Origin of the sequence: Streptomyces sp. YGL11-2, from assembly GCF_050054615.1 — a bacterium.
Classification (GTDB): Bacteria; Actinomycetota; Actinomycetes; order Streptomycetales; family Streptomycetaceae; genus Streptomyces.
The window spans coordinates 114,028-169,183 of the sequence record NZ_JBNHIN010000008.1; the positions used below are offsets into that span (position 1 = coordinate 114,028).

Consider the following 55,156-nt stretch of genomic DNA (forward strand, 5'->3'; position numbering starts at 1 on the left):
CCCTGGTCCGCGACCTGGGGCGCGCCCTGCGCTAGGTGTGGTGTCCGGACGGGGTGGTGATGTCGCGCCGCCCGGCCGGTCGCCGCCCGGCTAAAGGAAGTTGACGCCCTGCGCCAGTGGCAGTTCCGCCGAGTAGTTGACGGTGTTGGTGGCCCGGCGCATGTAGGCGCGCCAGGCGTCGGAGCCGGACTCCCGGCCGCCGCCGGTCTCCTTCTCGCCGCCGAACGCACCGCCGATCTCCGCGCCCGAGGTGCCGATGTTGACGTTGGCGATGCCGCAGTCGGAGCCGTCGGCGGCCAGGAAGCGTTCGGCCTCCCGCTGGTCGCGGGTGAAGATGCTGGAGGAGAGTCCCTGCGGGACGCCGTTGTGCAGGGCGATGGCCTCGTCGAGCGTGCGGTAGGTCAGGACGTAGAGGATCGGCGCGAAGGTCTCGGTGCGGACGATCTCGGTCTGGTCGGGCATCCGGACGAGGGCGGGGCGGAGGTAGGCGGCGTCCGGGGCCTCGGCGGTCAGGCAGCGGTCGCCGCCGGCGAGGAGTTTGCCGCCGTCGCGCTGGGCGGCGGCGAGCGCCTCGGCCATCGCCGTCCCGGCGGCGGGGTTGACGAGCGGGCCGACGAGGGTCGCCACGTCGAACGGGTCGCCGAGCGGGAGTTGGCCGTAGGCGCGCACGATCCGCTCGATCAGCGGTTCGGCGACGTCCTCGTGGACGATCAGCCGGCGCAGCGTCGTACAGCGCTGCCCGGCGGTCCCGGCGGCGGCGAAGACGATGCCGCGTACGGCGAGGTCGAGGTCGGCGGAGGGGGTGACGACGGCGGCGTTGTTGCCGCCGAGTTCCAGCAGGCAGCGGCCGAACCGCGCGGCCACCCGCGGGGCGACCTGCCGGCCCATCCGCACCGAGCCGGTCGCGCTGACCAGCGCCACCCGGGGGTCGTCGGCCAGCAGTTCGCCCCACTCCCGGCCGCCGAGCAGGAGGTGGTGGACACCGGCCGGTGCGCCGGTGTCGGCCGCGGCCCTGGCCAGCAGCGCGGTGCACGCGAGTGCGGTCAGCGGGGTCAGCTCGGACGGCTTCCAGACGACCGGGTCGCCGCAGACCAGGGCGACGGCGGTGTTCCAGGACCACACGGCGACCGGGAAGTTGAAGGCGGAGATCACCCCGGCGACGCCGAGCGGGTGCCAGGTCTCGGAGAGCCGGTGGCCGGGGCGTTCGCCGGCGATGGTGCGGCCGTAGAGCTGCCGGGAGAGGCCCACCGCGAAGTCGCAGATGTCGATCATCTCGCGTACCTCGCCGAGCGCTTCGGAACGGATCTTGCCGGCCTCGATGGTGACCAGGTCGGCGAGGTCCTCCTGGTGGGCGGTGAGCAGTTCGCCGAGCCGCTTGACGAGGGCGCCGCGCACGGGGGCGGGGACGGTGCGCCAGGTGAGGAAGGTGCGGTGGGCCTCGGCGAGCGCCGCCTCGGCCTGGTCGGGGGTGGTGGCCGGGAGCTGGGCGAGGGTGGCGCCGGTGAGCGGGGTGCGGGCGGCGAGGGTGGGGCCGGCGGCGGCTCCGGCGGCGTGGGTGTCGAGGTCGGCGGCGCCGCAGCGGCGCAGCGCGGACGAGGCGCGGGCGCGCAGCGCGGCGGTGTCGGGCAGGCGCGCGGCGGAGGGGTCGGCGGTGGGCGGGGTCATCAGGCAACTCCTTGCTGGATAAGTGACTTGATAGGCAGTCAGCTAGATGTCGGCTGGGTCGTCCAGGGCGCGGAGTGCGGCATCGGCGCCCAGGGTGTCGAGGGCCTGGCGCAGGGAGCGGTCCTGCTGGGCCGCGTAGAGGGCGAAGGGGTCGAGCACCGGGCGGTCGATCGCGGCGGAGAGCCGGTGGGCGTCGTAGGGGGTGCCGGCGCGCCGGGCGTCGCGGGTGCCGTCGCCGGTGAGGTTGGAGTGGAAGATGCCGGCGGCGGAGCGGGGCAGGAAGTCCTCGTAGACGATGGGGCGGGCGGTGAGCCAGCCGCCGGTGAGCAGTCCGGCGAGGTCGGCGGGCGGGTGGTGGCCGTCGCGCGGGCGGTCGGCCACCGGGTGGTAGGTGAAGAACGCCTGCTGTTCCACGGCCAGTTGGTGTTCGGTAGGCGGGAAGCCGCGCTGCCACAGGTCGCGGGCGGTCTGCGCGCGGTCGGCGCCGGGGCGGTCGGCCGTCCGGCGGTCGGTCTCCGCCATGAGGGCGTCGTAGCGGGCCCGGCCGGTGCGGGTCAGGGCGATGCCGCGGGCCTCGACCTCACCGAAGCGGACCCGCAGCGCGCCGCTGGTGACCCGGCCGTCGGGCTCGCGGAAGGCGCGGGGTTCGGCCAGCGCGCGGAAGGAGGTCTGGCGCAGCAGGACATCGGGGCCGTCCCAGCGCGGGGGTCCCTGGATCCGGTCGATCATGGTGATGCCGCGCTCCCCCATGCGCCGGTAGAGGGCGTCGATGTCCAGGACGCGGGGGGTGAGGTGGTTGACGTGGGTGGCCGCGACGCCGCCGATGTCGGCGGCGACGGCGGAGATCCGCTCCAGTTCGGCGTACCAGGCCCGGTCCACGGGCACGGTGGAGAGCCGGAACGCGCCGACGGCGAGGGTGAGGAAGCGTTCGGCGGCGGGCTCGTCGAGTCCCTCCGCCTGCTCCGCCTGCTCGGCCAGTTGGAGGAGTTCGGGCGGGAAGAGGCGGCGGCGGGCGAGGAAGGCGGTGAGCCGGGACTCCAGGTCGGCGTCGAAGAAGCGGCGGTCGGAGGTGGTGAGGAGGGAGGTGAAGACGCGGAAGGGGTTGCGGTCCAGTTCGTCGGTGGCGGTGGGGCGGAAGGCGGTGGAGACGACGGGGACGGCGCCGATGTCGCCGTCGCGCAGGTCGTAGAAGCCGACCGGGCGCATGCCCAGTGCGGCGAAGATCTGGGCGGCCTCGCGGAGTTCGCCGGGGGTGCCGACGCGGATGGCGCCGTGCCGCTCGGCGGTGACCCGGCTGATGCTGCCGAGCCGGCCGGCGTCCGGGTCCCGGCCCGCGACCTCGTCGTTGATCTGCCCGGCGACCTCCAGCAGGGTGGTGTAGGCGGGGACTTCGGTGCCGTACATGTCGGACAGCCGGCGGGCGAACGCGGCACGCAGCCGCCAGGTGGGGACCATGGCCATACGGGACTCCCGGGGGCGGGCGGTTCAGATGACGTGGGCCTCGGGGCGGGCGGTGTGCCCGGCACCGAAGCGGGTGGCGGCGAGCGGGCCGACGTCGAGGAAGGGTTCGCGGCGCAGATAGAGGTCGCGGACGATCTCGCCGACCGCGGGGGCCTGGAGGAAGCCGTGGCCGGAGAAGCCGGTGGCGTAGAGGAACCGGTCGAGGTGGCCGGCCTCGCCGATCAGCGCGTTGCGGTCGGGGGTCAGCTCGTAGAGGCCGGCCCAGCCGCCGGTGACCGGGAGTCCGGCGAGTTCCGGCGCCCGGCGGGCCGCGGCGGCGCGGCACGGTATCAGCCATTCGCGGCTGAACTCCCGCTCGAAGCCGGGCTGTTGGGCGGGGTCGGAGAGGCCCATGAGCAGCCCGCCGGCGCCGTCGTTGTGGAAGTAGAAGGTGGAGTCGAAGTCGAGGGTGAAGGGGATCCGGGGCGGCGGCGGGTGCAGCGGGCCGGTGAAGGCGATCTGGCGGCGGAGCGGGGTGACGGGGAGGTCGACGCCCGCCATCGCGCCGACGGCCCCGGACCAGGCGCCGGCGCAGCAGATCACCGCGGACGTGCGGACGGTGCCGTGCGGGGTGCGGACGGCCCGGACGGCGCCGTCGGCGGTGTCGATGGCGGTGACCGGGCAGCGGGTGCGGACGGTGGCACCGAGGCTGCGGGCGGCGTCCAGATAGCCGGTGACCGCGGCCCGGGGCAGGGCGTAGCCGTCGGTGGGCGAGAAGGCGGCGGCGACGAGGCCGGACGGGTCGAGGTAGGGGCACAGCTCGTGGGCCTCGCGCGGGGTGATGATCCGGCTCGGCACGCCGTGGGCGTTCTGGACCTCGACTCCCTGGGTGAACGTGGCGAGTTCGCGCTCGTTGCCGAGGAGGAAGAGGTAGCCGACGGTCTCCAGGCCGATGTCGGCGCCGGGCCGCCGGGGGAAGTCCCGCCAGGCGTCCAGGCTGCGCAGGCCGAGGCGGATGTTGAGCGGGTCGGAGAACTGGGCGCGTACCCCGCCGATCGGCTTGCCGGACGAACCGGACGCGGGGAGTTCGCGCTCCAGGAGCAGCACCCGGCCGGCGCCCGCCTCGGCCAGGTGGAAGGCGATGCTGGCGCCGATCACCCCGCCGCCGACGATCACGACGTCGGCCGCTTCCGGGAGGGGCTCGGGCGGGGGGTCGAAGGCCGAGGGAGCAGAAGCCGTACTCGGAGCCATGCGGAGCACCTTCCTGTCTTCCCGTCGCCGCGTACCGATCGGTCGGGTGGGCGTCCCGGCGGACCGGTGCGTCAACGGAGGCCGGTCGCTCCGATGGTGGCGGGAAGGCCGTCGCCCGTCCATGCAGAGTTGCTGGACGTGATCTGTGAGGAGGTCTGGGCTTTTTGAGGTTTCGCGGGGGCGTGGGGTGCTGATCGGTAGGGTGCCGCCATGGAGTTGCCGGGGGTTCAGCTCAGGACGCTACGGGAGCTGACCCGGAGCCGCACGATGACCGCGGCGGCCGCGGCCCTGGGCTACACGCCGGGCGCGGTCTCCCAGCACATCGCCGCGCTGGAGCGGGCCACCGGTACGGAGCTGGTCCGGCGGGCGGGGCGCCGGGTGGAGCTGACGGACGCCGGGCAGACCCTCGCCGTCCACGCGGAGCGGATCCTGGGCGCGCAGGCCGAGGCGGTGGCGGCCCTGGAGCGGGCCCGCGGCGAGGTGTCCGGGCGGCTGCGGCTGGGGGTCTTCGGCACGGCGGCGGCCGTACTGCTGCCGCCGGCCCTGCGGCGGCTGGCGGCGCGGCACCCGGGGGTGCGGGTAGAGAGCCGTGAGGTGGACGTGGACCTGGCGTACACGGAGGTCTGCGCCGGGCGGGTGGATCTGGCGCTGGGGCTGGACTATCCGGACGCGCCGCTGGACCGGGACGGTGCGGTGGAGCTGGTGCGGCTGCGCTCGGAGCGGTTCTCGCTGGCGGTTCCGGAGGGACGGGCGGGCGCCTTCGGGACGCCGCTGCCGCTCGCCGGGGCCGCGGACTGCGACTGGATCCTGCCCGCGCCCGGCTCCTACTACGGGCGGGCCGTCCGCACCGCCTGCCGGCGGGCCGGATTCGAGCCGCGGGTGGCGCACGAGGTGACGGACACCGCGACGTCGCTGGCGATGGTGGGGGCGGGGCTGGGGGTCGCGCCGCTGACCGAGCTGATGCTGCGGCTGCGGTCCGAGGGGATCGTGCCGCTGGCGCTGCGGGAGGTGGTCGAGCGTCACATCGTGGTCGCGGTCGGGGCCGCCGCCCGTGGCCGGCCGTCGGTGGCGGCGCTGATCGACGCGCTGCGGACCGGCGCGGCGCCGTGAGGGGCCGGGCACCCGGGAGCCGGCCGCCCCGGGGCCGCGGAACGTCACACTCAGGAGTCAGCACGGGCGGGACGGGGCGCTTCCCTCACAGGCGTGATGGGTCCCCCACACGGCCCAGGGTCCGTCCGGCCCCGGCCCATCGGGCAGGCCCCGGTCAGCCCGCGCTGCTCTCCGGCGCGGGCGGCCAGGCCGGGCGGCTGCCGGAGGGGACGGCGGCCAGTGCGTGGCCGACCGTGGGGTAGCACGAGAAGACGCCGAGGGACTGGGTGCCGACGAGCAGCCGCAGCATCCGCACGCCCAGTGACGCCAGGAAGAGCCGGCCCTCCAGCCGGCGGCACAGCCACTCCAGGGCGAGCAGGCAGCTCAGCCCCCGGGAGTCGCAGAAGCGCAGCGCGGTCAGGTCGAGCACGAGGAAGCGGTGGCCGGCCGAGACGATGGACCGCGCTTCGTCGAGGAACGCCTGCTCGGTGCGGAGGTCCAACTCCCCACTGACCCGCAGCACCGCGCACTCCTCTTCCTGGACGATCGCAGTGACCGCCAACGACCGCATCTCCGAGCTCATGCCGTCCAGCCTAAGCGCCGCCGTGGCTAGCACCACCGGCGCGGCCCCGGCGCACCCGGACCGGGCCGGGCGCGCGATCCGGGCCCTGCCACCGGCCTGTACGGGCACCGGACCGGGCCGGAAGCCGGTGCGGAGGCGACTGAGGGCGGGCGAAAACGGGCATGTTTGGTGCTGTTACGGGCAGCTTCGCGCGCCGGTCCGGTTGCTATAAACCTGCATGCGGGCAGAAACGGGCAGCACCGTGACCGAACGGAACGCGGTGGGCCGGGCACACCAAGCGAACGCGCACAGGGTCAGGAGAGAGCCATGAGGGCCGAGGAACGCCAGAGCCGCATCCTCGCGCTCGCCCGGCAGACCGGACGGGTCGAGGTCGCCGACGCGGCCTCGGAGTTCGGGGTGGCCCGCGAGACCGTACGGCGCGATCTGAGCGAACTGGAGCGCCGCGGGCTGGTCCGGCGTACGCACGGCGCGGCGTATCCGGTCGAGAGCGCCGGTTTCGAGACCACGCTGGCGCGGCGGGAGACGCAGCACGTCGCCGAGAAGCGGCGGATCGCGGCGGCGGCGGCCCAGCTGGTCGGCGAGGCGGAGACGGTGTTCGTCGACGAGGGGTACACGCCCGAGCTGGTCGCGATGCTGCTGCCGTCCGACCGTCCGCTGACCGTGCTGACCGCCTCGCTGCGCACCGCCTCGCTGGTCGCGGCGTCGGACTCCACCACCGTGCTGCTGGCCGGGGGCCGGGTGCGCTCCGGGACGCAGGCGACGGTGGGGCCCTGGTGCCGGGACATGCTCGCCGGGTTCGTGGTCGACCTGGCGTTCCTGGGCACCAACGGCATCTCCCGGGAGCACGGCCTGACCACCCCCGATCCGGCGGTCGCCGATGTGAAGGCGCAGGCGGTGCGCTCGGCACGGCGGCGGGTGCTGGTCGGGGTGCACACCAAGTTCGGCGCCAGCAGCTTCTGCCGGTTCGCCGACATCGCCGACTTCGACGTGATCGTCACCGACACCGGGCTGTCCGCCCCGGAGGCGCATCGCTACTCGCTCCTGGGGCCGCAGGTGCTCCGGGTCTGACCCCACCCCTCACAACCCACCCCCCACAACCCACCGCCGCCGGCCTCCGGCGGCCATCCCGGCATGCCCGCTTCCCCCTCCGCGCGGGCAGACATCCCCAGAAAGGCAGAAGCCGTGCGAGCACGATCCCCCGGACCGGGCGGCAGCCCCGGCCGCCGCGCCAGATGGCTGACCGCCCTCGCGGTCGCCCTGTCCCTGACCACCGCCGGCTGCTATCGCGGAGCCGGCGACGTCGGCAACGGCGGCCCGGACACCCTCAACGTGCTGATGGTCAACAACCCGCAGATGGTCGACCTCCAGCGGCTCACCGCCGAGCACTTCACCAAGGAGACCGGTATCCGGGTCCACTTCACCGTGCTTCCCGAGGACGACCTCCGCGACAAGATGAGCCAGGACTTCTCCAGCCAGGCCGGGCAGTACGACGTGGCCAGCCTCAGCAACTACGAGACGCCCATCTACGCCCGCAACGGCTGGCTCACCCCGCTCGACCAACTCGCCAAGAACGACCGCGAGTTCGACCAGAGCGACATTCTCCCTCCGGTGCGCGCCTCGCTCACCGCGGCCGACGGGAAGGTCTACGCCGAGCCGTTCTACGGCGAGTCGTCGTTCCTGATGTACCGCAAGGACCTGTTCCAGGCGGCCGGGCTGACCATGCCGGCGCGGCCGACCTGGACCCAGGTCGCCGCCATGGCCGCCAAGCTGGACGGCTTCCGCACCGGCATGAAGGGCATCTGCCTGCGCGGGCAGCCGGGTTGGGGGCAGCTGACCGCACCGCTGACGACGGTCGTCAACACCTTCGGCGGCACGTGGTTCGACAAGGACTGGCACGCCCGGCTGGACAGCCCGGAGTTCCGCCGGGCCGTCGGGTTCTACGTCGGTCTGCTCCGCGCGCACGGGGAGGCGGGGGCGCCGCAGGCCGGGTACACCGAGTGCCTCAACGACATGCAGCAGGGCAAGGTCGCCATGTGGTACGACGCGACCGCCGGCGCCGGCTCGCTGGAGAGCGCGGACTCCAAGGTCGCGGGCAGGATCGGCTACGTCCCCGCGCCGGTCGAGCGGACCGGCGGCGCGGGCTGGCTCTACACCTGGGCCTGGGGCATCCAGAAGGCCGGCACCCACCAGGACGCGGCCTGGAAGTTCGTCCGCTGGGCGTCGGGGACGTCGTACGAGCGGCTGGTGGGGCGCGAACTGGGCTGGTCGAAGGTGCCGGCCGGCAAGCGGGCCTCGACCTACCGCGACCCGGAGTACCTCAAGGAGGCCGGCGCGTTCGCCGCGGCGACCGAGGGGGCGATCCGCTCGGCGCGGCCGGATGATCCGGGCGTACAGCCCCGGCCGGCGCCCGGGATCCAGTTCGTCGACATACCGGAGTTCTCGGACCTGGGGACCAAGGTGTCCCAGGAGATCAGCGCCGCGATCGCCGGGAAGCAGAGCGTGGCCGACGCACTGACGGAGAGCCAGCGACTGGCGCGGGAGGTGTCCGGTGCGTACAAGAGCCACTGACCGCACGAGTCGCGCCATGGCGTGGGCGCGCCGCGCTCCCCTGCTGCCGGCGCTGGTCTTCCTGATCGCGGTCACCCAACTCCCGTTCGTGGCGACGGTGGTGATCTCCTTCACCCGCTGGAACGCGCTCGCCCCCGACCACCGCGGATTCGCCGCCCTCGACAACTACCGGGCGGTCTTCACCGATCCGGCGCTGCGGGCGTCGGTCGGCACCACCGTGCTGCTGACCGCGACGGTGGTGCTGGTCAGCCTGGGACTGGGGCTGGCGCTGGCGCTGCTGCTGGACCGCCGCTTCCGCGGGCGGGGCGTGGTACGGACGCTGCTGATCACCCCGTTCCTGGTGGTGCCGGTCGCCTCCGCGCTGCTGTGGAAGCACGCGCTCTACAACGCCTCGTACGGGCTGCTCAACGGCTCGCTGACATGGTTGTGGCGGCTGTTCGGCAGCGACCACCCGCCGCAGCCGGACTGGATGACCAACTCCCCCCTGATGGCGGTGGAGTTGTCGCTGATCTGGCAGTGGACGCCGTTCATGATGCTGATCCTGCTGGCCGGGTTGCAGAGCCGGCCGGCGGACGCGGTGGAGGCGGCCCGGATGGACGGGGCGTCCCCGTTCGACGTCTTCCGCTACCTGACGCTGCCGCATCTGCGGCGCTACCTCGAACTGGCCGCGCTGCTGGGGACGGTGTACATCGTGCAGAACTTCGACGCGGTGTTCACCATCACCTCGGGCGGACTGGGCACCGCGAACCTGCCGTACACCATCTACCAGACCTTCTACCAGGCCCATGACTACGGGCGGGCGTCCGCGCAGGGCGTCGTGGTGGTGCTGTGTTCGCTGCTGGTGGCCACGTTCGCGCTGCGCACCGTGTCGTCCCTGTTGCGCGAGGAGATCACCCGATGACGCGAGGACCTCACCTGCCGGGGCGTGCCCCGCTGCCCCGGCGGCAGCGGCGGGCCGACGGCGCGCTGGGCCTGCTGGCCTGGCTCTGCGGGATCGCCTTCTTCCTGCCGGTGGCGTGGATGGTGCTGACGTCGCTCCACAGCGAGAGCGACGCGGCGGCCAATCCGCCGAGCCTGGCCGCACCGCTCACCCTGCACGGCTACCGCGAGTTCTTCGGCGCCGGCGGCGCGGGCGTCAGCCCCTGGCCGCCGCTGGTCAACTCGCTCACCGCGTCGGTGGTTTCGACGCTGCTGGTGCTGGTGCTGGCCGTGCCGGCGGCGTACGCGCTGTCGATCCGTCCGGTGCGCAAGTGGAGCGACGTCCTGTTCTTCTTCCTCTCCACGAAGATGCTGCCGCTGGTGGCCGGGCTGCTGCCGGTCTATCTCGTCGCCCAGAACACCCGGATGCTGGACAGCATCTGGCTGCTCGTCATCCTCTACACCTCGATGAACCTGCCGATCGCGGTGTGGATGATGCGCTCGTTCCTCGCCGAGGTCCCGGTGGAGATCCTGGAGGCCGCCTCGATCGACGGGGCCGGGCTGCCCACCACGCTCACCCGGATCGTCGCCCCGGTCGCCATGCCGGGCATCGCGGCGACCGCCTTGATCTCCTTCATCTTCAGCTGGAACGAGCTGCTGTTCGCCCGGGTCCTGACCGGGACCGTGGCCGGTACCGCGCCGGTGTTCCTGACCGGGCTCGTCACCAGCCAGGGCCTGTTCCTGGCCAAGGTGTGCGCCGCGGCCACCGTGATCTCCCTCCCGGTGCTCATCGCCGGGTTCGCCGCCCAGGACAAGCTCGTCCAGGGCCTCTCCCTTGGAGCCGTCAAGTGAAAGCAGCAGTGATCAGCGCCCCCGGCGAGGTCGAGATCGCCACCGTCGACGACCCCGCGCCCGGTCCCCGCGAGGTGGTGGTGCAGGTCGCCGCCTGCGGGCTGTGCGGCACCGATCTCCACATCCTCCAGGGCGAGTTCGCGCCCAGCCTGCCCGTCGTACCGGGACACGAGTTCGCCGGTACGGTCGTCGCGACCGGCAGTGCGGTGACCGAGCTGGCCGAGGGCGACCGGGTCGCGGTGGACCCCTCCCTCTACTGCTACGAGTGCCACTACTGCCGGACCGGCCGCAACAACCTCTGCGAGCGGTGGGCCGCCATCGGGGTGACCACGGCCGGCGGCGCCGCCGAGTTCGCGGTGGCACCGGCCGCCAACTGCGTCCGGCTGCCCGACCACGTCCGCACCGAGGACGCCGCGCTGATCGAACCGCTCTCCTGTGCCGTGCGCGGCTACGACATCCTGCGCAGCCGGCAGTTGGGCACCCAGGTGCTGATCTACGGGTCCGGGACGATGGGCCTGATGATGCTGGAGCTGGCCAAGCGGACCGGCGCGGCGGGCGTGGACGTCGTCGACATCAACCCGGAGCGGCTGGCCACCGCCCGTGAACTGGGGTGCAGCAACGCGGCCGATTCCGCCGACGCACTGGACCAGCCGCGCGGCTGGGACGTGGTCATCGACGCCACCGGCAGCGAGCGCGCCATCCAGGACGCGCTGGGCCGGGTCGGCCGGGGCGGCACCTTCCTCCAGTTCGGGGTCTCCGACTACGCGGCCCGGGCCACCATCGAGCCGTACCGGATCTACCACCAGGAGATCACCATCACCGGCTCGATGGCCGTGCTGCACAGCTACGAGCGGGCCGCCGCACTCTTCGCCGCCGGGGTGCTGGACCCGGAGGTGTTCATCAGCGACCGCCACCCACTGGAGCGGTACGGGGCGGCGCTGGAGCAGTTCCGGGCGGGGAAGGGGCGGAAGATCCAAGTACGGCCCTGAGGCGGCCGGTTGCCGCCTCGCCGGTGCGGAGGCCGGGGCGCGCGGCCGGCACGCCGTGCGGCAGGGCCGGGCCCCGTGGCGTCGGCTCGTGCACGACGCGGCGGCCCGGCGCCGCGGGCGGGGCGGTGCGCTTCCGTACGCCGACGGGGTGCGCCCGGGCTGCCCGTCGGCGTGGCGAAGCGGGAGGCCGGGCGTTCAGCGGCCCTCGTCGAGGCGGGCCGCCAGGCGGTCGAGGAACACCCGCTGGCCGGTCACCAGGCGCTCCCGGGCCGCCTCCGGGGTGAACCAGGCCACCCGGTCGATCTCGGGGAAGCTGCGGACCACCCCCGACCCGCGCGGCCACTCCATCGTGAAGGTGCCGGGCACGATCCGCTCCGGGTCGAGATCGCCCGCGACGGCCCAGACCGTGACCACCTTGCCGCCGGACTGGCGGGCCTCCCCCAGCGGGAGGTACCGCCCGTCCGGCGCCGGCAGCCCCAGCTCCTCCGCGAACTCCCGCCGGGCCGCGTCCCACGGCTCTTCCGGCGCCACGTACTCGCCCTTGGGGACGGACCAGGCGCCCGCGTCCCGGCGGGCCCACAGCGGTCCGCCCATGTGCGCCAGCAGCACCTCGACACCGCCGTCCGCACCGCCCCGGTACAGCAGCAGCCCCGCGCTCCGTCTGCCCGCCACGAGCCGCCGCCGCTAGCCGTGCCCGCTGGGGTGCGCGGCGAGCACCGTCGCGATCGTGTCGGCCTGCGCCGCCGACTTGTCCTCGCGGTAGCGCAGCACGCGGGCGAAGCGCAGGGTGACGCCGGCCGGGTAGCGGGGCGAGGTCTGGAGCCCGTCATAGGCGATCTCGACGACGAGTTCCGGGCGGACCGCCACCACCTGGCCGTCGTCCGACTCCGCGATTTCCTGGAGGCGTGCGGTCTGCCAGTCGAGGATGGCGTCGGTCAGGCCCTTGAAGGTCTTGCCGAGCATCACGAAGCCGCCGTCCGGGTCGCGCGCGCCGAGGTGGAGGTTGGAGAGCTTGCCGGCGCGCCGGCCGTGCCCCCACTCGGCGGCGAGCACCACGAGGTCCAGGGTGTGGACCGGCTTCACCTTCAGCCAGGCGGCACCGCGGCGGCCCGCGCTGTAGGGCGCGTAGAGGGCCTTGACCACGACGCCCTCGTGGCCGCGGCGCAGGGTCCGGACCCAGAACTCCGCGGCGGCGGCGCGGGCGGCGGCGTCGACCGGGTCCCGCACCACGCAGCGGCGCACCCGCATCGGCTCGGGGACCAGCCCGGCCAGCTCGGCGTGCCGCTTGTCGCCGGGGAGTCCCAGCAGGTCGCGGTCGCCGATCGCGAGGATGTCGAAGAAGACCGGGGTGAGCGGGAGGGCGGCCCGGGCCGCGGCGACGTCGGCCCGGGAGCCGAACCGGCCGGCGATCCGCTGGAAGGGCAGCGGCCGGCCCTCGGCGTCCAGGGCGATCACCTCGCCGTCCAGGATGAAGCGCTCGGCGGGGAGCGCCCGGACCAGGTCGGTGACCTCGGGCAGCCGGTCGGTGACCTCGTCGAGGGTGCGGGTGTGGATCCGTACGTCCGGCCCGTCCCGGTGCACCTGCACCCGGATGCCGTCGAGCTTCTCCTCCACGGCGCAGTGGCCCAGCTTGTCGATCGCCTCGTCGACGGACGCTGCGGTCTGCGCGAGCATCGGTCCGACGGGGCGGCCGATCGTGAGGCGGAAGTCGGCGAGCGCCGACGAGCCCCGGGACAGCAAAGCCCGGGCCACGTCCGGCAGTGAGCCGGCCAGCATCACGGCCCGGCGCACGTCGGCCGCCGGCACCTCGGTGGCCGCGGCGAGCCCTTCGGCGGCCAGCGCCTCCAGCGCCCCCTGCCGCACCTCGCCGGTCAGCAGACCGTGCAGAAACCGCTGCTCCGGCGCGGTCGCCGCGGCCAGCAGCTCCCGGACCAGCCGGTGCCGCTCGGCCTGCGCACCGGGCCCGGCGACCCGGGCCAGGCGGGTCAGCGCGGCGTCGACCCCGCCCACGGTCAGCGTGGCCTCGGCGGCGGGCGGCGGCGGTGCGCGCAGTACGCTCCAGCCGATGCCGATGCGCCCCTGGGGCAGCCGTCCGGCCAGGTACGCGATGACGACCGGGACGTCCTCCGGCGCGGCGGCCCGGAACAGCCCGGCCAGCAGCGCGATCTTCCGGGACCGCGCCGCGGTGGCAGCGACCTCCCCCGAGACCTGTGCGAGACGGGCGAGCAGCATCGGGCCACCCTTCTGCCCCTATGGGGCGAGGTAGGAGTGGAAGCGGTTCTCCGGGTCCCACTCTGCCTTGATCTCCTGGAGCCGGTCCCAGTGCGCGGGCGGGTACGCGCGCCGGGCCCGGTCGGCGCCGGCCTCCAGATCCGCCTCGGCGATGTAGCGGCGGCCGGTGCCGTCCGGGTCGGCGTCGGCCATCAGCCCCCGCAGCCAGCGGGTCTGCAGGCCGTCGTCGGCCAGGAGGTCCCAGACCGCGTAACCGACGAGGTAGGAGGCGCCGAGCGGGGCGAAGGCCATGTTCCGCAGCAGCACCGGATCCGGGGAGACCGGCTGGACGGGTGACAGGACGAGGGACGCGGGCGAGGGGGCGCGGGCCACCGCGCCCGCGGCCCGGGTCAGCAGGGTCGCGTGGTCGTCCGCGGACCACAGGGTGTCCGCCGCGTAGCGGTGACCCGGCGGCCAGAGGGCCTCCGCGCCCCGGTGCAGGGCCGCGAACGAGGTCGGCCCGGGCGGCTGCACGGTGCCGGCGCGCTGTCCGAACGGGCAGCGGGTGAACGGCTCCAGCGCCTGCCTGGCCTGCTCCGCGGTCGCGGCGAACGCGGTGGCCGAGACGGTGATCCGGGGGCCGGCCGGGGCCGGCCCGGCCCCGGCGGGCAGCAGGACCAGGGCCGTCTCGACGTACGGCGGCAGCCCGCGCGCGGTCCGCTCCGCCCAGTCCGCCACGGGAGCGACCTCGGCCAGCGGAAAGGTGAGGACGGTCGTCAGGATGGCGCCCGGGTGGGGGTGCAGGGCCAGGCGGAAGCCGGTGGCGACCGCACAGAAGCCGGGGCCGGCGCCCCGCGCGGCCCAGAAGAGGTCGGGGTGCTCGGTCTCGGTGCAGGTGACCGTGCGGCCGTCGGCGGTGACCGCCCGGATCCCGACGACGTCCGCGCAGGAGGCCCCCCAGGCACGGGAGTTCCAGCCGAGCCCGCCGCTGAGCAGGAAGCCGCCGACCGCGACGCTGGGGCAGTGGCCGACCGGGAACGCCAGGTGCGCGGGGGTGAGCGCGGCGACCAGGTCCGCTCCGGTGGCGGCGGGGCCCACGTCGGCCGTCGGCGGGGCGCTGGCGCCGAGGGTGCACGTGCGCAGCCCGGAGAGGTCGATCAGCAGGCCGCCGTCGCGCAGCGGGGTACCGGACCAGTTGTGCCCGCCGGAGCGGATCGCGACCCGCAGTCCCCGGTCCCGGGCGTAGCGGACGGCGTGCGCGACGTCGGCTTCCGTGGCGGCCCGCACGATGGCGTCGGGGAACCGCCGCGGTGTGCGCACGTTCCACACCGCGCCCTCGCGGGCGGCCGGGTAGCCGGGGTCGCCGCGGCGGATCAGGGTGCCGCCGGGGCCTCCCGCGGGCGGGGCTGCCGGTGGGTGCATCTCGCTCTCCTCCCGGTGCGGCCGGCGGTCGGCCGCAGCTCAGCGCACGGCATGGGTGATCAGCCCGAAGACGACGACGGACAGCAGATAGCCGAGGAGCACCACCAGCACCCCGGCGAGGTGCACCGGGCGGCCCCGGGCCCGGCCGGGCGCCAGCCAGAAGGCCAGGGCCCGGTTGACCAGCGGCATCAGCAGCCAGGTCAGGGCGCTGACGCTGAGCACGTTGCTGAAGAACAGGGCGAGGTACACGGGGAGGCCGAGCCGCCCCAGCTCCACCCCGAAGGTCAGGGTGAGCACCATGACCGTGGGGTAGAGCGCCAGCAGCACCGACATGGCCTGCTTCCAGTTGGGCGGCGCCCCGGAGTCCGTACGGCGCTCGAAGCGGAACCAGCCGCTGAACGCCGAGTCGACCTTGCGCACGTCGTACGAGGCGAAGTAGGCGCGGCCCTCGTCCAGGAGCGCTCGTCGGGTGTCGGACTCCAGCCAGTCGTCGAGGTGTTCGCGGGTGTCGAACCGGAAGACGACCACCCAGTGCTTCTGGACGTCGCGCACCGGCTGGAACAGCTCGGACCCCAGGTAACCGGGCGACTTCTCCTGGGCCTTGAGCGCCTTCTCCTGCCACTTGAGGAAGCCCTGCTCGCAACCGGGGCGCACGTCATGGGAGATGACGGCGGTGACGGCCTCCTGCGGCGCCGGTTCGGGGGTGCCGCCCTGGAGCACCTCCAGCGTCGGCGAGCCTTCGAAGAGCTCGTGGCCCTCGGTCAGCAGCTCCCGCCGGCGCGGGGAGTCCAGCCAGGCGGTCAGCTGCTCGATGCCGGCGAAGCGGAAGACGGCCACCCATTCGTTGGCCGCGCCGGCCGCGGGCGGGTACACCTCGGCGCCCATGAACCCGTCGAAGGCGCGAGCGGCTTCGTTGGTCCGCTCCTGCCAGCGCTGGTACTCGTCGGTCCGGCCTTCACGCACCTTCTGCGAGGTCACCACGGTGGCGCTGTCGGCCGCCGAGCGACGGCTTGCACGGGCACTCACCTGGAGTAGCGTAGTACAAAAGCGAATTAAGCAGCAAATGGGGCAAATGCTTGACCTTTCCATCAAGGATCAGAGGCCGATCGGAGACGTGGCAATGGAAGCGAAGGAATTGATCGCCGAGGCGGTGCGGCTCGCCACGGAGTCCGTGAACAAGGGCTGGGGCGGGCCGTTCGGCGCGGTCATCGCCCGCGACGGCCAGATCGTCGCCCGCGGGCAGAACCGCGTTTTGCTGACCGGCGACCCCACCGCGCACGCCGAGGTGGAGACCATCCGCAAGGCCGTGCAGATGCTCAACCCTGAGGCGCCGTCAATCTCCGAGGAGCACCAGAACGAGAGCACCCTGCAGTACGTGCCCCGGCCCGAGGGCTCGCCGGACCCGGTGCCGGAACGCGCCCGCATGCTGCGGGGCTGCTCGATCTACATCAGCGGCGCCCCCTGCCCGATGTGCATGAGCGCCATCTACTGGTCCCGGCTGGACGCGGTCTACTTCAGCTGCAGCCTGGAGGACACCCGGCGGATCGGCTTCGACGACTCGTACCAGTACGAGGACTTCCAAAAGCCGCTGGACCAGCGCCGGATCAAGATCCAGCAGATCTACCCCGAGCTGGGCGCCGGCGCCTACGAGGCGTGGTCGCACCGGGTGAACCACCACGCGTACTGACCGGCCCGGCCGGCCCCGCGGCGGGCGGAGCCGGTCCGGCCGCCCCCACACACGGGCACCCGGGCCGCCCTACGCCCAGCTCCCGATGTCGCGCACGATGACCTTCCTGACCTCCTCCGCCTGGGAGTTGAGGTAGAAGTGGCCGCCGGGGAGCACCGTCAGCTCGCAGGGGCCGGTGGTGTGCTCGCGCCAGGCGTCCGCCTCCTCCGGGGTGGTGACCGGATCGCTGTCCCCCACGAGGACCGAGACCGGGCAGCTCAGCCGGGGCCCCTCGCGATGGCGGTAGGTCTCGACGGCCTTGTAGTCCGCGCGGACCGCCGGCAGCACCATCCGCAGCAGCTCCTCGTCGGCGAGCACCGCGTCGTCGGTGCCACTCAACTCCTTGAGGTTGGCGACCAGTCCGTCGTCGTCCCGCAGGTGGACCGACAGGTCGCGGTGCCGGGACGGGGCGCGGCGCCCGGAGGCGAACAGGCCCAGCGGCGGCCTGCCGGCCCGCTCCAGATTCCTGGCGACCTCGTAGGCGACGGTGGCGCCCATGCTGTGGCCAAAGAGCGCCAGCGGCCGGCCGGCCCAGGGCTCCAGCGCCGCGCTGACCTGCTCGGCCACCTCGTGGATGTCCTCCAGGCACGGCTCGGACAGCCGGTCCTGGCGGCCCGGGTACTGCACGGCGAGCACGTCCAGTTGCGGGGACAGCGCCTGCGCCACCGGGTAGTAGAACGTCGCCGAGCCCCCGGCGTGCGGAAAGCAGACCAATCCGCACGGCGCGTCGTCGGCCGGCCGGAACCGGCGGATCCACCGGTTGCTGTTCTCGCTGGTAGTAGCCACGGACAGGAGGTCTATCAGCCCGCCGGGGGACCGATCAACCGGCGCCCGCTCCCCCGCCGCACAGCGCGCGGTCCGGGCCGCTTGCGGGCTCCCCGGTCGCCCCGGCGACCCGCGGCGATACCGTGGACACGTGATGACCCCGCGCGCCCTGGAACCCCGGGAGCCCGGGCGGTACGCGGCCGGTACCGCCCCCGCCCCCCTGGTCTGGTACGCCGCCTACGGGTCCAACATGCACCCCGAGAGGCTCGGCCACTACCTCGCCGGCGGCCGTCCGCCCGGCGGCGAGCGCGACCACCCCGGCTGCCGCGACCCCCGCCGTCCCGCGCGCAGCGCGCCCGTGCTCCTCCGCGGCCGGCTGTACTTCGCCACCGAATCCGCGCTGTGGACCGGCGGCCGGGCCTTCTACGACGCTGACGCGGACGGCGAACTCCCGGCCCATGCCTACCTCCTGACGCTCTCTCAGTTCTCCGACATCGCCGCGCAGGAGATGTACCGCGAGCCGTCCGGCGACCTCGACCTCACACCGGTCCTCACCCGCGGACGCGCCCGCCTCGGCCCCGGCCGGTACGAGACCCTGGTCTGCCCCGGCCGGCTCGACGGGCACCCGGTGCTGACCTTCACCGCCCCCTGGCGCAGCGCGGACGTCCCGCCGAACCCGCCCGCCCCCGCCTATCTGCGCCATATCGCCGCCGGGATCACGGCCACCCACGGCTGGACCCGGCAACGCACCGCGGAATATCTCGCCGCGTGTCCGGGGGTGGACGCTCGGTGGTCGGTCCCGGAGATCGTCGCCCTGCTCTGACTTGCGCAATGACGCGATGTGGGGTTATTTCGAACTAGGTGTGGACGTGGCTTCCGTCTCCCCTGGGTAGGGGGTGCACATCGTGCTGTTCACTGACCGCGCGGACGCCGGACGCCGCCTCGCCGAGGCCGTGCGCCACCTGGAGAGCGAGGATCCCGTCGTCCTGGGCCTGCCCCGTGGCGGCGTCCCGGTGGCCTATCAGGTGGCCCAGGCGCTCGACGCCCCCCTCGACGTGATCGTCGTCCGCAAACTCGGCGTCCCGTATCAACGCGAGCTGGGATTCGGCGCCATCGGCGAGGGCGGCGTACGCGTCATCAGCGACGACATCATCCGCCGGGGCCGGATCAACCAGTCCGACGTCGCCTCCGTGGAGCGCGAGGAAGCGGCGGAACTCGCCCGGCAGGCCGCCCGCTTCCGGGCCGGCCGGCCGCGGCTGACGCTGGAGGGCCGGACGGCGATCGTGATCGACGACGGCATCGCGACCGGCGCCACCGCGGCGGCCGCCTGCGAGGTGGTACGCGCCCAGGGCGCGGCCCGTGTCGTACTGGCCGTCCCCGTGGCGCCGCCCGACGCCGCCGAGCGCCTGCGCAGCAAGGCGGACGAGATCGTCTGCCTCTCCACCCCGTACGCGTTCTCCGCGGTCGGCGAGTGGTACGAGGACTTCTCCCAGACCTCGGACGACGAGGTCGTCTCCCTCCTGGCCCAGGCCGCGGCCGGCCCGGCCGCGCGTGCCGCGTCCGGAACGCCGGCGAGCGTGCCGACCGAGCAGGAGGTGCGGATCGAGGCGGGCCCGGTGCGGCTCACCGGGGATCTCGTCCGGCCCACCGCCACCGCGCCGATCGTGATGTTCGCCCACGGCTCCGGCAGCAGCCGGCACAGCCCCCGCAACCGCGCGGTGGCCGCGGCCCTCAACCGCGCGGGCCTGGGCACCCTGCTCTTCGACCTGCTCACCCCGGCCGAGGAGGCCAACCGGGCCAACGTCTTCGACATCGACACCCTGGCCCGCCGGCTCGCGGACGCCACCCGCTGGCTGCGCGCCCGCGCGCCCGTGCCCATCGGCTACTTCGGCGCCAGCACCGGAGCCGCCGCCGCACTGCGGGCCGCCGCCTACCCGGACGCGGACATCGGCGCCGTGGTCTGCCGCGGTGGCCGCCCCGACCTCACGGGCCGCTCGCTGCTCGGCTCCGTAGAGGCGCCGACCCTCCTGATCGTCGGCGGCAACGACACCCTGGTGCTGGACCTCAACCGCCAGGCGCAGTCCGCGCTGAGCTGCGAGAACACGCTCGAAATCGTCCCCGGCGCCACGCATCTCTTCGAGGAGCGCGGCGCCCTGGACCGGGTCTGCGTCCTCGCCCGCGACTGGTTCACCCGCCACTTCCGGATGCAACCGGCCTGACGCCGGACGGCGAACGGCGGTCGACGGATGACCCGTTGACCGCCGTTCGACCGCCGTCGGCCGGTCCGTGGCCGACACCGCGGCGCACTAGTAGCGCAACGCGCTCGCGATGCCGCCCACCTCGGCCAGCGTGCCGTCCGGTACGAACCGCACCTCCGCGCCGGTGTCCAGGGACCGTTCGACGATCTCGTCGACGATGTCGTCCACCGCGTCCCGCTCGCCGGGCTCCGCCGGTGTCAGATGGCCGCCGGTCTCCCGCACCGTCTCGCGGTAGTTCTCCTCCACGGCCAGCAGGGCGACCCGGCCGGTGGTGACGTTCTGCCGGATCTCGTCGACCCCGGCCGCGAACGCCCGGCGCCCGCGCGCCCGGTCCAGTTCGGCCAGCACCTCCTCGACCTCACCGGCCGCCCGCTTCTCGGCGTAGGGGCGTACGGCCTGCCACACCGCGTCGGGCGGTCCGGCCGCCAGCCCCGCCTGCGGCACCTGCGTGACCTCCCCCTTGGCGCCCTTGGCGCCGCGCAGGACGGTGCCGGCATCGTCCAGCAGGGCGAGCGCGGCCGCCTCGCCGGCCACGTACAGCGGCCGCGGGTCGGACTTGAGGACGGCGCTCATCACCGTGTCCGCCTCCCGCAGGAACTGGCGGGTGTGCTCGTCGCTGAAGGTGCTGGGGATCTCACCGACCTGCTCCTGGTTCTCCGCGTCCGGGTCGACGAGGCTGCGGGTCAGCGGGAAGCCGCCCCGGTGCACCTCGGTGACGCGATCCGCCGCACCGCTCCACAGGGAGATCCGGCCGGCGGAGAGCGCCATGACCCAGAACGGCCGCTCGGCGGCCTGCGCGGCGACCAGGTTGCGGGTCAGGAAGGTGTCCGAGAGCACCACACGGGCGGGCACCGTACGGCCCAGCGACCACACCTGGTGCTCGCCCGGCGCGGCGAAGACCGCCATCCCGTCCTCGGCGTGCGTCAGGTCGATCTCCGAGAGGGCCTGGTCCAACTGCTCGATGACGTCGATCCGTCGGTCCCTGCTGATGTCCGGATCGGCTTGGAGCTGCTCCTTGGCCTCGGCCATCATGTTGCGCAACAGGACCGGGTCCTGTGCGTTGTCCGGCTCCCGGCGATGCGTCGGCATGAGGACCGTCACGGCCGGATAGGGCCGCTGCCGCCGGAGCTTGGCGAGGTCGGCAGAGCTGAGCGCAGCATGCATCGGAACCCTTCTTTCCGCGAGTGGATTCGCACGGGGACACACCGTCGGCCGTACGCGCACCGCCCCCGCACGGCACCGTCCGCCTCTCCCGGTCCGCTACCCCCGCACCCGACCACACTATGAACGATATGCCCGATTCCCCGGTGTGGCAGCAGCAGCGCGGGCCCTCCGGGAACCGGTCCGGGACCCCCTTTGGCCCCGGAAGCGAGCATGCGCCATTCGTGGTGTCATCGAAGCAACGACGCAACGTCGACCACGCTCCGAAGGCGGGAGGAATCATGGCCAGCAAACAGCGAGCCCGGGACATCATGACCGGCGGAGTGCAGTGTGTGGGCGCGCACCAGACTCTGCTCGACGCGGCGAAGATGATGCGTGACCTGAAGGTCGGCTGCCTGCCCATCTGCGGTGACAACAACAGGCTGGCGGGCATGGTCACCGACCGTGACATCGTCATCAAGTGCATTGCCGAGGGCATCGATCCGGCGACGGTGCAGGCCGGGACCCTGGAGCAGAAGCTCCACTGGATCGACGCCGAGGCGGACGCCGCCGACGTGCTGCGCACCATGGAGCAGCACCGGATCAAGCGCCTCCCGGTGATCGACGTCAAGGGCGGCCACCAGCTGATCGGGATGATCTCCGAGGCCGACCTCGCGAAGCACCTCTCCGACGCCCAGGTCGCGCAGTTCGCCACCCGCGTCTACGCGACCGCCTAGCGCCGCCGAACCGCGGCCGAGCGCACCGCACCCGTACCCCCGCACCCGGTCGCGCGACGGCCGCCCGGCAACTCCGTTGCCGGCGCCGCGAATCGGGCGCACCCCGGAACCGGTGCGCCGCGGACCCGGCGTCCCACCGACCCGGCGTCCCACCGCCCCGGCGTCACCTACAGATCCGACTCCTCGCCGATGTACAGCCCGGCGAACGCCTTCGCCGCGGACTCCGACCCCAGCAGCCGCCGCAGCCGCGCCGCGGCGGTCCCCGCCCGGAACCGATCGCCGGACGAGGCGCCGTGCAGCACCTCGGACAGCCACTGCGAGAACTCCAGGTACTGCCACACGCGCCGCAGGCACGCCTCCGAATAGCCGGCCAGGCCGCGGTCGTCGCCTTTGGCGTGGGCGATCAGCGCCTCGCCGAGCAGCAGCGCGTCGTTGATCGCGAGGTTCATCCCCTTCGCCGCGATCGGCGCGACCAGGTGCGCCGCGTCCCCCGCCAGGTACAGCCGGCCGTACGCCATGGGCTCCACAACGTAGTTGTGCATGTCCAGGACCGTCTTCTCGGACAGCGGCCCCTCGGTCAGCGGCCGGGCGCCGCGGGCCGCGAGCCGGATGTGCAGCTCCTCCCAGACCCGTTCGTCCGGCCAGTCCCCGGCGCCGTCGCCGGACGGCACCTCCAGGTAGTAGCGGGTGATCTCGCGGCTGCGCGCCATGTGCGCGCCGAGCCCCCGCTCGTGGATCCCGAAGACCACCCCGTCCGCCGACGGCGGCGCCTCGGCGAGGACCGCCAGCCAGGCCACGCCGTGGTCGTAGCGCGTGAGCACCGCCCGCTCGGCCGGTATCGCCGACCGGCACACCCCGCGCGCCCCGTCGGCCCCCACGATGATGTCGCACTCCAGGCGGTGCCGCTCCCCCGTCCCCGGGTCCTGGTACGAGACGGCGGGCGCGCTCCCGTCGACGTCGTGCAACCGCACGTCCCGCACCCCGAAGTGGGCCCGGCCGCCGGCCCCTTCCACGTACGACGCCAGGAGGTCGCTCACCAACAGCGGCTGCGGATAGACGAAATGGCGCCGCCCCGACAGCCGCGCGGTCCGTATCGCGTGCCGCTCCCCGCCGAACCGGAACTCGAACTCCGCCTGGGTCTCGGCCCGTTCCAACAGCCGCCCGGCCAGCCCCTGCCGGGCCAGCGCGCGGACTGCCCACTCCTCGATGAACCCGGCGCGCGGGCGACGCTCGATGAACTCCCGGCTCTCCGCCTCCAGTAGCACGCAGTCGACACCGGCGGCACGCAGGACGTTCGCCACGGTCAGACCGGCCGGCCCGGCCCCCACGATGACGACGGAGGTACGGGAACTCCCCGGCACCGCAGACGGCCCAGGCGGCGCGGACGGCTCGGAAGGCTCAGAAGGCCCGGCGGGCGGGTGGGAGGACGAGGGTGCGGACACGGCGGGCGGTTCCCTTCGCACGGGGAGCAAGATCGCTCGCAGTATGGCGGTTGGCCGAAACTGTTCGCCGAGCACCCCGGTACCCACCGGTAGGAAGGGGTCCGCCGCGCCCCGGCGACGCGGGCGCGCCCCCTCAGTGCGCCGTCCATCCCCCGTCCATCGCCAGCGACGTCCCGGTGACGAACGACGCCTGCGGGGTGCAGAGACAGGCGACCGCCTCGGCGACCTCCTCCGGTTCGAGCAGCCGCTTGAGGGTGGAATCGGCCGGCAGGAGGTCGGTCGGTACGCGTTCCCGGGGGATGCCGTGCGCGGCGGCCTGGTCGGCGATCTGGCGCTCCACGAGGGGCGTCCGCACGTATCCGGGGTTCACGCAGTTGCTGGTCACGCCGTGCGCGGCGCCCTCCAGGGCGGCGGTCTTCGACAGGCCCTCCAGACCGTGCGTGGCGGCGACGTACACGGACGTGAACGGCGAGGCCCGCAGCCCGTGCACGGAGGAGATGTTGACGATCCGGCCCCAGCCCTGCCCGTACATAGGGGGCAGCGCCCCGCGCAGCAGCCGGAACGGCGCCTCCAGCATGACGGTCAGCACCTCGTGGAACACCTCGGGCGAGAAGTCCTGGATGGGCCGCACGAGTTGGATGCCCGCGTTGTTGACCAGCACGTCGCTGCCCGCCGCGGCCCGCTCGGCGGCGGCCAGGTCGGTGAGGTCCAGCGGGCGGGGCTCGATACGGCCCGGCGCGCCACCGGGGAGGGCGGCCGGCAGCCCGGCGAGTCCGGCGGCGTCCCGGTCCACCGCCCGGACCGTGGCACCGGCCGCCGCCAGCCGCAGCACGCAGGCCCGCCCGATGCCGCTGGCGGCGCCGGTGCCCAGCGCGGTCCGGCCGCGCAGATCGAGGAAAGCCGGGAAACCCGCGAAACCCGCGAAACCCGGAGAGCCCGGGGAACCGGAGGGCGGCCGGCCCGGGAAGTCCGGCGTTCCGGGGCCGCTGATCGCAGTCATGCCCGCACCCTGGAGCGGATCCGGGCCCTCAGGAGGGCGATCCGCGGACTCACTCGAACGGCCGCCCCGGATCGCCTCGCCCCCCTGGTGGCTCCTAGCGTCGAACGACGCGGCGTGCCGTCTGCGCACCGCCGCCACAAGGAGGCCGACCATGCGGAGGCTCATCATCGCGCCGACGGTGCTGCTCGCTCTCACGGCGGCGGGGTGCGGGACGGGAGAGGACGGCGAGACGTCCACCGCCGCCTCGTCGGCCGGCGCACCGGGCGGCGGTCCGGGTCCGCAGAGCTCCGGCGGCGGCCCGCCGGACCCGGCGTCGCCCACCGTTCCCGGTCAGCCGGTGAGCTGCGGCGAGATCGCCGATGCGCTGGGCCGGGCGCACGGCGTCGCGCTGTTCGCCGACCCCGGCGCGGGCGGCACGGTCGGCTGCTCGGAGGCGCACGACGTGATGGCCGAGTTCTTCCTGCGGGCGCCCCCGTCACGCGCGAACCGCGGTGCGCTCGCCGTCCGGGGCTGGTTGTGCCAGTACGAGAGCGGGCCGACCGGCACCTGGATCACCAGCTGCCGCAAGGACAAGCGGGAGATGCACACGGAGGAGTCGACCGGGCGGGACGGCGGCCCCGGCGGTCCTCCGGGCGCCTCCCAACTGCCCAGCCTGCCCGATGACTCCGTGACCCCGGTAGCACGGCCGTCGACGACCGAGTTGTAGGGCGCGGCGGGGCACCGACGCCACGCCGCCGGCCGCCCCGGCCCCTCAGGGAACCGCGAGTTCCTCCCCCATGCCGTGGAACCACGTCGGCCCGGCCTCCACCGCCTTCTTGATCCGGGTCAGCGCGAAGCCGTCCAGCTCCGGGAGGGCGTCGAGGGCGAACCAGCCGACCTCCACCGACTCGTCGTCGTTGACCCTCGCCTCGCCGCCGACCGCCCGGCAGCGCAGCGTGACATCCATGAACTGGCACACGTCGCCGTTGGGGTACTCGGTCGGCGGCATGGTCTCGACGAGCACGACGTCCTCGGCCACCACCCGCACCGCGGTCTCCTCGTACACCTCGCGCGTCGCCGTCTCGGCGGGCTGCTCACCGGGCTCGGGGATGCCGCCGATGATCGACCAGCCGCCGGTGTCGGCCCGCTTGCCGAGCAGCACCCGGCCGTCGCCGTCGAAGACGACCGCGCTCACCCCGGGCAGCCACAGCAGCTGCCGGCCGATGGAGCTCCGGAGTTCGCGGATGAATTCGGGGGTTGCCATGCGTCGACCCTACGGGACCCGGTGGGCGGATCCCCGCCGCGAACCGGGATCGCGGACGCCCAGCCGCGGCCGGACACCCGCCGGGACGCCGGGCGCGTATCAGGCACCTATCAGGCACGTCTTCAGGGGCGCGCGGCCGGGCCGGTCACGCCGTCGACGTCGGCCGGCGAAGCCGCAGCCGCTCGCGGACGCAGCGCACCGCGCCCTCCGCGTCATCGACGGTGACGGTGAACGTCCGCCCGTCACCGAGCCGGAGCACCATCCCCTCCCCGCGGCGTACGACCACCGCGGTGCCCTGCTCGGGACGCCAGCGGTAGCCCCAGCCGCCCCAGTGGCGGGGGGTGACCCGGGGATCGACGTCGGCGCCGACGACCGTGTCCAGCGGGATCCGGCGCCGCGGCACTCCCATGTGGCCGCACCGGACCTCCAGGCAGTCGTCGTCGACCCGGACCGCGACATGGACGAAGGCCAGGGTGCCGAAGAGCACCAGTAGGCCGGCCGCGACACAGCCGACCACGGACATCACCAGCGGCGCCAGGCCCGAGGTCCAGGTGCTCTCGACGGCGAGGGCGACGCCCAGCGCCAGGCAGGCCGCGCCCACGACGGCCAGCAGCCACTGCATGCGGTTGGTGGCGGTGCCGTGCCAGACCTCGGGGATCTCCGCACCGGAGCCGCCGGAGCGAGGTGCGCCGCCGGCCGCGCCGTCCGCGGAGCCGTGGCGATCGGGGGCTGCTGCCCCCTCGTGGGGGTGGTCCCTCATGGGACGCAGCGTACGCGCCTTCGCACGCTACGGCAGCGCTTCACGGCGCGTGGTTCGTCACGCCGCGCCCGAAGCCGACGCGGCGGCGCCGACGTCATGGATGACGTCGACGTCGAGCAGCCGGCCCTCCTCGTACGCCAGCGCCATGGCCGGCAGCGCGGCCGGACGGCCGCCGAGGATCACGGTGACGGTGCCGGTCGGAGCCGCCGACGGTGCCGGTTCGGCGCCGATCCTGCGCAGTGCCTGAGCGGCGACGGCCTCGGCGGAGCCGTGCAGGACGAGGCGCGGGGCGCCGGGCTGCTGGAGGGCTGCGCGGATCCGCTCGGCGACCAGCTCGTAGTGGGTGCAGCCCAGCACGACGGCGCGTACGTCCCGCGGGGTGATATGTGCCGCGGCGGCGATGGCGGCGTCGATCGCGGCGTCGTCCGCCGCCTCCACGGCGTCGGCGAGCCCGGGGCAAGGCACTCCGGTGACCGCCACCCCGCTCGCGAACCGCTCGATCAGGTCCCGCTGGTAGGGGCTGCCGGTGGTGGCCGGGGTGGCCCAGATGGCGACCGGGCCGCCACCGGCGGCCGCGGGCTTGATCGCCGGGACGGTGCCGATGACCGGCACGGCCGGCTCCAGTGCGGCGCGCAGCGCGGGCAGGGCGTGCACCGACGCGGTGTTACAGGCCACGATCAGCGCGTCGGGCCGGTGCGCCGCCGCGGCACGGGCCACGTCCAGCGCGAGGGCGGTGACCTCGTCCCGGCTGCGCGGGCCCCACGGCAGGCTGTCGGGGTTGGCGGAGAGGACCAGATCCGCGTCCGGCCGCAGACGGCGAACGGCGGCGGCTGCCGCGAGCAGCCCGGTCCCGGAGTCCATCAGCGCGATCTTCACCCGGACACTTTACTCAGCCGCCCGCCCGACTTGTCATACCGGCCGGGGGAACGTCCGCACCGGGAGGCCGTGTCGATCACCGCTGAGCGGCGGCCGTGGTGGGCAGACTGCGCCCGTGGGAGCGATGGAGTGGATCGGTGCCGGGTCGCTGCTGGCCTGGGTGTGGCTGGTGCTGGGGCAGGGCTTCTTCTGGCGGACCGACGTCCGGCTGCCGGACCGGCGGGATCCGGACCGCTGGCCGTCGGTCGCGGTGGTGGTCCCGGCGCGCGACGAGGCCGAGGTGCTGCCCGCGAGCCTGCCGACGCTGCTCGCGCAGAAGTACCCCGGCCGGGCGGAGGTCTTCCTCGTCGACGACGGCAGCACGGACGGGACCGGCGCGCTGGCCCGCGAGCTGGCGGACGGGCGCGGCGGGCTGCTGCTGACCGTCGCCTCCCCCGGTGAACCGGAGCCGGGCTGGACCGGCAAGCTGTGGGCCGTGCGGCACGGCATCGCGCTGGCCCGGGAGCGCGCGGCGCCGGAGTACCTGCTGCTGACCGACGCGGACATCGCGCACGCCCCGGACAGCCTCCGGGAGTTGGTGGCCGCGGCCCACTCCGCGGACCTGGATCTGGTGTCGCAGATGGCGCGGCTGCGGGTGGTGACCTTCTGGGAGCGGCTGGTCGTGCCGGCGTTCGTGTACTTCTTCGGGCAGCTCTACCCGTTCCGCCGGGTCAACCGCCGCGGTGCGCGGACCGCCGCGGCGGCCGGCGGCTGCGTGCTGCTGCGGCGGGAGGCGGCGGAACGGGCGGGCGTCCCCGAGGCGATCCGGCACGCGGTGATCGACGATGTGACGCTGGCGCGCGCCGTGCAGCGGTCCGGCGGCGCGATCTGGCTGGGGCTGGCCGACCGGGTCACCAGCGTGCGGCCGTATCCGCGGCTGGCCGGACTGTGGCGGATGGTCTCCCGCAGCGCCTACGCCCAGCTGCGGCACCAGCCGCTGCTCCTGCTGGGCACGGTCCTCGGCCTGGCCCTGGTCTATCTGGTGCCGCCGGTCGCGCTGCTGGCCGGACTGGCCGCCGGCCGTCCGGCGCTCGCCGTGCCGGGCGGCGCGGCCTGGGCCCTGATGTGCGGTACGTACCTGCCGATGCTGCGCTACTACCGGCAGCCGCTGTGGTCGGCCCCGCTGCTGCCCTTCACCGCGCTGCTCTACCTCCTGATGACGGTCGACTCCGCGGTGCAGCACTACCGGGGGCGCGGCGCGGCTTGGAAGGGCCGCACCTACGGGGCGGTGTGAGCCGCGCTCCGGCCGGGCCCGCGGTCACTTGCCGGCCGGGGACCACGTGAGGCCCCAGCCGTAGGCGTGGTCGACGGTGCGCTGCGGGCTGACGCCGGGCTCGGGGACGAGGTAGCGGGCCTCGCGCCGCACGACGAGTTCGCCGCCGGTGTGGGTGATCAGGGCCAGTGCGCAGACGGTGGAGGGGACCGCGCAGGCGTCGAGCGAGAACTCGACGGGGGCGCCGTGCCGGGGCTGGAGGGTGACCGTGGCGTTCAGTCCCTCGAAGCTGCGGGCGCCGGCGTAGATCGTCACGAAGATCAGGATGCGCCGGAAGCGCGCCTGGTGGTCGAGGTTGACGGTGAGGTTCTCGCCGGTCGCGACCGCGCCGGTGCGGTCGTCGCGGTCGAGCCGGATGTACGGCGGGGCGTCCAGGGCGCCGAAGGCGTCGGCGAGCGGGTGCACCACACCGGCCGAGCCGTCGGTGAGTTCGTAGAGCGCGCACAGGTCGAGGTCGAGGTCGAGGTCACCGGACGGCGGCAGCGGCGCGCCGCGGGCGCCCAGCGCCTCCATGGCCCTGCGGCCGAGTTTCTTGGTGAATCGCCTCCCGGCGCTGCCCGCGCTCCAGTTGAGGTTCACCCGCATCGTGCCGGACGTGCCGCCCTGCTTCGTCAACGAAACCGCCGGAGCGTCCTTCGTGAGGGTGACTTTTGCCAGGCGCGCGGGAGGGGGCGCGGAAGCCGGCGCGGGTTGCCCGGACGGTGGCGGAATTGACGCCACCGGTTGACCCGGCGGCAACGAGGGCGGCGCGGGCGCCGCAGGGACCTGACCGGGATACGGAGCCGGCGGCGCGGGCGGCTCCTCCTCGACGCGGATGCCGAAGTCCGTGGCCAGCCCGGCGAGCCCGCTGACGTACCCCTGCCCCACCGCACGGAACCTCCAGGCCCCGGCGCGGCGGTAGAACTCGCCCAGGACGAAGGCGGTCTCGGTGGTGGCGTCCGCGCTGTCGAAGCGGGCCAGCTCGGCCCCCGCGGCCGCCTCCAGTACCCGTATGTGCAGGCCGGGCACGGCGCCGAAGCCGCCTCCGTCGGCGGAGGCGGCGAGCACCACCGTCTCGACGGCGGGCTCCACGGCGGCCAGATCCACCGCGATGGCGTCGGTCACCGCCCCGCCGGCCGCCCGCTTGCCCTCATGGCGTACGGCGCCGGAGGCGTGCGCCGGCTGGTCGTGGAAGACGAAGTCGGCGTCGCCGCGGACCCTTCCGGACACCAGGAGCAGCGCGGAGGCGTCCACGTCCGGCACGCCGGGGGCCGGCCGCCAGCCCAGTTCCACCCGTACCGCCGTGGCCGGGACCGGCACATGGCCGCCCTTGAGCATCGGCATCGCCGCACCTTCCTCTCGGTCTCCCGGTCCCCTCGTTCCGCTCGCCCTCGCACCCCGTCAGCGGCAGTGCACCCCAACCTACTTGGCCGTGAGCACCCGGAATCGCCAACTGTTCATCCGCGAGAAGCGCGCTCTTTACACGATTCCTACGGGCGATCGCGACCGATTTTCACAAGTTCGCTCGCATTGTGGACCCATGGTCGCTCGCAACCCATAAAACAACCCTCTTTTCAGGCTCCCCAATCGACACATCGTGGGCTTAACTTATGAAGCATGACCTCCCCCCGCTCTACCTACGGCGGCGGCTACTACGCTTCGCCCTCCTTCCCGGACACCCCGATCTACGACAGCCTCGTCGCAGAGCGGGGTACCCCGCAGATCGCCCCGATCCGCGTGAATCCGTCCCCTTACGACACCGGTTCCTCCCATTTGCCGGCGCTGCCTTCGGCGCTGCCCGCGCTTCCCGCGGGGCCCTCCTATCCCTCCGCGGGCAACGGGTATCCGGGTGCCGCCGCGCAGCCGGTCGCCCCGCTGCAGCACACCCCGGCCCCGTACATCCCGCAGCAGGCGGGAACCCGCGGCTACCAGCCCCCGCAGCAGCACCAGCGCCCGGCCGGCGGCACCGGCTACGAAGCGATGCGCCCGGCCGCCCCGGTCGCACCGCGGCCCGCCTCGCCCTTCGACGATCCGTACGGCCGCCAGTACCCCCGCGGATACTGACCGGACCGACGGTCCCGTCCCGGCCGTTCGGTCAATTGTCCGAGGCGGCTGGCAGGATGGGGCCATGTCGATGTCCGTGCTGCAGTCGCTCCATCTCTATCCGGTCAAATCCATGGCGGGGTCCGGTCCCGGCGAGGCGGTCGTGGAGCCGTGGGGGCTCGCCGGGGACCGACGCTGGCTGGTGGTGGACGCCGAGCGGCGGCTGGTGACCCAACGCCAGCATCCGGCGCTGGCGTTGGCCCGTGCCGAGGAGCGGCCCGAGGGTGCCCTGCGGCTGACCGCGCCCGGGATGCCGCCGCTGACGGTCGAGGTGCCGGCCCCGGTGGAGACGATCTCGGTCGGGGTGTGGAAGGACGAGGTCGAGGTGGTGCCCGCGGGCGCCGAGGCGGCCGAGTGGTTCCGTGCCTATCTCGGGGTCGAGTGCCAGATGGTGCATCTCGACGCCCCGGAGAAGCGCCGCCCCGTCGATCCGGAGTACGGCCTGCCCGGGGACACCGTCAGCTTCGCCGACGGCTATCCACTGCTGCTCACCACCACCGCGTCGCTGGACGCCCTCAACTCCCTCGTCGCGCAGGGCGACCTCCCCGACGAGGGCCCGCTGCCGATGAACCGTTTCCGGCCCAATGTGGTGGTGGACCGCACCGCGCCCTGGGCGGAGGACGACTGGCGGCGGGTGCGCATCGGCGAGGTGGTCTTCGACGTGGCCAAGCCCAGCGCACGGTGCGTGGTCACCACCACCGACCAGTCCACCGCCGAGCGCGGGAAGGAACCGCTGCGGACGCTGGCCCGCAACCGGCGCTTCGGCGACCGGCTGGTCTTCGGCCAGAATCTGATCCCGCGCGGGACGGGCACGATCCGGATCGGCGACCCGTTCGAGATACTCGGCTGACGGGCCGGCGCGCCCCTCCGGCGTGGTCGCGCCACGGGTGTGCACGGCTGCCGTCGTACGCATTGCGGGCCGGTCGGCGGCTGCCTACAGTGAGCGCACAGCGCCGCCGACGGGACCGGCCGCGGGGGGAGACAGAGAGCTGTTGTGTCGATGCCTGCAAGGGACGCCGGAGGCGGTCTTCTCATCCCTGTCCAGCATCTGCGGCCCGGGGACCACGCCTTTGTGAGTTACGGCAACGACGAGGTGCGCTGGGAGGTCGTCACGGCCTTCGTGCGCCTCGGGCTGGCCCGCGGCGAGAAGGTCCTGGTGCTGCCCTGCCCCGGCGTGCCGGAGGAAGAGGTGCTGGCCCGCATCGACTTCCCGAGCCGCAGCACGGTCCCGGCCCGCGAGCGCGGCCAGCTGGTGCTGACCAGCATGCGGGAACTGCTCCTGCCGGACACCGAGTTCACCGCGGCCCGGCAGCTCGGCCGGCTGCGCGCGGCCACCGACCGGGCGACGGCCGAGGGCTATGCGGGGCTGCGGGCGTTCATCGACATGGGCTGGGTGCCCGCCCTCGGCACCGACGTCGCGGTGATGGAACGCCGGGAGACCGGTGCGGACGAGTTGTTCGCCGGGCGGCCGTACACGGAGATCTGCGCGTACGACCGCCGCCGGTTCGACCGGAAGGTGGTGGCCGCGATGGAACGGGCGCACCCGCGCGCCGTGCTGGAGCGGCTGGGCACTCTGCGGGCGGTGCGCGGCCCCGGCGAGGCGCTGTGCTTCGTCGGCGAGGCGGATGCGGCGAACCAGGCCGCGTTCACCCGGTCGTTGGAGATCGCACTGGCGCGGACGGCGGCGGCCCGCCGGCTCACCGTCGATCTGACGCGGCTGCACTTTCTCTCGGTGGGCTGCGCGGTGGCGCTGCTCGCCCTGGCCCGGGGCGCGGTGGGCCATGATCTGGTCGAGGTGCGCTGCGACGGCGGGCAGCGCCGGATGCTGCGGCGGCTGGGCGCCGATGCGGTGCCGCGGCTGACGCCGACGGAGGTGGTACGGCCGTGCTGAACCCGGAACCGGCCGGTCGGGCGGAGGTGCCGGCGGAGGAGCCCGGCCGCCGGCTGCTGCAGCGGCGCTTCACCGCGCGCCTGCTGCCGCAACTGCGGCTGCTGGTCGAGGAATGCGCGGCCCGCGAGGGGCTGTGCGAGCCGCGGCGCGGCGAGTTCGTGCTGGCCGTGGACGAGATCGCCGGGAACGCCGTGGAGCACGCGGGCGGTTCGGGACGGCTGGTGCTGCGGCGGGTGGGCGATGAGCTGGAGTGCCGGATCAGCGACGCGGGGCCGGGGTTCAGCGAGGCGGTGATCCCGGAACTGCTGCCGGGCCTGGACGGCGCGCCGAAGGGGCGCGGGCTGTGGCTGGCGCGGCTGGTGGCCGACCGGTTCGCAGTGTCCAGGGGGACGGGGGCGCCCGGGGCCGCGGGCGAGGCGGGCGCGGTGGTGACCGTGGCCGTACGGCTGCCCTGACGCCGGGGCGTACGGGGCGCTCTTCGGCCTTTTCGCAACGAGCATCACAACTCCCCCCAAACACCCCCAACTCGCACCGCGACATGGGGTGTTCACGAAACGGGTGGGTCCGGTGGGGCGGATGCGACCGGGCCGGCCGCCGCCCCGCGGCGCGATGTCACTCTCTCTTCACCGAACCTTCGCATGGACGCCGTGCCACGCGGTATGCACAGATCTGGGCGGCGGCAAAGGCAGCAAAGGGGCGGCGATGCGGGCGATGTGGGGCTTATGGCACTGGCGGCACAATCCGGTGCGACGGCGGACGGACCGGATCGAAGCCTGGATCGCGCTGGCCGCCGCCCTGCTGATCGCCTTCGGGGCGCCCGCGCTCGGCTGGTCCGCCGGCCGGGCCGCACACGGCGCGCTGCTGGAGGCCGTACGCCGGCAGCACCGGGAGCGGTATCCGGTGTGGGCCACCGCCGACCGACCGGCCTCCCGGCCGCCCGCCCACTCCGATCCGGAGACCTCCTCCCCGCACACGGCGCGCCTGGGGACGGTGGCCCGCTGGACCGGGCGGGACGGCAGCGCGCACACCGCCGAGATCGCGGCAACCCGGGCCGTGCAGCCCGGTGCGCGGTTCCGCATCTGGACCGACGGCCGCGGGCGAATGGTGCCGCGCCCGATGGACACGGGCGCGGCGGCGACCCATGCGGTGCTGGCCGGACTGGGTGTCGCCGGGGTCGCCGGAGGGCTGGTCGACGCCGCCCGGCGGCTGGCCGTCCGGCAGCTGATGGTGCGTCGGTACCGCCGCTGGGACGCGGCATGGGAGCGCGCGGGGCAGGACTGGGGCCGGGCGGACGCCGGGAGTTGAGGTGCGGCTGACCAGGCGGCGGACTGTGTCCGCCACCACTCGCCGGGCGCGCTACGGTGGTGCAGCCAGCCTCTCGGCTGGGGCCTCGCAGACCCCGATGCGGACATCCGCGGACGTATGACTGCCGGGGCGACATCCGCCGCACGAAGTGGGGACACGACAGCGCCATGGCACAGGGCTCGGTCCAGGTGACGCACTCCGGATCGTCGCGTTGGCGGCGCCGCACCGGGGAGTACAGTTCGCTCGCCGCCGCCCTGGAGGCCGCCGGGGACGGTGACGTGCTGACCGTGCCGGCCGGTACGTACCGCGAGAACCTGGTGCTGCTGCGCGCGGTGACGCTGCGCGGTCCCGAGGGGGCCCGCGGGTCGGTGCGGATCGCGCCGGCCGACGGTGTGGCGCTGACGATACGGGCCTCGGCCACCGTCCACGATCTGCATCTGGAGGCGGCGGATTCCGCCTCGCCCGCGCTGCTGGTGGAGGACGGCGCCCCCGAACTGGCCGACATCCGGGTGGTGACCCGGTCCGCGGCCGGTATCGAGGTCCGGGGCGGGGCCCGTCCGACGGTGCGCCGCTGCACGGTCGACAACACGGGCGGCGTCGGCATCAGCGTGCTGGACGGCGCCGGCGGGGTCTTCGAGGAGTGCGAGGTGATGGCCGCCGGGCAGGCCGGGGTGGCGGTGCGCGGCGGCGCCCATCCTCGGCTGGAGAACTGCCGGATCCACCACGCCTCGGGGGCGGGCCTGTCCCTGACCGGCGAGGGCAGCGCGGTCGAGGCGATCGGCTGCGAGTTGTACGAGATCAAGGGCACGGGCGTCCAGGTGGCTGCGCGGGCCACCGGGCATCTCACCCACTGCACGGTGCACCGGACGTCGGCGGACGGCGTCACCCTGGACACCGACGCGGTGCTCACCCTCGCCGACTGCGACATCCACGACATCCCGGAGAACGCCGTCGACCTCCGCTCGCGGTCGGTGCTGACGCTGACCCGCAGCACCGTGCGGCACTTCGGGCGCAACGGCCTGTCCGTATGGGACCCGGGCACTCGGGTGGACGCCAACCAGTGCGAGATCCACGACAGTACGGGCGACTATCCCGCGGTGTGGGTCAGCGACGGCGCGACCGCGGTGCTCGACGCCACGCGGGTGCACGACGTGCCGGACGCGCTGTTCGTGCTCGACCGGGGCTCCCGCGCCGACGTCGTGGACTGCGATATCGCGCAGGTCCGCAACACCGCGGTGTCGGTGAGCGACGGCGCGACCGTCCAGCTGGACGACTGCCGGATCCGGGAGACCTCGACCGGCGCCTGGTTCCGCGACCACGGCAGCGGCGGCACGCTCGCCAACTGCACCATCGACGCGGCGCAGACCGGCGTGATCGTCACCAAGGGCGCGGATCCCACCATCGAGGGCTGCACGGTCAGTTCGCCCACCGAGGCCGGGTTCTACGTCTCGGCGGAGGGCCGCGGCACCTTCCACGGCTGCCGGGTCACCGGCAGTTCGGGCTTCGGCTTCCATGTGATCGACGGCTGCCGCACCACGCTGACCCGGTGCCGTACGGAGCGCTGTGCGCGGGGCGGTTACGAGTTCGCCGACGCGCACGGCACCGGCGGCGGGCCCACTGTCGAGGACTGCACCAGCGACGAGAGCCGGACCACACCGGCGCCGGCCGCGGGGGCGGCGACGGCGCCCTCGGTGCAGCAGGCGACGCAGACGGCTGGGCTGCTGGGCAACGTCCCGGCGCAGCGCGCCCCGTCGGCGGCCACCGAGACCGCGGAAGAGCCGGTGGCCGGCCGCCCCTCCGAGGAGGTGCTGGGTGAACTGGACACCCTCGTAGGGCTGGAGAGCGTCAAGCGCGAGGTACGCAGCCTGATCAACATGATCGAGGTGGGCCGGCGGCGGCAGGAGGCGGGGCTCAAGGCCGCCTCGGCCCGCCGCCATCTGGTCTTCACCGGCTCCCCCGGCACCGGCAAGACGACGGTGGCCCGGCTGTACGGCGAGATCCTGCACGCGCTGGGCGTACTGGAGCGCGGGCACCTGGTCGAGGTGTCGCGGGTGGACCTGGTGGGCGAGCACATCGGGTCGACGGCGATCCGCACCCAGGAGGCGTTCGACCGGGCGCGCGGCGGGGTGCTGTTCATCGACGAGGCGTACGCCCTCTCGCCGGAGGACTCCGGGCGGGACTTCGGCAAGGAGGCCATCGACACCCTGGTGAAGCTGATGGAGGACCACCGGGACGCGGTGGTGGTGATCGTGGCCGGCTACACCGCCGAGATGGAGCGCTTCCTGGCGGTCAACCCCGGTGTCTCGTCCCGTTTTTCACGGACCATCACGTTCGGCGACTACGCGCCCGAGGAACTGCTGCGGATCGTCGAGCAGCAGGGCGAGGAGCATGAGTACCGGCTCGCCGAGGGGGCCGGCGAGGGGCTGCTGAAGTACTTCACGGCGCTGCCCAAGGGGCCGTCGTTCGGCAATGGGCGTACCGCGCGGCAGACGTTCGAGGCGATGGTCGAGCGGCACGCGGGCCGGGTGGCGAAACTGCCCGACCCGAGTACCGACGACCTGACCCTCCTCTACGCGGAGGACCTGCCCGAACTGCCGTGAGCGGGCGCCCGTTCGGCGCGCGGGCACGGTGTCGCGGGGCCGAGCCGGGCGATCAGTTCGGCGCGTACCTTGTCGAAGACCGGGTCGGCCTGGTAGTCGCCGTGGCCGAGGATCTGGGCGGGCAGCGGGTTCTGCAGCGTGCGGCCGAAGGCGAGCGGGTCGCGCAGCGGCCCCTCGTCGATCCGACGGCCGTCCTCGCAGGTGAGCCGGATCGGGCCGCCGATGGGGTCGGTGAAGCGCCACAGGTTGCGCCAGTCGTCCATCTCGCGGTGCAGCCCGGTGAGCGCGGTCGGGCCGAAGAAGGCGGGGAACCAGCGGCCGTAGAGGCGTTCCAGGGGGCTGCCGTACGTCAGCAGCGCGACCCGGCTGCGGGTGACCAGGTCCAGCTGCCAGACGGCCGCCGCGGCCAGCACACTGCCCTGGGAGTGCCCCGAGATCACCAGCCGGCCGTCGAACCGCTCGGTCCAGGTGGCCATCCGCCAGGTCAGGTCGGGCACCGCGCGCTCGGCGTAGCAGGGCGGCGCGAAGGGGTGGGCGGCGCGCGGCCAGAAGGTGCCCACGTCCCAGAGGATGCCGATGGTGCGGCGGGCGGAGTGGTCGCGGTAGGCGCGCCGGCCCATCGTGAGCAGCAGGATGACACCGGCGCCCATGAGCCAGGAGCCGAGGGATTCGGCGGTCTCGGCGGCGGCGTGGAGGACCGGCGGGGGGTCCGCGGTGGCGCGGCCGGGCGCCTGGTCGGTGATCCAGGCGCCGGCCACCGCGCCCGCCCCCAGGGTGAGCGTGACGGCGGCGGTGGCGGCCACCAGGACCGGGGCCGCGTCGGTCAGCCCGGCGCGTGCGATGGTGCCGGCGATCCGCCGGGTGCGCGGTGCGTCGGGCCGCTCGCGCGGGTCGTAGAGGCCCGGCACGTCCTGGGCGACACGGTTGCGGACGACGATCACCCGGATCCCGGCGAGCACCGCGACGACGGCGACCACGACCAGCAGCGCGGGGATCACCGACGCCTGCCAGGACAGCAGGACCGGCGGCCCGGGGATCGCGGCGGGGTCCCGGCCGGGGGCCGCCGGCCCGCCGATCCAGTCGGCGAACCGCACCGCCACTCCCCCGGACAGCACCCCGCCGACCGCGCAGGACAGCAGCGCGACGGCGGGCCCGCCCATCCCGCGCAGCGCCGTCCGGGCCTCGTCGCGGGCGGCGCGCTGCAGGAACCAGGCGGTCACCGCCAGCGCGAGGACCAAGGCGCCCTGGAGGACGGCGATCCCGCCGAAGGCCGCGACACCGGGCAGCGGGCCGTGGCTGCGCGCTTCCGGGCGCGCCCAGCCGGCGTGGACGGCGGTCAGCGCCAGCACGAGCAGGGCGGCGTACGGCAGCGCCCGTACGGCCGGGTGGTCGGACCCGTCGTCCGGTGCCGCCTCGCTGCGGGCGGTGCGCCAGACGACGAGCAGGGTGCCGGCGGCGAGCAGCACGACCAGCAAGGCCAGGCCCTGTCCGAGGGCGACGAGGGTGCCGTCGCCGACCCGCCGGTCGCTCCGGAGGGAGGCGACGAGCAGGGCGGCGGCGATGGTCAGGACCCCGGCCGTGGTGTGCGCGGCGCGCAGCCGGGCGACGAGCCGGCGGCCGTACCAGAAGCCGTCCAGGTTGAGCGCGGTGCGCTCCTCGGCGGGGGTGTCGCGGGAGGCGCCGGGCCGGCGGGGCGGCGGCGAGGCGGACTCGTACGCGCTCCAGGTGCGGTGCGAGAGCCACCAGAGGAATCCGACGACCATCAGGGGCACGACGGAGGCGAGCGCCAGCCGGCGGCCGGGGACGCTCCACCAGCCGGCGTTGTCGGGGCTGAGGAAGCCCAGCCAGGATTTCCCGGCGACGCAGACGGGGGTGCCGGCGCACTGCCAGGCGGTGAGGTCGAGGGCGACCTCGCAGGCCGCGGCGGCGAGCAGCACGGTGAGGGTGAGCGCGAGGAGGCGCACCAGGAGGTCGTAGATCCGCTGCGCCCGGTGGTCGGGCGGAGCGGCCGGGCGCATCCAGTGGGCGAGGTTGGCGACCATGAAGGGCACCAGGATCAGCCAGAGCGCGCGGGCGCCGTTGCCGGACGTCAGATTGCTCCAGCAGTACGCCTCCCGGACCGGTTCGGAGAAGTGGTCGCCGGTCCGCTCCTCGGCGTCCGCGTCGTCGGTGCGGCGGTAGCAGGCGGCGGTGTCGTCGCCGGTGATCCGCTGGACGCGCGGGTCGCCGAGCATCTTCTCGGGCGTGGTGCCGCCGACTCCGTGGACCAGCAGCTCCAGGCTGAGCTGGGGCAGCGGCGCGGTGTCCGGTGCGGTGTCCGGTGCGGCATCTGTCGTGGTGGTACGGCCCGTTGGGCCGGTGTGCGGTGGTGTGTCCGCGGTCTCCACTGGCTCTCCCCCGATGTCAGTGCGGTGCGTGATGCGGTGCGTGATGCGGAGTGCGGTGTGCCGTGCGGTCCGTGGTCCCCGGGATTGTCTCTTTCCTCTGGGAGCGCCTTCATCCGGGTTTCGGTTCCCGCGGTCCGCCGGGTCCGCTGCGGGTGCCGTGCACAGCGGCGTCGGGGCCGTTGTCGGACCCTCGTGCGAGGATGAGGGCACCAGTGATCGCGGGCGGCGGGCAGCCCGTGTGCAGGACCCGGGACGCGGTGCCGGGCGGAAGGGACGGGCCGGGGTGAGCGACAACCAGAACCTCCTCGCGGAGCAGCGGCGTGCCCTGATTCTCGACGAGGTCAGACGGCGGGGCGGGGTGCGCGTCAATGAGCTGACCCGCCGGCTCAGCGTCTCGGACATGACGGTCCGTCGCGATCTGGACGCGCTGGCCCGCCAGGGCATGGTCGAGAAGGTGCACGGCGGCGCGCTGCCGGTGAGCGACCCGAGCGCCCATGAGCCGGGGTTCGAGGTGAAGTCGGCGCTGGAGCTGAGCGCCAAGGCGGAGATCGCCAAGGCGGCGGCGCGGATGGCGGTGCCGGGCAGCGCGATCGCGCTGGCGGGCGGCACGACCGCGTTCGCGCTGGCGCACCAGCTGCTGGAGGTGCCGGAGCTGACGGTGGTGACGAATTCGGTGCGGGTGGCCGATGTGTTCTACAACGCCCAGCGGGCCGCCGCCAGCGGCGAGGGGATGCCGGCCGCGGAGGCGGCGACGGTGGTGCTCACGGGCGGGGTGCGGACGCCGTCGGACACCCTGGTCGGGCCGGTGGCCGATGCCGCGATCCGGTCGCTCCACTTCGATCTGCTCTTCCTCGGGGTGCACGGCATATCGGTGGAGGCGGGGCTGTCGACGCCGAATCTCGCGGAGGCGGAGACCAACCGGCATTTCGTGCGGTCCGCGCGGCGGGTGGTGGTGGTCGCCGACCACACCAAGTGGGGGACGGTGGGCCTGAGTTCGTTCGCCGGCCTGGACCAGGTGGATGTGCTGGTGACGGATGCCGGGCTGCCGGCGGAGGTGCGGGCGGAGTTCGCGGAGCTGCCGACCGAGCTGGTGGTGGCGGGCGAACCGGCCGCCGGCGCAGACGTCTGACACCGCGCCGGTCAGGGTGTGCCGCGCTGTCCCGCCGGCCGTCCCCCAGGGGGTGCTCGTACCGTGCCACGCCGACTCCGCCCCGTCGAGCTCGACTTCGTCGCCGCCGCCCCGCTGCGGCTGGTGTTCGCCGCGGAGGCCGCCGCGCCGCCGGAGATCGTCTACCGGGCACTGGCGGAGGACGTGGCGGGCTGGGCTGACTGGTTCACGGGGGTGTCCCGTGCGGCACCGACGCGCGGCGGCGCGGGCCGCGACATCCGCCTGACGGGCGGCACGCGGTTCGGCGAGACGGTGCTGGCGGCCGAGCCCGACGCGCACTACGCCTATCGGGTCGACACCACCAACGCCCCTGGACCGCGGGCCCTGTTGGAGGACTGGCGGCTGACCCCGGCAGGCGGCGGGACGCGGGTGCGGTGGACGTTCGCGGCCGACGGCCCGGCGCCGTTCCGCTGGCTGATGACGGCGGCCCGGCCGGGCCTGGGCCGCGCCTTCCGGGACTCCGTACGGGCCCTGGACCGGCGCCTGACCCGCCCCTGAGCCGCAGCCGCCGCACCCGGTCAGCAGCTCCAGGTGCCGGTGGTCAGGAAGGTGTCGATGGTGCGCGCGTAGGGCGTGATGTCCAGGCCCTGCGAGGCCAGCCAGTCGTCCGAGTAGTACTTGTCGAGATAGCGGTCCCCCGGGTCGCAGAGCAGCGTGACCACGGACCCCGTACAGCCCTCGGCGACCATCTCCGCGACGATCTTCAGGGCGCTCCACAGCCCGGTGCCGGTCGAGCCGCCCGCCTTGCGGCCGATCGCCGTCTCCAGGGCGCGGACGGCGGCGATGCTGGCCGCGTCCGGGACCTTCATCATCCGGTCGATCGCGCCGGGCACGAAGCTCGGCTCCATCCGGGGCCGGCCGATGCCCTCTATCCGCGACGCGGTCTCGCAGTTGGTCCCGGCGTCGCCGGTGAGCCAGCCGTCGAAGAAGCAGGAGTTCTCCGGGTCGGGGACGCAGACCCGGGTGTCGAACTGCATGTAGTGGACGTAGCGGGCGATGGTCGCGGAGGTGCCGCCGGTGCCCGCGGTGGCGACGATCCAGGCGGGCTCGGGATAGCGCTCCAGCCGCAGCTGCTGGTAGATCGACTCGGCGATGTTGTTGTTGCCGCGCCAGTCCGTGGCCCGCTCGGCGTAGGTGAACTGGTCCATGTAGTGCCCGCCGGACTCGGCGGCGAGCCGGGCGGAGACCTCGTAGACGGTCCGCGGGTCCTGGACCAGGTGGCAGGTGCCGCCGTGGAATTCGATCAGCCGGGTCTTCTCGCGGCTGGTCGTCGCCGGCATCACCGCGATGAACGGGATCCCGATCAGCGAGGCGAAGTACGCCTCGGAGACGGCCGTGGAGCCGCTGGAGGACTCGATGACGGGCTTCCCTGGGCGGATCCAGCCGTTGCACAGCCCGTACAGGAACAGCGAGCGGGCCAGCCGGTGCTTGAGGCTGCCGGTGGGGTGCGTCGACTCGTCCTTCAGGTAGAGGTCGATGCCCCATTCCTCGGGCAGCGGGAAGCGCAGCAGGTGGGTGTCGGCGGTGCGGTTGGCGTCCGCCTGGACCTTGCGTACCGCGTCTTTGAGCCAATTCCGGTAGTCCGGATCCGTGCGGTCGACGTCCGTGGTCGGCAGGACGGTCGGCGTCGGCTCCTGGGCCGCTCTGCTGCGGTCGGGCCGGCTCTGCGGCTGTGGTGCGATGCTCACCGGCGCACTCCTCAACGGGGGGTCACGAGCCCGCGCGCAACGGCGGGCCGGTTCCGACTATAACCACCCTCCGCACGCTTCTCACCTGCATAAACATCACTTTGAGTGGCCCCAAGAAGGCCCTGGGGGACGGCTGTTGCCCGCGTCGCACCCGGGGCGGCACTGGTATACGCGGCGCAGGGGGGGCAAACTTCCCGAGAGGGGCGGTGGACGTCACCGGCCCGGGGCGCCGAGGAAGTGGTGGGGATGGCGGAGTCGGAGTTCAACGCGACCGGCGTACGGATCGAGCGGTGGCTGCGGTCGCTGACCAGGGCGGGCCAGGTCCGTATCAGCAACGGGCGGCTGGCCCTGCTGACCAGCTACGGCACGGAGATCGACAGCGCTCCAGTGGGCGCGGTCGAGGCCCACAAGCCGCTGTTCGCGGCCCGCGACCGGGCGCTCGCCACCCTCAACGGGAACCGCTACTCACTCACTCTGGGCGCCCCCGACCGCTTCCTCAAGGCCGTGGAGACGGCACGTCGGCCACGCGCGTGAACGCCGGCTGCGGCCGAGGTGGTGCGGTTGCGGGGGCGCACCGCCTGCATGACCCTGGACACGTATCACTGAGGGTTCACCAGCGGTGACGTTGTGATGCAGCCGGCATCGCTGGATCCGATCTTCGCCCCTGCCCGGTAAAGGGGCCCCGACCTCATCAGGGAGTCGCGGTCGTGATCAGGCAGCCCAGCAGACACTGCACGGTGGAGCTCCAGGCCGTCCCGGCCCGCATCGGGCATGTGCGCAGGATCGTCTCCGCGCAACTGCGGTACTGGAGTCTCGACGCGTTGATCGACCCGGCGGCCCTCGGGGTCACCGAACTCCTCGCCAACGTCCACCGGCACGCCCGCCCCAGCAAGCAGTGCACCGTCGAACTGTGCGTCCTGCTGGACCAGTTGACGGTCTCCGTGCATGATCTCGATCCGCGGCTGCCGCGGATCCGGGTCGCCGACAGCTGGGAGACCTGCGGGCGCGGGCTGGCACTGATCGCGGCCCTCAGCGAGAGCTGGGGGGTCCGCCCGGACGACCCGGGCAAGGTCGTCTGGTTCACCCTCCCGGCACTGACCCCCGCTCCCGAGGAAGCCCGCGCGGTCCGCACCCGCTGGGACACCGCGCCACTGGAGGACGCGGCGGCCGACCCCCGGCCCCGTACGCGGAGCGCGAGGGTCGGCTGACGGACGCCCGTGGGGTCTGCCGACCCCGGGGCCGCCGGTCACCCGGGCACGCCGGAGGCGGCGGTGGCGGTCACGCCGGGCCGCTCTTGGGGCCGGCACCGAAGTGCTCCTCCAGCACGGAGAGCCGGCGCCAGTACTCCTCCTCGTCGATGTCGCCGGCCGCGAAGCGCCGGCCGAGGACGGCGATCGGCGAGGGCGTGCCCGCACCGGCCGCGGACCGGGGGTCGCCCCAGGGGCCGCGGATCCGCCCGCCGGGCCCGCCGTGCCGCCACACGGTGCGGCGCAGCACGGTCACCACGGTGAAGGCGACCACCACCCAGACCACGGGAACGAACAGGATCCAGGGGCCGGGTCCGCCGCCGGACCAGGGCTCCGCGAGTGCGTACATGGGGATCATCTCCTTGATGGATAAGGCACGGCCGGCCGGTCAACGGTGTTCCGCCGGCTCCCTTCGAGCCTCGCCGTCCGGGAGCCGCACGTCGTCGTACCGCCAGCGGCTCCGCCCGTACGACCGCGGAAGTACGCGGAACCGCCGCGCCTGCTCCGCCCGCCACCACGCCGGACGGCCACCCCACCGATCCCGACCCGCACCCCCTCACCCCCTCTTGGTCTCTGTAACTACTAGTATGTACAGTCCCTCCATGGGCACCCCACACAGCACGAGCGGCACCCCGGACAACGCCGCGACCGCACCGGCCGGCACACAGGAGCGACTGGTCGCGAGCGCCCGGCAACTCCTGTGGGAGCGCGGCTACGTCGGCACCAGCCCCAAGGCGATCCTGGAACACGCGGGTGTCGGCCAGGGCAGCATGTACCACCACTTCACCGGCAAGTCCGCTCTCGCACTGGCAGCGATCCGGCGGACCGCGGAGGACATGCAGCGGGCCGCGGAGGAGTGCCTCGCCGCCCCGGGGACGGCGTACGACCGGGTCGCGGCCTATCTGCTGCGGGAGCGGCAGGTGCTGCGCGGCTGCCCGATCGGGCGGATGGCGCAGGACCGCGACGTCGTCCGAAGCCCCGAGCTGCGGCAGCCGCTGGACGAGACGTTCGGCCGGCTCCGGCGCCGGATCGCCGAGGTCCTGACCGAGGGGCAGCGGCGCGGCGAACTCGCCGCCGGCCTCGACCCGGTGGCCACCGCCGCGGCCGTCGCGGCCGTCGTCCAGGGCGGCTATGTGCTGGCCCGGGCGGCCGAGGACACCGCACCGTTCGACGCTGCGGTCCGCGGCGTCCTGGCCCTGCTGGCCGCGCAAACGGTCACCCCCGCCCCGTCGCCCGACACCCCCTGACCACTCCCCACTCCCCTACGGAGCTGCCGTGCACGCCATGCACTACGCCGTCACCCTGCCCGCCGACTACGACATGGAGATCATCCGGCGCCGCGTGAAAACCAAGGGGCCCCTCCTGGACACCTTCGAAGGACTCGGCCTCAAGGCGTACGGGATCCGTGAGCGCGGCGTCGACGGCTCGCCGGTCAACCAGTACGCGCCGTTCTACCTCTGGGCCGACCCGGACGCCATGAACCGGTTCCTGACCGGCGACGGGTTCCGGGCCCTGGCTCGCGACTTCGGGCGGCCCACCGTCCTCAACTGGCAGGGCCTGTACCACCGTTCGGGACCGGCGGCCGACCGCCCGCCGCGCACCTTCACCCGGCGGATCGAGCCGATCCCCGACGACGCGGACGCGGCCGGCGCCATCGAGAACGCGCGGACCGCCCACGAGGAACTGGCCGCCGCCGACGGTGTGCACACCACCGCGCTGGGCCTCGACCCCCGGCGCTGGGAACTGGTCCACTTCACCCTCTGGTCGGACACCGTCCCGGAATCGGCGGCCGGCGAACTCTTCCGGGTGCTGCACCTGTCCGCCCCGGGCTCCGGCCGCCCCGTCGCCGCACCGCACGCCGGGACGGTCCGGCAGCCGGAGCGGCAGTCATGAGCGCCGCACAGAAGGCCGCACCGGCCCGCCCCGCCGTCCGCACCGTCCTCGGGGACATCGCCCCCGCCCAACTCGGCATCTGCGACGCGCACGACCACCTCTTCATCCGCAGTCCCCAGCTGCCCGGCCAGGAACTGGCCGACACCGGGGCGGCCGCGGCCGAACTGGACGCCTTCCGAGCCGCCGGCGGCGCCGCGGTGATCCAGTGGACGCCGTACGGGATGGGGCGGTTCGCCGGTGAACTGCCGCGGCTGGCAGGAGAATCGGGCGTCACCGTCGTCGCCGCGACCGGGTTGCACCAGGCGGCGCACTACGACCCCGAGGTCCTGGCGCGAAAACGGGTCCGCGAGGACCTGGCCGGGCTGTTCGTCGCCGAGCTGACCGAAGGGATCGGCACCGCCGAAGGGGTCGGCAGCGCCGCAGAGCACGGTGCCCGGCCCCGGGCCGGGATGATCAAGGTCGCCGGCGGCTTCCACGGCCTGGACCGGCATGCCCGGTACACCATGGCCGCGGCTGCCGAAGCCCATCTGGCGACCGGGGCGGTCATCGGCGTCCACCTGGAGCTGGGCACCGGCGCCCTGGACGTACTCGACCTGCTCTGTGGCGAGTTGGCGGTCCCACCGGACCGGGTGATCCTCGGGCACCTCAACCGCTCCCCCGATCCGGTCGACCACCGGATGGCGGCCGAGGCCGGCGCGTACCTGGCCTTCGACGGCCCCTCGCGCGCCCACCACGCGACCGACTGGCGGCTGCCGGACGCGCTGTCCGCCCTCGCCGACGCGGGCTTCGCCGACCGGATCCTGCTCGGCGGCGACACCACCACGGCCGCGGCCCGGTCGGTGAACGGCGGCCCCGGCATGCCGTATCTGCTGCGCAGGCATCGCCGACGTCTCGAACTTGCCCTGGGCGTGGACCTGGTGACCCGGATGCTCACGGACAATCCGTCCCGGGCGTTTGCGGCCGAGTGGCCGTAGATTCCCACGTTTTTGACTTTCCCGCCGTGGGGGTGCGCGTGATTGCGCCTTCGGCGCGGGGTGTTGTCCGCTGCGCGGGGCTTTCGGGTGCGGTGGCGTTCCTCCGGGGGTGGTGCACAGGACTGCTTCGCTTTACGTCCTGCACACCACCCCCTCCGGCCCGCCCCCTCCCGTGGGGGGGAGGGAAACCGGTGAGTGGGGGCTTGGGCGAGTGGTCCGCTGACGGTTTCCCTCCACCCACGAACCCGCACGGTCCCACTTACGCGCACCTCATCGGCCTTTTCTCACCCACTCACGGGAGGGGGCGGGCCGGAGGGGTGGGGTGTCCGGACGTAAAGCGAAGCAGTCCGGACACCCCACCCCGCAGGACCGTCACCGCACCCAACAGCCCCGCGCAGCGGACCCGCCCGCCGCAGGCGCAACGGCGAGAAAGCCAACAACGCGGGGCGCGGCAAAGCGCAGCGGAACGGCGGGAAAGCCGACAACGTGGGAAGCAAACCCAAGCGCAGCCGGACTAGTCCAACACCACCAACGGATCATCCAGCACCGGCTGCCACGCCAGTTCCGCCGCGCCTACCAGGCTGTTGTGGTCGAGGCTGCACGGCAGGATCGGGACGCCGCCGCTGCGGCCCCACAGGCTGCGGTCGGCGACCACCGCCCGTAGCCGTTCCGGGTCGGCTTCCAGGAGGCTGCGGTGGAGTCCGCCGAGGATGATGCGGTCGGGGTTGAGGATGTTGACCAGGCCGGCGATGCCGAGGCCGAGGCGGTCGATGAGCAGGTCCGCGGCGGCGCGTACGCCTGGGTCGGCGTACTCGTTGCGCAGCAGTTCCACGGCCTGGTGGAGGAGCGAAACCTCGGGGCCCGGTTCGCGGCCGGCCGCGACGAGGAAGGCGAGGGGGTCGGCCTCGACGTCCAGGCAGCCGCGGCTGCCTGGACGTCGAGGCCGACCCCCTCGCCTTCCTCGTCGCGGCCGGCCGCGACGAGGAAGGCGAGGGGGTCGGCCTCGACGTCCAGGCAGCCGCGGCTGCCGCAGTGGCAGGGCGCGCCCTCGGGGTTGACGGTGAGGTGGCCGACCTCCAGGGCGAGGCCGGAACTTCCGCTGTGCAGGCGGCCGTCGAGCACCAGCGCCCCGCCGACGCCGCGGTGGCCGGAGGCGACGCAGAGGAGGTGGCGGGCGCCCCGGCCGGCCCCGTGCCGGTGTTCGGCGAGCGCGCCGAGGTTGACATCGTTGCCGGTGAAGCCGATCCCGGCGGTGACGCCGGGGATGCCGGCGTCGGCGAGCGCGCGCAGGAAGAGTTCGCGTACGGGGGCGCCCGAAGGCCAGGCGAGGTGCAGCGGGTTGAGCGCTTCACCGTCCGGTTCGGCGACCGCGGAGGGCACCGCGAGGCCCGCGCCGAGGCAGCGGCGGCCGGTCTCGTCCAGCAGGGCGGAGCCGGCCGCGACGACCTCGGCGAGGACGTGCGCCGGGTCGGCGGGGATGGTGCCGCAGCCGGGTGCGGTGGCGACGATCCGGCCGCCGAGGCCGACCAGCGCGGCGCGGTAGCCGTCGGCGTGGATCTGCGCGGCGAGTACGACCGGGCCGCTCTCGTCGACGAACAGCCGGTGGGAGGGGCGCCCTTGGGAGCCGGCGGAGGCGTGCGGCCGGGAGTCGACGGTGATCAGGCCGAGCGCTTCGAGTTCGGCGGCCACCGCCCCGGCGGTCGCCCGCGTCACGCCGAGTTCGGAGGTCAGCACGGCGCGGGTGGGCGCGCGTCCGGTGTGTACGAGCTCCAGTGCGGGTCCGAGGGCGCTGCGGCCCCGCTCCAGCCTGGTTGTCCGAGTGTGGGTCACGCCTCTATTCTGACTTTGTGCCGACGCTAAACAAAATACGGACGGCCCTGACGCGCAACCGGGGCCCGCTCCTCTCCGCTCCCCGACCGACCGATCCCCGACTGACCCGCCTCCGCATCGCCCTCACGGCGTTCTTCGCCATGGACGGCTTCCTCTTCGCCGGCTGGGTCGTCCGCATCCCCGCGATCAAGGCGCAGACCGGCGCCGGCGCGGGCGCCCTCGGGCTCGCGCTGCTCGGCGTGTCCGCGGGCGCGGTGGCCTTCATGATGATCACCGGGCGGCTCTGCCGCCGCTTCGGCAGCCATGCCGTGACCACCGCCTCCGGCGCCGCCATGGCGCTGAGCATCCTGCTGCCGCCGCTCACCCACTCCGCCACCGCCCTGGGCCTGGTGCTGCTGGTCTTCGGCGCGGCGTACGGCTCCCTCAACGTCGCCATGAACAGCGCCGCCGTCGACCTGATCGCCGCCCTGCGCCGCCCGGTGATGTCCGGCTTCCACGCCGCCTTCAGCCTGGGCGGGATGCTGGGCGCGGGCCTCGGCGGGCTGATCGCGGGGCGACTGTCCCCGGCCGTGCACCTGCTGGTGCTGGCGGTCGTCGGGCTGGTGGTGACGGCGGTCGCCGGACGGGCCCTGCGCGAGCCCGCGGCGGCGGGCCGGACGCCGCTCCCCGAGGGGCCCGACACGTCCCGGTCGGACCATTCGCGGCCGGCCGGCGGGAGCGGGCGGGCGCGCCGGCTCGTCCTGGTCTTCGGCCTGATCGCGCTCTGCACCGCATACGGCGAGGGCGCGATGGCCGACTGGGGCGCGCTGCACCTCTCCCAGGACCTGGCCGCCGGGCCGGGCCTGGCCGCTGCCGGGTACGCGGTGTTCGCCCTGGCGATGACCGCCGGCCGGCTCTCCGGGACGGTCGTCGTCCAGCGCTTCGGCCCGGCCCGCGCCCTGATCGCGGGCGGTTCCACGGCCACGGCCGGCATGCTGCTCGGCGCGCTGGCGCCGACCGCGTGGGCCGCCTGCGCCGGTTTCGCCGTCGCCGGTCTGGGCCTGGCCAACATCTTCCCGATCGCCATCGCCCGCGCCGGAGAGGCCGGCGGCCCGGACGGGGTCGCGGTGGCCTCCACGGTCGGCTACGGCGGCATGCTGCTCGGCCCGCCCGCGATCGGCTTCCTCACCGAGGCGTTCGGGCTGCCCGTCGCGCTGACCACGGTCGCGCTGCTGGCCGCGGTGGCGGTGGCGGTCGCCTACGCGACCCGTGGGGCGCACCGGAGCGAGCGCGGCTGATCTCCGCCCCGGCTCCCCCTCGCGGGCGATCCGCCGTGCGCCGAATTCAGCGCGCCCGAGGGGGAGTTGAGGGCCGCGGCGGCGGCATCGCGGCTGGTGTCGACGCGCCGGGGTCCGGATCGGCGCCGATGGGCCGCACGGCCGCCGGCCCACCCCCGCCGGGGTCCGTTTCCACTGCCGGCTGGCACACTCGGGGCATGGAGATCACCGAGTTCGTCGAAACGCTGCGACTGGACGGGGCGCTGCTCGCGGACGCCGCGGACGAGGCCGGGCCCGACGCCCCGGTGCCGTCCTGTCCCCAGTGGCGGGTCCGGGACCTGGTCGTCCACACGGGGCGTATCCACCGCTGGGCCGCGAGGTTCGTCACCGAGCCCCGGATGCGGCCGAGCCGTCCCGACGAGGCGCCGGAGCTGGCCGATGACGAGCTGGTCCCCTGGCTGCGGGAAGGCCACCACCACCTCGTACTGGCGCTCCACGGGGCGCCGCGGGACCTGGAGACCTGGACTTTTCTGCCCGCGCCGTCCCCGCTCGCCTTCTGGGCGCGCCGCCAGGCGCACGAGACGTCCGTCCACCGCGCCGACGCCCAGCAGGCGGCCGGCGTCCCGCTCACTCCGCTCCCGTCGCGGTTCGCCGCCGACGGCGTCGACGAACTCCTGACGGGCTTTCACTCCACCGCCCGCAGCGCCCTGCACGCGGATCCGCCGCGGACGCTGCGGCTGCGCGCGACCGACGCCCCCGGCGCGGACTGGACGGTGCGGCTCAGCGACGGCCCGCCGCAGACGGTCCGTACGACCGCCGCCGACGCGGACGGCGCGGCGGCCGGCGGCGCCGCGGACTGCACGGTCGAGGGGCCGGCCGAGGAGCTGTACCTCGCCCTGTGGAACCGCCTCCCGTGGGACGTGCTCAAGGTCACCGGCGATCCGGCCCCGGCCGAGCTCTGGCGGGAGCACGGCGCCCTCTGACTCCGTGGGGCGGGGTGCGGCCGGCGGGGGCCGGGGCCGCTCAGCCCAGCCACCCCGGCCGCACCAGCCCCGACTCGTAGGCCAGCACGACCAGTTGGGCCCGGTCCCGCGCGCCCAGCTTCACCATCGTGCGGCTGACATGCGTCTTGGCCGTCAGGGGGCTGACCACCAGCCGGCGGGCGATCTCCTCGTTGGACAGGCCGATGCCGACCAGCGCCATCACCTCCCGCTCCCGTTCGGTGAGTCCGGAGAGCGCGTCGGCCGACGCGGGCTCCTTGGAGCGGGCCGCGAACTCCGCGATCAGCCGGCGGGTGACGCCCGGCGAGAGCAGCGCATCGCCGCCGACGACCGCGCGCACCGCCCGCAGGAGCTCCTCCGGTTCGGTGTCCTTGACCAGGAAGCCGGACGCCCCGGAGCGGATCGCCTCGAAGACGTACTCGTCGAGTTCGAAGGTGGTCAGCATGACGACCTTCACGTCGGACAGCGCCGGGTCCTCGGTGATCCGGCGGGTGGCCACCAGGCCGTCCACCACCGGCATCCGGATGTCCATCAGGACGATGTCCGGGCGGTGTTCGCGGACCGCGGCCAGCGCCTGCCTGCCGTCCCCGGCTTCCGCGACCACCGCGATGTCGTGCTGGGCGTCCAGCAGCGCCTTGAAGCCGGCCCGGACCAGCAGCTGGTCGTCGGCGAGCAGTACCCGGATCACGACTCCTCCTCGGTGCGGCCGGGATTCACCGTATCCGCGGCCCCGGGCCGCCGGCGGCCGGCCGGACCGCCGAGCGGGATCCGCGCCCGGACCCGGAAGCCGCCGCCGGGCCTGGGGCCCGCCTCGACGCTGCCGCCCAGCGCCGCGGCCCGCTCCCGCATGCCGACCAGGCCGTTGCCGCCGCCGGCCGGCTCCCCCGTACCAGACGTCGCCGGGCCGTCGTCGTCGACCCGGATCTCCAGCGCCCCGGCGGTGCGGCGGAGCAGCACCCGGGCGGTACGCGAGCCCGAGTGGCGGACGATGTTGGTGAGCGCCTCCTGGACGATGCGGAACGCGGCGAGGTCGGCGGCGGGCGGCAGGGGGGTCCGGGAGCCCTCGGTGGTGACGTCCACGGCGAGGCCGGCGCCCCGGGCCTGTTCGGTGAGTTCGGGCAGCCGGTCGAGGCCGGGCGCCGGGGAGCGCGGGGCGTCCCCCGGGGTGCGCAGCGTGTCCAGGACCTGCCGGACTTCCCCGAGCGCTTCCTTGCTGGCGGACTTGATGGTGGTGAGCGCGGTGCGCGCCTGCTCCGGGTCGGAGTCCAGCAGCGCGAGCCCGACGCCCGCCTGGACGTTGATGACCGAGATGCTGTGCGCGAGGACGTCGTGCAGTTCGCGGGCGATCCGCAGCCGCTCCTCGTCGGCCCTGCGGCGTTCGGCGGCGGCTCGTTCGGCACGCATCCTGGACAGTTGCTCGCGGCGGATCCGGACCAGCTCGGCGACCGCCACCACGGCCACCACCCAGGCGGTGACGACCAGTTCCTGCCCCCAGGGGGCTGGCCCACGGTACGGCGGCAGCCAGGGGTAGAGCCAGTGCCCGACGAGGAGATGGCCGGCCCACACACCGCCCACCGCGCACCAGGCCACCGCACGGTACCCGGCGACGATCGCCGCGAAGGCCCCCAGCACCAGGGTGAGGAAGACCGGCCCGTACGGGTAGCCGGCCGCGAGGTAGACCGCGCAGGAGGCGGCGGTGCCCAGCGCCACGGTGCGCGGATACCGCTGCCGGAAGAGCAGCAGCAGGGCGCCGAAGAGGAGCAGCGCCCGGCCGAGCGGATCGAGCGGGGTGCGCCCCGTCTGGCCGTGCGCGACGGCGTTAGTGCCGACCATGACGACGACCGCGACCGCGAGCGTCGAGCGCCAGGGCAGCCGCCGGCCGGCCCGCGTCCCGGGTGCCGGATACCCGGTCGGCGTCCACCGCTCCCGCGCCGTACCGAGGCAGTGCCGCGCCCACGGCGGCCGTGCGTTGTCCATGCCGTCACGCTAGACCGCGGCGGGACCCGGCGGCGTCAGCCCGGCGCAGTGAGCAGGCGTACTCCCCGGGGAGTAGGCCGAGGCCGCCGGGGCGGGCCGCCGGTCCGCCTGGTCACTCCGCCGCGCCGTCCGCCCGCCGCTCTCCCCCCGGGGGTCCCCCGCCGGGCCCACCAGCAACGCCACCAGGCGCTCCGCCCGTTCGCGCGGATCCGGCGCCCCGGCCCATCCGGTCATCAGCAGATGATGCACGGTCCCGACGAGGGCGAGCGCGACCGACGCCGTGTCGGCTCCGGCCCCGGGCGCCATCTGACCCGCCGGGTCGCACGCGACGTGTGGGACCGTGCCCGCACCGCACTCGCCGAGGCCCGGCGCGCCCACGAAGCGGCCGGCTCGGTCCGCCGGCGCGGTCCGCCTGCGCAGCGCCGTCTGGCTGGTCACGGCGGGCCGCCTCACGTAACCCCGGGCCGCAGCCGGGCCGGTCACCGCCCGCGAGGTCAACCCACCGCGCCCCGGCGGGGCACCGGCAGCCCGACCTCGCGCGCCAGACCGGCCACCGCCTGCTCGAAGAATTCCGTGCGGGCCTCCACCACCCGGTTGAACTGGCCGAAGAGTTCGAAGCTCAGCAGCCCGAAGAGCTGGGCCCAGGCCCCGACGAGCCGCGCCAACACGGCGGGCGGCAGCTCGACGCCCAGCTCCGCGCCGAGCGCCAGCGCATCGCCCGCGACCGCGTCGGGCAGCGGCTCCGACGGCTCCTTCAGCGCTCCCGCGGCGTGCGCGTCCCGTACGACGCCCATCAGCGCGAGGCCCACGCGGGCGGCGGGCCCGGTGGTCGCCTGGGGAGCACGGTAGCCGGGGACGGGCGATCCGTAGATCAGCGCGTATTCGTGCGGATGAGACAGGGCCCAGTCGCGCACCCCGGCGCAGATCGCGCCCCACCGGGCGGCCGGGCGCTCCGCGTCCGGACCGCGCAGGGCGTCCCCGGCCCGTTCCGCGGCCTCGCCGACCGCGTTGTAGGCGTCGACGATCAGCGCGGTGAGCAGGTCGTCGCGGCTGGGGAAGTAGCGATACAACGCCGAGGAGACCATGCCCAGTTCGCGGGCCACGGCCCGCAGTGAGAGCTTGGCCGCACCCTCCGCGGCGAGCTGTCTGCGGGCCTCTTTCTTGATGGCCTCGGTGATCTCGCTACGGGCCCGCTCCCTGGCACCTCGAATCGCAGTCATGGACAGCAGTCTCCCACTTTCCGCACCTTCGTCGGATCGCCGCACAAAAACGAGAGCACCGCTCTTGCCTTGGCGTGCCGGCCACCTCCATACTGCTCACAACAGTGAGCAGTGCTCTCGAAAAGGAACACCACTCACTTCGCGACGAGACCTCAGCAGGAGGAACCCCATGTCCCAGAACCTCAAGCCCACCCGCGTCAACAGCTTCGTCGGCTGGCTCGCCCGCCGGGGCGTCAGCCTCGCCGGCTCGGCCGACCTCGCCGTCCGCGGCCGCACGACCGGCGAATGGCGACGCGTCCCGGTCAACCCGATGACGTTCGAGGACGGCCGCTATCTCGTCTCCGCACGCGGTGACTCCGCATGGGTACGCAACATGCGCGCCGCGGGCGGCGGCGAACTGCGGGTCGGCCGCCACACCCGTGCCTTCACCGCCGTCGAGCTGCCCCCCGCCGAGACCACGGACCTGCTCCGCGCCTACCTCGCGCGCTGGGGCTGGGAGGTCAAGCCGTTCTTCGGCGGCGCCAGCGCCGACTCGACCGACGACGAACTTCGCGCCGTCGCCCCGCACCACCCGGTCTTCCGCATCACCGAAGCCTGAGCACCGCCCCCGCCAACCACCCGTCGCCGCCGGGGACATGGACACCGGCACGTGGAACCCGAGGCATGGACACCCGGGACACTGGCACAGCCACCGACCGCCGGCCACCGACCGTCGCCCCGGCCACGGACCGACGCGATGCGAAGCGAGCACCGTCGCCGGGCCCGCACCACCGCCGACACCACACGGGCAGGCCACCACCGCCGACACCGCACGGACAGGCGCGGCAGCCCCCCTCAGCCCACCTGCTGCTTGGCCCCCTCGGCCTCCCGGGTCCCCCCGGCTCCGCCGGCCTCCTTGGAGACCTTGCTCCCTTCCCTCCGGTCCCACGCGTCCAGAGCCCGTTGGGCCATCGGATGCGCCCGGACCAGTTCGCCCAGCGTCGTGGTGCCCCGCGTGATCTTCGCGAACGCGCGCCACATGGGCCCGAAGCCCGTCAGCGCTGCGTGGAAGATCCCCGGATGCCGCTCGAAGATGCTGAGCATCCGCCGCCCCACGCCCATCTCCACACCGAGCCCGGCCTTGATGGCGAAGGCGTAGTTGAGGGCCTGGCGGCGGGTGTCGACCGCGTCGTTCGCCTCGGCGATCCGTACCGCCCACTCGCCGGCGAGCCGGCCGGAGCGGAGGGCGAAGGAGATGCCCTCCCGGGTCCAGGGCTCCAGCAGACCGGCCGCATCGCCGCAGACCAGGACCCGGCCGCGGGAGAGCGGCGAGTCCTCCGCGCGGCAGCGGGTCAGATGGCCGGAGGAGATCCGGGGCTCGAAGCCGGCGAGGCCGAGCCGTCCGACGAAGTCCTCCAGATAGCGCTTGGTGGCCGCGCCCTCGCCGCGGGCGGAGATCACGCCGACGGTGAGGGTGTCGCCCTTGGGGAAGACCCAGCCGTAGCTGCCGGGCATCGGGCCCCAGTCGATGAGCACCCGGCCCGCCCAGTCCTCGGCGACCGTCTCGGGCACCGGGATCTCGGCCTCCAGGCCCAGGTCGACCTGGTCGAGCTTGACGCCGACGTGCGCACCTATCCGGCTCGCGCTGCCGTCCGCGCCGATCACGGCCCGGGCCAGGATCACCTCGCCGTCCGACAGCACCACCGCGACGGTCCGCCGGTCGGGGACCTCCGCGCCGTGCTGCTCGACCCGCGAGACGGTGACGCCCGTACGGACCCGGGCGCCCGCGTCCTTGGCGGACTCGACCAGTCCGGCGTCGAACTCGGGGCGGTTGATGAGCCCGAAGAGCATGGTCTTGGAGCGGCGAGTGCGGGCCAGCCTGCCGTTGAGGGAAAACGTCACGGCATGCACGCGGTCGCGCAGCGGCAGCTCGAAGCCGGGCGGCAGGGAGTCCCGGGAGGGACCGATGATGCCGCCGCCGCACGTCTTGTAGCGGGGTAGTTCGGCCTTCTCCAGGAGCAGCACCCGGCGTCCCGTACACGCCGCGGCATGGGCGGCCGAGGCTCCCGCGGGCCCCGCACCCACCACCACGACGTCCCACACCTGCTGGTTGCCCTCGGCTGCCTGCTCGCTGCTCACCTGTACTTCTGCTCCCGTTCGATGCCGGCTGCGCCTACCGTTCGCATCCTACGGGCCGCACTCCGACGCACCGCCTGTGGGAAGATCGGGGGACTCATACCCGTACGTCCGGCCCGCCCGGCTCACCCCGCCGGACGTGCCCTACGTACTCGACGCCGCCCCCACAAGGAGCGTTCCATGTCTGACAGCCCGCTCGCACAGACCGTCGCCGCGCTGCAGCCCCGTGCCAGGGCCGAACTCGCGGAGCTGGTGGCCTTCAAGTCGGTGGCGGA

The 55,156-nt window shown here is 74.1% G+C and carries 54 protein-coding genes and 1 pseudogene (2 of these 55 running past the window's edge); 30 read left to right on the forward strand and 25 right to left on the reverse strand.

Annotated features, from left to right (window positions below; genetic code table 11):
* On the forward strand, nt 1-35 hold the final stretch of the coding sequence (locus tag ACO1BR_RS11915; RefSeq protein WP_426795018.1) for a hypothetical protein. Its footprint begins 748 nt before the window's first position; only the last 35 of its 783 coding nucleotides appear in the window; its start codon lies off the left edge, out of view; it ends in the stop codon at nt 33-35.
* A gap of 55 nt (nt 36-90) precedes the next feature.
* Here the strand turns inward: ACO1BR_RS11915 and amaB are convergent, their stop codons facing one another.
* The 3 genes from amaB to ACO1BR_RS11930 are packed head-to-tail and all read right to left on the reverse strand — an operon-like array spanning nt 91 to nt 4,356.
* Entirely contained in the window at nt 91-1,665 is a 1,575-nt protein-coding gene (gene amaB / locus ACO1BR_RS11920; RefSeq protein ID WP_426795019.1) for an L-piperidine-6-carboxylate dehydrogenase, read from the reverse strand.
* 42 nt (nt 1,666-1,707) lie between these two features.
* Nucleotides 1,708-3,120, reverse strand: coding sequence for a 2-oxoadipate dioxygenase/decarboxylase (hglS, locus tag ACO1BR_RS11925; RefSeq protein WP_426795144.1), 1,413 nt, complete (start codon nt 3,118-3,120; stop codon nt 1,708-1,710).
* 30 nt (nt 3,121-3,150) lie between these two features.
* Nucleotides 3,151-4,356 (reverse strand): NAD(P)/FAD-dependent oxidoreductase, encoded by a 1,206-nt coding sequence (locus ACO1BR_RS11930; protein WP_426795020.1) that lies wholly within the window; start codon nt 4,354-4,356, stop codon nt 3,151-3,153.
* Between the two features lie 210 nt (nt 4,357-4,566).
* On the opposite strand from ACO1BR_RS11930, the gene ACO1BR_RS11935 reads away from it, so the two are divergent.
* Nucleotides 4,567-5,466 (forward strand): LysR family transcriptional regulator, encoded by a 900-nt coding sequence (locus ACO1BR_RS11935; RefSeq protein WP_426795021.1) that lies wholly within the window; start codon nt 4,567-4,569, stop codon nt 5,464-5,466.
* A gap of 154 nt (nt 5,467-5,620) precedes the next feature.
* On the opposite strand, the gene ACO1BR_RS11940 is transcribed toward ACO1BR_RS11935, so the two are convergent.
* Nucleotides 5,621-6,028: an STAS domain-containing protein gene (locus ACO1BR_RS11940; RefSeq protein ID WP_426795022.1), complete on the reverse strand. Its 408-nt coding sequence runs from the start codon at nt 6,026-6,028 to the stop codon at nt 5,621-5,623.
* 306 nt (nt 6,029-6,334) lie between these two features.
* Here ACO1BR_RS11940 and ACO1BR_RS11945 point away from each other — a divergent pair, with 306 nt between their 5' ends.
* The 5 genes from ACO1BR_RS11945 (at nt 6,335) to ACO1BR_RS11965 (ending at nt 11,355) form a co-directional block, all read left to right on the forward strand.
* The gene (locus ACO1BR_RS11945) at nt 6,335-7,096 is read left to right on the forward strand and encodes a DeoR/GlpR family DNA-binding transcription regulator (RefSeq protein WP_426795023.1); all 762 of its coding nucleotides are present in this window, start codon (nt 6,335-6,337) and stop codon (nt 7,094-7,096) included.
* 114 nt (nt 7,097-7,210) lie between these two features.
* The gene (locus ACO1BR_RS11950) at nt 7,211-8,596 is read left to right on the forward strand and encodes an ABC transporter substrate-binding protein (protein WP_426795024.1); all 1,386 of its coding nucleotides are present in this window, start codon (nt 7,211-7,213) and stop codon (nt 8,594-8,596) included.
* Nucleotides 8,597-8,612: 16 nt separating this feature from the next.
* Nucleotides 8,613-9,497 carry a carbohydrate ABC transporter permease gene (locus ACO1BR_RS11955; RefSeq protein WP_201304877.1) on the forward strand — a complete coding sequence of 295 codons (885 nt, stop codon included), beginning with the start codon at nt 8,613-8,615 and terminating at the stop codon, nt 9,495-9,497.
* Nucleotides 9,494-10,366, forward strand: coding sequence for a carbohydrate ABC transporter permease (locus ACO1BR_RS11960; protein ID WP_426795025.1), 873 nt, complete (start codon nt 9,494-9,496; stop codon nt 10,364-10,366). Before ACO1BR_RS11955 ends, ACO1BR_RS11960 begins: the two co-directional genes overlap by 4 nt.
* Nucleotides 10,363-11,355, forward strand: a complete 993-nt coding sequence (locus ACO1BR_RS11965; protein WP_426795026.1) for a zinc-dependent alcohol dehydrogenase family protein — start codon at nt 10,363-10,365, stop codon at nt 11,353-11,355. The genes ACO1BR_RS11960 and ACO1BR_RS11965 overlap by 4 nt, the downstream gene beginning before the upstream one ends.
* Before the next feature lie 195 nt (nt 11,356-11,550).
* On the opposite strand, the gene ACO1BR_RS11970 is transcribed toward ACO1BR_RS11965, so the two are convergent.
* The 4 genes from ACO1BR_RS11970 to ACO1BR_RS11985 are packed head-to-tail and all read right to left on the reverse strand — an operon-like array spanning nt 11,551 to nt 16,014.
* The gene (locus ACO1BR_RS11970; RefSeq protein ID WP_426795027.1) at nt 11,551-12,027 is read right to left on the reverse strand and encodes an NUDIX domain-containing protein; all 477 of its coding nucleotides are present in this window, start codon (nt 12,025-12,027) and stop codon (nt 11,551-11,553) included.
* Between the two features lie 12 nt (nt 12,028-12,039).
* Complete coding sequence (locus tag ACO1BR_RS11975) at nt 12,040-13,587, reverse strand: ATP-dependent DNA ligase (protein ID WP_426795028.1); 1,548 nt, start codon at nt 13,585-13,587, stop codon at nt 12,040-12,042.
* Between the two features lie 18 nt (nt 13,588-13,605).
* Nucleotides 13,606-14,988 carry an FAD-binding oxidoreductase gene (locus tag ACO1BR_RS11980; RefSeq protein ID WP_426795029.1) on the reverse strand — a complete coding sequence of 461 codons (1,383 nt, stop codon included), beginning with the start codon at nt 14,986-14,988 and terminating at the stop codon, nt 13,606-13,608.
* Between the two features lie 39 nt (nt 14,989-15,027).
* The gene (locus tag ACO1BR_RS11985; protein WP_426795030.1) at nt 15,028-16,014 is read right to left on the reverse strand and encodes an antibiotic biosynthesis monooxygenase; all 987 of its coding nucleotides are present in this window, start codon (nt 16,012-16,014) and stop codon (nt 15,028-15,030) included.
* 94 nt (nt 16,015-16,108) lie between these two features.
* Here ACO1BR_RS11985 and ACO1BR_RS11990 point away from each other — a divergent pair, with 94 nt between their 5' ends.
* A complete protein-coding gene (locus ACO1BR_RS11990; protein ID WP_426795031.1) occupies nt 16,109-16,675 on the forward strand; it encodes a nucleoside deaminase in 567 nt (188 codons plus the stop codon).
* Between the two features lie 69 nt (nt 16,676-16,744).
* Here the strand turns inward: ACO1BR_RS11990 and ACO1BR_RS11995 are convergent, their stop codons facing one another.
* Nucleotides 16,745-17,500: a thioesterase II family protein gene (locus ACO1BR_RS11995; RefSeq protein ID WP_426795032.1), complete on the reverse strand. Its 756-nt coding sequence runs from the start codon at nt 17,498-17,500 to the stop codon at nt 16,745-16,747.
* Nucleotides 17,501-17,633: 133 nt separating this feature from the next.
* On the opposite strand from ACO1BR_RS11995, the gene ACO1BR_RS12000 reads away from it, so the two are divergent.
* Both ACO1BR_RS12000 and ACO1BR_RS12005 read left to right on the forward strand, forming a co-directional pair.
* Nucleotides 17,634-18,302, forward strand: coding sequence for a histone deacetylase (locus tag ACO1BR_RS12000; protein WP_426795145.1), 669 nt, complete (start codon nt 17,634-17,636; stop codon nt 18,300-18,302).
* Nucleotides 18,303-18,384: 82 nt separating this feature from the next.
* Nucleotides 18,385-19,698 (forward strand): phosphoribosyltransferase family protein, encoded by a 1,314-nt coding sequence (locus ACO1BR_RS12005; protein ID WP_426795033.1) that lies wholly within the window; start codon nt 18,385-18,387, stop codon nt 19,696-19,698.
* 87 nt (nt 19,699-19,785) lie between these two features.
* Here ACO1BR_RS12005 and ACO1BR_RS12010 read toward each other — a convergent pair whose 3' ends face one another.
* Nucleotides 19,786-20,901, reverse strand: coding sequence for a chemotaxis protein (locus ACO1BR_RS12010; protein WP_426795034.1), 1,116 nt, complete (start codon nt 20,899-20,901; stop codon nt 19,786-19,788).
* Between the two features lie 278 nt (nt 20,902-21,179).
* Here ACO1BR_RS12010 and ACO1BR_RS12015 point away from each other — a divergent pair, with 278 nt between their 5' ends.
* Nucleotides 21,180-21,614: a CBS domain-containing protein gene (locus ACO1BR_RS12015; protein ID WP_426795035.1), complete on the forward strand. Its 435-nt coding sequence runs from the start codon at nt 21,180-21,182 to the stop codon at nt 21,612-21,614.
* A gap of 167 nt (nt 21,615-21,781) precedes the next feature.
* On the opposite strand, the gene ACO1BR_RS12020 is transcribed toward ACO1BR_RS12015, so the two are convergent.
* Nucleotides 21,782-22,975 carry a 4-hydroxybenzoate 3-monooxygenase gene (locus tag ACO1BR_RS12020; RefSeq protein ID WP_426795036.1) on the reverse strand — a complete coding sequence of 398 codons (1,194 nt, stop codon included), beginning with the start codon at nt 22,973-22,975 and terminating at the stop codon, nt 21,782-21,784.
* A gap of 214 nt (nt 22,976-23,189) precedes the next feature.
* A complete protein-coding gene (locus ACO1BR_RS12025; RefSeq protein WP_426795037.1) occupies nt 23,190-24,056 on the reverse strand; it encodes an SDR family oxidoreductase in 867 nt (288 codons plus the stop codon).
* Between the two features lie 151 nt (nt 24,057-24,207).
* Here ACO1BR_RS12025 and ACO1BR_RS12030 point away from each other — a divergent pair, with 151 nt between their 5' ends.
* Nucleotides 24,208-24,762 carry a hypothetical protein gene (locus ACO1BR_RS12030; RefSeq protein ID WP_426795038.1) on the forward strand — a complete coding sequence of 185 codons (555 nt, stop codon included), beginning with the start codon at nt 24,208-24,210 and terminating at the stop codon, nt 24,760-24,762.
* 45 nt (nt 24,763-24,807) lie between these two features.
* Here the strand turns inward: ACO1BR_RS12030 and ACO1BR_RS12035 are convergent, their stop codons facing one another.
* The 3 genes from ACO1BR_RS12035 to ACO1BR_RS12045 form a co-directional block, all read right to left on the reverse strand.
* Entirely contained in the window at nt 24,808-25,299 is a 492-nt protein-coding gene (locus ACO1BR_RS12035; RefSeq protein WP_159504977.1) for an NUDIX hydrolase, read from the reverse strand.
* Between the two features lie 145 nt (nt 25,300-25,444).
* A complete protein-coding gene (locus ACO1BR_RS12040; protein ID WP_426795039.1) occupies nt 25,445-26,059 on the reverse strand; it encodes a hypothetical protein in 615 nt (204 codons plus the stop codon).
* A gap of 57 nt (nt 26,060-26,116) precedes the next feature.
* Complete coding sequence (locus ACO1BR_RS12045) at nt 26,117-26,935, reverse strand: glutamate racemase (RefSeq protein WP_426795040.1); 819 nt, start codon at nt 26,933-26,935, stop codon at nt 26,117-26,119.
* Between the two features lie 124 nt (nt 26,936-27,059).
* Between ACO1BR_RS12045 and ACO1BR_RS12050 the strand changes: the two genes are divergently transcribed.
* On the forward strand, nt 27,060-28,208 hold the full coding sequence (locus tag ACO1BR_RS12050; protein ID WP_426795146.1) for a glycosyltransferase: 1,149 nt from the start codon (nt 27,060-27,062) through the stop codon (nt 28,206-28,208).
* Between the two features lie 24 nt (nt 28,209-28,232).
* Here ACO1BR_RS12050 and ACO1BR_RS12055 read toward each other — a convergent pair whose 3' ends face one another.
* Nucleotides 28,233-29,570, reverse strand: coding sequence for a TerD family protein (locus tag ACO1BR_RS12055; protein WP_426795041.1), 1,338 nt, complete (start codon nt 29,568-29,570; stop codon nt 28,233-28,235).
* A gap of 273 nt (nt 29,571-29,843) precedes the next feature.
* Between ACO1BR_RS12055 and ACO1BR_RS12060 the strand changes: the two genes are divergently transcribed.
* The 6 genes from ACO1BR_RS12060 (at nt 29,844) to ACO1BR_RS12085 (ending at nt 36,125) form a co-directional block, all read left to right on the forward strand.
* Nucleotides 29,844-30,290 (forward strand): DUF6643 family protein, encoded by a 447-nt coding sequence (locus ACO1BR_RS12060; protein WP_426795042.1) that lies wholly within the window; start codon nt 29,844-29,846, stop codon nt 30,288-30,290.
* A gap of 64 nt (nt 30,291-30,354) precedes the next feature.
* The gene (locus ACO1BR_RS12065; protein WP_426795043.1) at nt 30,355-31,179 is read left to right on the forward strand and encodes an MOSC domain-containing protein; all 825 of its coding nucleotides are present in this window, start codon (nt 30,355-30,357) and stop codon (nt 31,177-31,179) included.
* A 222-nt stretch (nt 31,180-31,401) separates the two neighbouring features.
* Nucleotides 31,402-32,220, forward strand: coding sequence for an MEDS domain-containing protein (locus ACO1BR_RS12070; RefSeq protein WP_426795044.1), 819 nt, complete (start codon nt 31,402-31,404; stop codon nt 32,218-32,220).
* Entirely contained in the window at nt 32,214-32,675 is a 462-nt protein-coding gene (locus tag ACO1BR_RS12075; RefSeq protein WP_426795045.1) for an ATP-binding protein, read from the forward strand. The genes ACO1BR_RS12070 and ACO1BR_RS12075 overlap by 7 nt, the downstream gene beginning before the upstream one ends.
* Before the next feature lie 247 nt (nt 32,676-32,922).
* Nucleotides 32,923-33,525 carry an Rv1733c family protein gene (locus ACO1BR_RS12080; RefSeq protein WP_426795046.1) on the forward strand — a complete coding sequence of 201 codons (603 nt, stop codon included), beginning with the start codon at nt 32,923-32,925 and terminating at the stop codon, nt 33,523-33,525.
* A gap of 167 nt (nt 33,526-33,692) precedes the next feature.
* A complete protein-coding gene (locus ACO1BR_RS12085) occupies nt 33,693-36,125 on the forward strand; it encodes a right-handed parallel beta-helix repeat-containing protein (RefSeq protein ID WP_426795047.1) in 2,433 nt (810 codons plus the stop codon).
* On the opposite strand, the gene ACO1BR_RS12090 is transcribed toward ACO1BR_RS12085, so the two are convergent.
* Nucleotides 36,095-38,512: a hypothetical protein gene (locus ACO1BR_RS12090; protein ID WP_426795048.1), complete on the reverse strand. Its 2,418-nt coding sequence runs from the start codon at nt 38,510-38,512 to the stop codon at nt 36,095-36,097. The two genes, ACO1BR_RS12085 and ACO1BR_RS12090, sit on opposite strands and share 31 nt — an antisense overlap.
* A gap of 283 nt (nt 38,513-38,795) precedes the next feature.
* Between ACO1BR_RS12090 and ACO1BR_RS12095 the strand changes: the two genes are divergently transcribed.
* A complete protein-coding gene (locus ACO1BR_RS12095) occupies nt 38,796-39,641 on the forward strand; it encodes a DeoR/GlpR family DNA-binding transcription regulator (RefSeq protein ID WP_426795049.1) in 846 nt (281 codons plus the stop codon).
* Nucleotides 39,642-39,704: 63 nt separating this feature from the next.
* The gene (locus ACO1BR_RS12100; protein ID WP_426795050.1) at nt 39,705-40,178 is read left to right on the forward strand and encodes an SRPBCC family protein; all 474 of its coding nucleotides are present in this window, start codon (nt 39,705-39,707) and stop codon (nt 40,176-40,178) included.
* Between the two features lie 20 nt (nt 40,179-40,198).
* Here the strand turns inward: ACO1BR_RS12100 and ACO1BR_RS12105 are convergent, their stop codons facing one another.
* Nucleotides 40,199-41,296, reverse strand: coding sequence for a PLP-dependent cysteine synthase family protein (locus ACO1BR_RS12105; RefSeq protein WP_426795147.1), 1,098 nt, complete (start codon nt 41,294-41,296; stop codon nt 40,199-40,201).
* Nucleotides 41,297-41,614: 318 nt separating this feature from the next.
* On the opposite strand from ACO1BR_RS12105, the gene ACO1BR_RS12110 reads away from it, so the two are divergent.
* Nucleotides 41,615-41,902, forward strand: coding sequence for a hypothetical protein (locus ACO1BR_RS12110; protein WP_426795051.1), 288 nt, complete (start codon nt 41,615-41,617; stop codon nt 41,900-41,902).
* Nucleotides 41,903-42,075: 173 nt separating this feature from the next.
* Nucleotides 42,076-42,576, forward strand: coding sequence for an ATP-binding protein (locus tag ACO1BR_RS12115; RefSeq protein ID WP_426795052.1), 501 nt, complete (start codon nt 42,076-42,078; stop codon nt 42,574-42,576).
* A gap of 70 nt (nt 42,577-42,646) precedes the next feature.
* Here the strand turns inward: ACO1BR_RS12115 and ACO1BR_RS12120 are convergent, their stop codons facing one another.
* Entirely contained in the window at nt 42,647-42,964 is a 318-nt protein-coding gene (locus tag ACO1BR_RS12120; protein WP_426795053.1) for an SHOCT domain-containing protein, read from the reverse strand.
* A 253-nt stretch (nt 42,965-43,217) separates the two neighbouring features.
* Between ACO1BR_RS12120 and ACO1BR_RS12125 the strand changes: the two genes are divergently transcribed.
* From ACO1BR_RS12125 to ACO1BR_RS12135, 3 genes are read left to right on the forward strand one after another with little or no spacing between them, the layout of a single operon-like run.
* Entirely contained in the window at nt 43,218-43,862 is a 645-nt protein-coding gene (locus tag ACO1BR_RS12125; protein WP_426795054.1) for a TetR/AcrR family transcriptional regulator, read from the forward strand.
* 28 nt (nt 43,863-43,890) lie between these two features.
* Complete coding sequence (locus tag ACO1BR_RS12130; RefSeq protein WP_426795055.1) at nt 43,891-44,508, forward strand: DUF4865 family protein; 618 nt, start codon at nt 43,891-43,893, stop codon at nt 44,506-44,508.
* Nucleotides 44,505-45,482 carry a phosphotriesterase family protein gene (locus ACO1BR_RS12135; RefSeq protein WP_426795056.1) on the forward strand — a complete coding sequence of 326 codons (978 nt, stop codon included), beginning with the start codon at nt 44,505-44,507 and terminating at the stop codon, nt 45,480-45,482. Before ACO1BR_RS12130 ends, ACO1BR_RS12135 begins: the two co-directional genes overlap by 4 nt.
* Before the next feature lie 514 nt (nt 45,483-45,996).
* Here the strand turns inward: ACO1BR_RS12135 and ACO1BR_RS12140 are convergent.
* Nucleotides 45,997-47,312: pseudogene (locus ACO1BR_RS12140) on the reverse strand (ROK family protein).
* Between the two features lie 17 nt (nt 47,313-47,329).
* Here ACO1BR_RS12140 and ACO1BR_RS12145 point away from each other — a divergent pair.
* A complete protein-coding gene (locus ACO1BR_RS12145) occupies nt 47,330-48,589 on the forward strand; it encodes an MFS transporter (RefSeq protein ID WP_426795057.1) in 1,260 nt (419 codons plus the stop codon).
* Between the two features lie 197 nt (nt 48,590-48,786).
* The gene (locus ACO1BR_RS12150) at nt 48,787-49,551 is read left to right on the forward strand and encodes a maleylpyruvate isomerase family mycothiol-dependent enzyme (RefSeq protein WP_426795058.1); all 765 of its coding nucleotides are present in this window, start codon (nt 48,787-48,789) and stop codon (nt 49,549-49,551) included.
* Between the two features lie 40 nt (nt 49,552-49,591).
* On the opposite strand, the gene ACO1BR_RS12155 is transcribed toward ACO1BR_RS12150, so the two are convergent.
* Genes ACO1BR_RS12155 through ACO1BR_RS12170 form a run of 4 tightly spaced genes read right to left on the reverse strand, consistent with a single transcriptional unit; the run spans nt 49,592 to nt 52,766 of the window.
* A complete protein-coding gene (locus ACO1BR_RS12155) occupies nt 49,592-50,257 on the reverse strand; it encodes a response regulator (RefSeq protein WP_426795059.1) in 666 nt (221 codons plus the stop codon).
* Nucleotides 50,254-51,546, reverse strand: a complete 1,293-nt coding sequence (locus ACO1BR_RS12160; RefSeq protein WP_426795060.1) for a sensor histidine kinase — start codon at nt 51,544-51,546, stop codon at nt 50,254-50,256. The genes ACO1BR_RS12155 and ACO1BR_RS12160 overlap by 4 nt, the downstream gene beginning before the upstream one ends.
* Nucleotides 51,547-51,555: 9 nt before the next feature.
* On the reverse strand, nt 51,556-51,984 hold the full coding sequence (locus ACO1BR_RS12165; RefSeq protein ID WP_426795061.1) for a hypothetical protein: 429 nt from the start codon (nt 51,982-51,984) through the stop codon (nt 51,556-51,558).
* Between the two features lie 56 nt (nt 51,985-52,040).
* On the reverse strand, nt 52,041-52,766 hold the full coding sequence (locus ACO1BR_RS12170) for a TetR/AcrR family transcriptional regulator (protein ID WP_426795062.1): 726 nt from the start codon (nt 52,764-52,766) through the stop codon (nt 52,041-52,043).
* A 169-nt stretch (nt 52,767-52,935) separates the two neighbouring features.
* Here ACO1BR_RS12170 and ACO1BR_RS12175 point away from each other — a divergent pair, with 169 nt between their 5' ends.
* Nucleotides 52,936-53,364 carry a nitroreductase family deazaflavin-dependent oxidoreductase gene (locus ACO1BR_RS12175; protein ID WP_426795063.1) on the forward strand — a complete coding sequence of 143 codons (429 nt, stop codon included), beginning with the start codon at nt 52,936-52,938 and terminating at the stop codon, nt 53,362-53,364.
* A 236-nt stretch (nt 53,365-53,600) separates the two neighbouring features.
* Here the strand turns inward: ACO1BR_RS12175 and ACO1BR_RS12180 are convergent, their stop codons facing one another.
* Nucleotides 53,601-54,884 (reverse strand): geranylgeranyl reductase family protein, encoded by a 1,284-nt coding sequence (locus ACO1BR_RS12180; protein ID WP_426795064.1) that lies wholly within the window; start codon nt 54,882-54,884, stop codon nt 53,601-53,603.
* A gap of 177 nt (nt 54,885-55,061) precedes the next feature.
* Between ACO1BR_RS12180 and ACO1BR_RS12185 the strand changes: the two genes are divergently transcribed.
* A protein-coding gene (locus ACO1BR_RS12185; protein ID WP_426795065.1) for a dipeptidase crosses the window boundary here: on the forward strand, nt 55,062-55,156 show its 5' end (the start). 1,264 nt of this gene lie beyond the right edge of the window; only the first 95 of its 1,359 coding nucleotides appear in the window; the start codon lies at nt 55,062-55,064; its stop codon lies off the right edge, out of view.

Coding starts and splice junctions, on each gene's coding strand:
- ACO1BR_RS11935 (WP_426795021.1), top strand. CDS start 4,567: ATGGAGTTGCCGGGGGTTCAGCTCAGGACGCTACGGGAGCTGACCCGG.
- ACO1BR_RS12160 (WP_426795060.1), bottom strand. CDS start 51,546: ATGGACAACGCACGGCCGCCGTGGGCGCGGCACTGCCTCGGTACGGCG.
- ACO1BR_RS12040 (WP_426795039.1), bottom strand. CDS start 26,059: ATGAGGGACCACCCCCACGAGGGGGCAGCAGCCCCCGATCGCCACGGC.
- ACO1BR_RS12055 (WP_426795041.1), bottom strand. CDS start 29,570: ATGCCGATGCTCAAGGGCGGCCATGTGCCGGTCCCGGCCACGGCGGTA.
- ACO1BR_RS11960 (WP_426795025.1), top strand. CDS start 9,494: ATGACGCGAGGACCTCACCTGCCGGGGCGTGCCCCGCTGCCCCGGCGG.
- ACO1BR_RS12080 (WP_426795046.1), top strand. CDS start 32,923: ATGCGGGCGATGTGGGGCTTATGGCACTGGCGGCACAATCCGGTGCGA.
- ACO1BR_RS12050 (WP_426795146.1), top strand. CDS start 27,060: ATGGAGTGGATCGGTGCCGGGTCGCTGCTGGCCTGGGTGTGGCTGGTG.
- ACO1BR_RS12120 (WP_426795053.1), bottom strand. CDS start 42,964: ATGTACGCACTCGCGGAGCCCTGGTCCGGCGGCGGACCCGGCCCCTGG.
- hglS (WP_426795144.1), bottom strand. CDS start 3,120: ATGGTCCCCACCTGGCGGCTGCGTGCCGCGTTCGCCCGCCGGCTGTCC.
- ACO1BR_RS11930 (WP_426795020.1), bottom strand. CDS start 4,356: ATGGCTCCGAGTACGGCTTCTGCTCCCTCGGCCTTCGACCCCCCGCCC.
- ACO1BR_RS12175 (WP_426795063.1), top strand. CDS start 52,936: ATGTCCCAGAACCTCAAGCCCACCCGCGTCAACAGCTTCGTCGGCTGG.
- ACO1BR_RS11990 (WP_426795031.1), top strand. CDS start 16,109: ATGGAAGCGAAGGAATTGATCGCCGAGGCGGTGCGGCTCGCCACGGAG.
- ACO1BR_RS12015 (WP_426795035.1), top strand. CDS start 21,180: ATGGCCAGCAAACAGCGAGCCCGGGACATCATGACCGGCGGAGTGCAG.
- ACO1BR_RS12150 (WP_426795058.1), top strand. CDS start 48,787: ATGGAGATCACCGAGTTCGTCGAAACGCTGCGACTGGACGGGGCGCTG.
- ACO1BR_RS12060 (WP_426795042.1), top strand. CDS start 29,844: ATGACCTCCCCCCGCTCTACCTACGGCGGCGGCTACTACGCTTCGCCC.
- ACO1BR_RS11955 (WP_201304877.1), top strand. CDS start 8,613: ATGGCGTGGGCGCGCCGCGCTCCCCTGCTGCCGGCGCTGGTCTTCCTG.
- ACO1BR_RS11975 (WP_426795028.1), bottom strand. CDS start 13,587: ATGCTGCTCGCCCGTCTCGCACAGGTCTCGGGGGAGGTCGCTGCCACC.
- ACO1BR_RS12170 (WP_426795062.1), bottom strand. CDS start 52,766: ATGACTGCGATTCGAGGTGCCAGGGAGCGGGCCCGTAGCGAGATCACC.
- ACO1BR_RS12030 (WP_426795038.1), top strand. CDS start 24,208: ATGCGGAGGCTCATCATCGCGCCGACGGTGCTGCTCGCTCTCACGGCG.
- ACO1BR_RS12085 (WP_426795047.1), top strand. CDS start 33,693: ATGGCACAGGGCTCGGTCCAGGTGACGCACTCCGGATCGTCGCGTTGG.
- ACO1BR_RS12135 (WP_426795056.1), top strand. CDS start 44,505: ATGAGCGCCGCACAGAAGGCCGCACCGGCCCGCCCCGCCGTCCGCACC.
- ACO1BR_RS12025 (WP_426795037.1), bottom strand. CDS start 24,056: ATGACTGCGATCAGCGGCCCCGGAACGCCGGACTTCCCGGGCCGGCCG.
- ACO1BR_RS12035 (WP_159504977.1), bottom strand. CDS start 25,299: ATGGCAACCCCCGAATTCATCCGCGAACTCCGGAGCTCCATCGGCCGG.
- ACO1BR_RS11980 (WP_426795029.1), bottom strand. CDS start 14,988: ATGCACCCACCGGCAGCCCCGCCCGCGGGAGGCCCCGGCGGCACCCTG.
- ACO1BR_RS12065 (WP_426795043.1), top strand. CDS start 30,355: ATGTCGATGTCCGTGCTGCAGTCGCTCCATCTCTATCCGGTCAAATCC.
- ACO1BR_RS12125 (WP_426795054.1), top strand. CDS start 43,218: ATGGGCACCCCACACAGCACGAGCGGCACCCCGGACAACGCCGCGACC.
- amaB (WP_426795019.1), bottom strand. CDS start 1,665: ATGACCCCGCCCACCGCCGACCCCTCCGCCGCGCGCCTGCCCGACACC.
- ACO1BR_RS12110 (WP_426795051.1), top strand. CDS start 41,615: ATGGCGGAGTCGGAGTTCAACGCGACCGGCGTACGGATCGAGCGGTGG.
- ACO1BR_RS11940 (WP_426795022.1), bottom strand. CDS start 6,028: ATGAGCTCGGAGATGCGGTCGTTGGCGGTCACTGCGATCGTCCAGGAA.
- ACO1BR_RS12010 (WP_426795034.1), bottom strand. CDS start 20,901: ATGCATGCTGCGCTCAGCTCTGCCGACCTCGCCAAGCTCCGGCGGCAG.
- ACO1BR_RS11945 (WP_426795023.1), top strand. CDS start 6,335: ATGAGGGCCGAGGAACGCCAGAGCCGCATCCTCGCGCTCGCCCGGCAG.
- ACO1BR_RS12000 (WP_426795145.1), top strand. CDS start 17,634: ATGACCCCGCGCGCCCTGGAACCCCGGGAGCCCGGGCGGTACGCGGCC.